The organism is Holosporales bacterium (assembly GCA_031263535.1).
GTDB lineage: Bacteria > Pseudomonadota > Alphaproteobacteria > UBA3830 > JAIRWN01 > JAIRWN01.
Map to the genome: position 1 here is coordinate 1 of JAISFO010000006.1, position 44,246 is coordinate 44,246.

General features: G+C 43.9%; 43 protein-coding genes, 3 tRNA genes and 1 other RNA gene. 25 read left to right on the plus strand and 22 right to left on the minus strand.

What is annotated here, in order from left to right; translation table 11 throughout:
• Positions 1–331 precede the first annotated feature (331 nt).
• The 3 genes from LBL30_00355 to LBL30_00365 form a co-directional block, all read right to left on the minus strand.
• Positions 332–406: transfer RNA gene (locus LBL30_00355), tRNA-Thr, on the minus strand.
• A gap of 130 nt (positions 407–536) precedes the next feature.
• Positions 537–1,451: a peptidyl-prolyl cis-trans isomerase gene (locus LBL30_00360; GenBank protein ID MDR1031567.1), complete on the minus strand. Its 915-nt coding sequence runs from the start codon at positions 1,449–1,451 to the stop codon at positions 537–539.
• An 87-nt stretch (positions 1,452–1,538) separates the two neighbouring features.
• The gene (locus LBL30_00365; protein MDR1031568.1) at positions 1,539–2,615 is read right to left on the minus strand and encodes a glycosyltransferase family 4 protein; all 1,077 of its coding nucleotides are present in this window, start codon (positions 2,613–2,615) and stop codon (positions 1,539–1,541) included.
• Between the two features lie 27 nt (positions 2,616–2,642).
• Between LBL30_00365 and LBL30_00370 the strand changes: the two genes are divergently transcribed.
• Positions 2,643–3,782, plus strand: a complete 1,140-nt coding sequence (locus LBL30_00370; GenBank protein MDR1031569.1) for a glycosyltransferase — start codon at positions 2,643–2,645, stop codon at positions 3,780–3,782.
• 33 nt (positions 3,783–3,815) lie between these two features.
• A complete protein-coding gene (gene topA, locus LBL30_00375; GenBank protein ID MDR1031570.1) occupies positions 3,816–6,173 on the plus strand; it encodes a type I DNA topoisomerase in 2,358 nt (785 codons plus the stop codon).
• Positions 6,174–6,933: 760 nt separating this feature from the next.
• Here topA and tnpA read toward each other — a convergent pair.
• From tnpA to rmuC, 3 genes are all read right to left on the minus strand, one after another.
• The gene (tnpA, locus tag LBL30_00380) at positions 6,934–7,410 is read right to left on the minus strand and encodes an IS200/IS605 family transposase (protein ID MDR1031571.1); all 477 of its coding nucleotides are present in this window, start codon (positions 7,408–7,410) and stop codon (positions 6,934–6,936) included.
• 127 nt (positions 7,411–7,537) lie between these two features.
• A complete protein-coding gene (locus LBL30_00385) occupies positions 7,538–8,395 on the minus strand; it encodes a hypothetical protein (GenBank protein ID MDR1031572.1) in 858 nt (285 codons plus the stop codon).
• A 219-nt stretch (positions 8,396–8,614) separates the two neighbouring features.
• Entirely contained in the window at positions 8,615–9,973 is a 1,359-nt protein-coding gene (gene rmuC, locus LBL30_00390; protein ID MDR1031573.1) for a DNA recombination protein RmuC, read from the minus strand.
• An 84-nt stretch (positions 9,974–10,057) separates the two neighbouring features.
• On the opposite strand from rmuC, the gene LBL30_00395 reads away from it, so the two are divergent.
• From LBL30_00395 to murJ, 3 genes are read left to right on the plus strand one after another with little or no spacing between them, the layout of a single operon-like run.
• Entirely contained in the window at positions 10,058–11,323 is a 1,266-nt protein-coding gene (locus LBL30_00395; GenBank protein MDR1031574.1) for a nucleoside:proton symporter, read from the plus strand.
• Between the two features lie 5 nt (positions 11,324–11,328).
• The gene (locus LBL30_00400; GenBank protein MDR1031575.1) at positions 11,329–11,808 is read left to right on the plus strand and encodes a ClpXP protease specificity-enhancing factor SspB; all 480 of its coding nucleotides are present in this window, start codon (positions 11,329–11,331) and stop codon (positions 11,806–11,808) included.
• Between the two features lie 27 nt (positions 11,809–11,835).
• Positions 11,836–13,371, plus strand: a complete 1,536-nt coding sequence (gene murJ / locus LBL30_00405) for a murein biosynthesis integral membrane protein MurJ (protein MDR1031576.1) — start codon at positions 11,836–11,838, stop codon at positions 13,369–13,371.
• Positions 13,372–13,392: 21 nt separating this feature from the next.
• On the opposite strand, the gene LBL30_00410 is transcribed toward murJ, so the two are convergent.
• Complete coding sequence (locus tag LBL30_00410; GenBank protein MDR1031577.1) at positions 13,393–13,986, minus strand: superoxide dismutase; 594 nt, start codon at positions 13,984–13,986, stop codon at positions 13,393–13,395.
• Between the two features lie 118 nt (positions 13,987–14,104).
• Here LBL30_00410 and LBL30_00415 point away from each other — a divergent pair, with 118 nt between their 5' ends.
• Positions 14,105–14,632 carry a methylated-DNA--[protein]-cysteine S-methyltransferase gene (locus LBL30_00415; protein ID MDR1031578.1) on the plus strand — a complete coding sequence of 176 codons (528 nt, stop codon included), beginning with the start codon at positions 14,105–14,107 and terminating at the stop codon, positions 14,630–14,632.
• A 6-nt stretch (positions 14,633–14,638) separates the two neighbouring features.
• Positions 14,639–15,811, plus strand: coding sequence for an MFS transporter (locus tag LBL30_00420; GenBank protein MDR1031579.1), 1,173 nt, complete (start codon positions 14,639–14,641; stop codon positions 15,809–15,811).
• A gap of 23 nt (positions 15,812–15,834) precedes the next feature.
• Here LBL30_00420 and LBL30_00425 read toward each other — a convergent pair.
• From LBL30_00425 to LBL30_00455, 7 genes are all read right to left on the minus strand, one after another.
• Positions 15,835–15,927: transfer RNA gene (locus tag LBL30_00425), tRNA-Ser, on the minus strand.
• A gap of 91 nt (positions 15,928–16,018) precedes the next feature.
• Positions 16,019–17,248 carry a cysteine desulfurase gene (locus tag LBL30_00430; protein MDR1031580.1) on the minus strand — a complete coding sequence of 410 codons (1,230 nt, stop codon included), beginning with the start codon at positions 17,246–17,248 and terminating at the stop codon, positions 16,019–16,021.
• The gene (locus LBL30_00435) at positions 17,245–17,562 is read right to left on the minus strand and encodes a YbaB/EbfC family nucleoid-associated protein (GenBank protein ID MDR1031581.1); all 318 of its coding nucleotides are present in this window, start codon (positions 17,560–17,562) and stop codon (positions 17,245–17,247) included. Before LBL30_00435 ends, LBL30_00430 begins: the two co-directional genes overlap by 4 nt.
• Before the next feature lie 2 nt (positions 17,563–17,564).
• Positions 17,565–18,917, minus strand: a complete 1,353-nt coding sequence (gene dnaX, locus LBL30_00440; GenBank protein MDR1031582.1) for a DNA polymerase III subunit gamma/tau — start codon at positions 18,915–18,917, stop codon at positions 17,565–17,567.
• 21 nt (positions 18,918–18,938) lie between these two features.
• Positions 18,939–19,034: signal recognition particle sRNA small type (gene ffs / locus LBL30_00445), an RNA gene on the minus strand.
• A 45-nt stretch (positions 19,035–19,079) separates the two neighbouring features.
• Positions 19,080–19,925, minus strand: coding sequence for an acetyl-CoA carboxylase, carboxyltransferase subunit beta (accD, locus tag LBL30_00450; GenBank protein MDR1031583.1), 846 nt, complete (start codon positions 19,923–19,925; stop codon positions 19,080–19,082).
• A 26-nt stretch (positions 19,926–19,951) separates the two neighbouring features.
• Positions 19,952–20,233, minus strand: coding sequence for an integration host factor subunit beta (locus LBL30_00455; GenBank protein MDR1031584.1), 282 nt, complete (start codon positions 20,231–20,233; stop codon positions 19,952–19,954).
• Positions 20,234–20,309: 76 nt separating this feature from the next.
• Here LBL30_00455 and LBL30_00460 point away from each other — a divergent pair, with 76 nt between their 5' ends.
• From LBL30_00460 to LBL30_00490, 7 genes are all read left to right on the plus strand, one after another.
• Positions 20,310–21,032, plus strand: coding sequence for a class I SAM-dependent methyltransferase (locus tag LBL30_00460; GenBank protein MDR1031585.1), 723 nt, complete (start codon positions 20,310–20,312; stop codon positions 21,030–21,032).
• Positions 21,033–21,039: 7 nt separating this feature from the next.
• Positions 21,040–21,876, plus strand: a complete 837-nt coding sequence (dapF, locus tag LBL30_00465) for a diaminopimelate epimerase (GenBank protein ID MDR1031586.1) — start codon at positions 21,040–21,042, stop codon at positions 21,874–21,876.
• On the plus strand, positions 21,877–24,009 hold the full coding sequence (locus tag LBL30_00470; GenBank protein ID MDR1031587.1) for a UvrD-helicase domain-containing protein: 2,133 nt from the start codon (positions 21,877–21,879) through the stop codon (positions 24,007–24,009).
• A 17-nt stretch (positions 24,010–24,026) separates the two neighbouring features.
• Positions 24,027–25,106, plus strand: coding sequence for an undecaprenyldiphospho-muramoylpentapeptide beta-N-acetylglucosaminyltransferase (gene murG, locus LBL30_00475; GenBank protein MDR1031588.1), 1,080 nt, complete (start codon positions 24,027–24,029; stop codon positions 25,104–25,106).
• Between the two features lie 10 nt (positions 25,107–25,116).
• Complete coding sequence (murC, locus tag LBL30_00480; protein ID MDR1031589.1) at positions 25,117–26,535, plus strand: UDP-N-acetylmuramate--L-alanine ligase; 1,419 nt, start codon at positions 25,117–25,119, stop codon at positions 26,533–26,535.
• Between the two features lie 98 nt (positions 26,536–26,633).
• On the plus strand, positions 26,634–28,079 hold the full coding sequence (locus LBL30_00485; protein MDR1031590.1) for a sodium:solute symporter family protein: 1,446 nt from the start codon (positions 26,634–26,636) through the stop codon (positions 28,077–28,079).
• A gap of 150 nt (positions 28,080–28,229) precedes the next feature.
• Complete coding sequence (locus LBL30_00490; protein ID MDR1031591.1) at positions 28,230–28,340, plus strand: hypothetical protein; 111 nt, start codon at positions 28,230–28,232, stop codon at positions 28,338–28,340.
• Between the two features lie 68 nt (positions 28,341–28,408).
• Here LBL30_00490 and infA read toward each other — a convergent pair whose 3' ends face one another.
• Positions 28,409–28,627, minus strand: a complete 219-nt coding sequence (infA, locus tag LBL30_00495; protein MDR1031592.1) for a translation initiation factor IF-1 — start codon at positions 28,625–28,627, stop codon at positions 28,409–28,411.
• 178 nt (positions 28,628–28,805) lie between these two features.
• Here infA and LBL30_00500 point away from each other — a divergent pair.
• The 3 genes from LBL30_00500 (at position 28,806) to folP (ending at position 30,961) form a co-directional block, all read left to right on the plus strand.
• A tRNA-Glu gene (locus LBL30_00500) sits at positions 28,806–28,881 on the plus strand.
• 29 nt (positions 28,882–28,910) lie between these two features.
• Complete coding sequence (locus LBL30_00505; GenBank protein MDR1031593.1) at positions 28,911–29,663, plus strand: coenzyme F420-0:L-glutamate ligase; 753 nt, start codon at positions 28,911–28,913, stop codon at positions 29,661–29,663.
• Complete coding sequence (folP, locus tag LBL30_00510; GenBank protein MDR1031594.1) at positions 29,660–30,961, plus strand: dihydropteroate synthase; 1,302 nt, start codon at positions 29,660–29,662, stop codon at positions 30,959–30,961. Before LBL30_00505 ends, folP begins: the two co-directional genes overlap by 4 nt.
• 15 nt (positions 30,962–30,976) lie before the next feature.
• Here the strand turns inward: folP and LBL30_00515 are convergent, their stop codons facing one another.
• Both LBL30_00515 and LBL30_00520 read right to left on the minus strand, forming a co-directional pair.
• Entirely contained in the window at positions 30,977–31,189 is a 213-nt protein-coding gene (locus LBL30_00515) for a hypothetical protein (GenBank protein MDR1031595.1), read from the minus strand.
• Positions 31,170–31,646, minus strand: coding sequence for a YbjN domain-containing protein (locus LBL30_00520; protein ID MDR1031596.1), 477 nt, complete (start codon positions 31,644–31,646; stop codon positions 31,170–31,172). The genes LBL30_00515 and LBL30_00520 overlap by 20 nt, the downstream gene beginning before the upstream one ends.
• Before the next feature lie 73 nt (positions 31,647–31,719).
• Between LBL30_00520 and rlmN the strand changes: the two genes are divergently transcribed.
• Positions 31,720–32,796, plus strand: a complete 1,077-nt coding sequence (rlmN, locus tag LBL30_00525; protein MDR1031597.1) for a 23S rRNA (adenine(2503)-C(2))-methyltransferase RlmN — start codon at positions 31,720–31,722, stop codon at positions 32,794–32,796.
• 40 nt (positions 32,797–32,836) lie between these two features.
• Here the strand turns inward: rlmN and LBL30_00530 are convergent, their stop codons facing one another.
• Together LBL30_00530 and LBL30_00535 are read right to left on the minus strand one after the other, a co-directional pair.
• A complete protein-coding gene (locus LBL30_00530) occupies positions 32,837–34,447 on the minus strand; it encodes a hypothetical protein (protein ID MDR1031598.1) in 1,611 nt (536 codons plus the stop codon).
• 220 nt (positions 34,448–34,667) lie between these two features.
• Entirely contained in the window at positions 34,668–36,308 is a 1,641-nt protein-coding gene (locus LBL30_00535) for a hypothetical protein (GenBank protein ID MDR1031599.1), read from the minus strand.
• Between the two features lie 354 nt (positions 36,309–36,662).
• On the opposite strand from LBL30_00535, the gene LBL30_00540 reads away from it, so the two are divergent.
• From LBL30_00540 to rnhA, 3 genes are read left to right on the plus strand one after another with little or no spacing between them, the layout of a single operon-like run.
• Positions 36,663–37,250 (plus strand): YdcF family protein, encoded by a 588-nt coding sequence (locus tag LBL30_00540; GenBank protein ID MDR1031600.1) that lies wholly within the window; start codon positions 36,663–36,665, stop codon positions 37,248–37,250.
• A complete protein-coding gene (locus tag LBL30_00545) occupies positions 37,220–38,008 on the plus strand; it encodes a 1-acyl-sn-glycerol-3-phosphate acyltransferase (protein ID MDR1031601.1) in 789 nt (262 codons plus the stop codon). The genes LBL30_00540 and LBL30_00545 overlap by 31 nt, the downstream gene beginning before the upstream one ends.
• Complete coding sequence (gene rnhA, locus LBL30_00550; GenBank protein MDR1031602.1) at positions 38,001–38,432, plus strand: ribonuclease HI; 432 nt, start codon at positions 38,001–38,003, stop codon at positions 38,430–38,432. The genes LBL30_00545 and rnhA overlap by 8 nt, the downstream gene beginning before the upstream one ends.
• Positions 38,433–38,459: 27 nt before the next feature.
• Here the strand turns inward: rnhA and LBL30_00555 are convergent, their stop codons facing one another.
• The gene (locus LBL30_00555; protein ID MDR1031603.1) at positions 38,460–38,906 is read right to left on the minus strand and encodes a hypothetical protein; all 447 of its coding nucleotides are present in this window, start codon (positions 38,904–38,906) and stop codon (positions 38,460–38,462) included.
• A gap of 164 nt (positions 38,907–39,070) precedes the next feature.
• Complete coding sequence (locus LBL30_00560) at positions 39,071–39,277, minus strand: hypothetical protein (protein ID MDR1031604.1); 207 nt, start codon at positions 39,275–39,277, stop codon at positions 39,071–39,073.
• A gap of 191 nt (positions 39,278–39,468) precedes the next feature.
• Here LBL30_00560 and LBL30_00565 point away from each other — a divergent pair, with 191 nt between their 5' ends.
• The 4 genes from LBL30_00565 to rpsI all read left to right on the plus strand — a co-directional run bounded on the left by LBL30_00565 (position 39,469) and on the right by rpsI (position 42,001).
• Entirely contained in the window at positions 39,469–40,095 is a 627-nt protein-coding gene (locus tag LBL30_00565) for a CvpA family protein (GenBank protein MDR1031605.1), read from the plus strand.
• Positions 40,088–40,489: a hypothetical protein gene (locus tag LBL30_00570; GenBank protein ID MDR1031606.1), complete on the plus strand. Its 402-nt coding sequence runs from the start codon at positions 40,088–40,090 to the stop codon at positions 40,487–40,489. The genes LBL30_00565 and LBL30_00570 overlap by 8 nt, the downstream gene beginning before the upstream one ends.
• Before the next feature lie 79 nt (positions 40,490–40,568).
• Complete coding sequence (rplM, locus tag LBL30_00575; protein MDR1031607.1) at positions 40,569–41,030, plus strand: 50S ribosomal protein L13; 462 nt, start codon at positions 40,569–40,571, stop codon at positions 41,028–41,030.
• A 572-nt stretch (positions 41,031–41,602) separates the two neighbouring features.
• Positions 41,603–42,001 carry a 30S ribosomal protein S9 gene (rpsI, locus tag LBL30_00580; GenBank protein MDR1031608.1) on the plus strand — a complete coding sequence of 133 codons (399 nt, stop codon included), beginning with the start codon at positions 41,603–41,605 and terminating at the stop codon, positions 41,999–42,001.
• A 1,109-nt stretch (positions 42,002–43,110) separates the two neighbouring features.
• Here the strand turns inward: rpsI and LBL30_00585 are convergent.
• Complete coding sequence (locus LBL30_00585) at positions 43,111–43,863, minus strand: hypothetical protein (GenBank protein MDR1031609.1); 753 nt, start codon at positions 43,861–43,863, stop codon at positions 43,111–43,113.
• Between the last annotated feature and the right edge of the window lie 383 nt (positions 43,864–44,246).

Consider the following 44,246-nt stretch of genomic DNA (forward strand, 5'->3'; position numbering starts at 1 on the left):
TATCTAAATCTCAAGACGTGAAAGATGTAAGGAGCGATATTGCCAATAAGGTGATTTTCGGTGGCAAGCTCCAGTTCAGATTCGCTGAAGCTAACATACAATACGTCATCCCTTTGTAAAGGGGGGGGGGAGCTTAAGTGTCAGGACACGCAGGCATTATGTAATTGCAGTAGAAAGCGAGGCTTGTTCAAGTAAATGCTAGTTTTGACACAAAGCATCCGAATATAAGAAAGTTTGTAAATTTACTAAAATAAATAACAACACCAAACCTTAACAAGTCAGATATTTTATCAATAAAAGCTAATCTAAAGAGCCTGGGCAGGTAAACATTTGGTGCCGCCGGTGAGAATCGAACTCACGACCACACCCTTACCAAGGGTGTGCTCTACCACTGAGCCACGGCGGCGCAAGACCTAAGAAAGCGTTCAAGTATCCTTCTAAGATCACTGTAGAAGCCGGCCATTTATATTATAAAAAACCGAGAAGGTATATAACCATCTCGGTTTTTAGAATGCTTAAATGCCAAGAGCAAAAAACTATCGCTGTTGTTCTTGAAGAGAAGCGGCTTCCTTTGCAAACACTTTGACTTTAGACTGAGCAACCAGGCGCTTGACCAAAGCTTGCATAGATTCCTGCTTTACAACCTCGACCAGCCTTTGTCTAGCCTCTTCCATCGTTGGAACCTTAGCATCACGAACGTCTTCGAGCTTAAACACCAAATAACCAGCCTGTACTTTTACAGCATTTTTGGTGTATTCACCTGGCTTTAATTCAGTAACAAATTTGCTTACTGGCTCTGGTATACTACTGCCCAGTACATAGCCCAAATCGCCGCCTTTCTCTCTAGACATGGAATTATATTGATCCGCAAGAGCAGCAAAATCGCCTCCCTTATCGAGCTTGCCAATCACTTCTTTTGCTGTATTTTCTTCGCGAACAAAAATATGCCTTATACGGTATTCTTTTTCCTTTGAGATTTGTTCAGATAACTTTTTGTAAGCGCTTCTAAGTGTCGCTTCAGAAATCTTTGCAGATATTTCTTTCTCAAGATATAATTCCATTAAGAGCTGATCTTGCAGATCCTTAAGCCTAGCGTGATAGCTTTTATCTCGGTCTATCCCAGCCTGCTTAGCGGCAATCTTTATAACCTCGCTGCGGATCTTAGCATCCAAAATCATCAAAAATAATCTATCTCGATCGGGCGCCTGTACCTTGCTAGCCTTAGCCATATTCATGTATTGATTTACGGCTCTGTTGATCTCTGACCTGCGGATAACAGTATTACCAAGCGACGCAACAATCTCGTCATTAGTAGACGCGTTTTGTTTGCCTCCAGCTTGGCCTGACTGATTGGCGGCTTCTTTGGGGTCTTCAGCATGTGCAACCTCGTGAAGGTGCATCGATGCAAGAATGCCAACACATGGCAAGGCGATTAGAATTTTTGTTTTCATAAAAGTACTCCAAAATATTAAAACTACTAAGTGAAGATAAATATACAACAAAACTAAATTTTTAGCAAATATAAAAGCCAAAAAAGTTTAAAATATTTTGGAACGCCTGGCTTCAAGAAGGTCTTGAAACAACATTTCCCACTGCGTGGCGATTTTATCCGCAGCATAGTTGTCTTGGATGTGTTTTTTTGCGTTACTGCCTAGCTGATCTCTTAGCTCTGGATTTTCGATGAGCATTTTCATTGACTCAACTAATTGATGAACGTCGCCTGAGTTAATCAACAGCCCTGTCTCCCCTGGCTTTATCAGCTCATCTGCCCCGCTTATGTTGCTGTATATTACCGGTAGACCTGCCAGCATGGCCTCGCATAACGCATTCGGGAATCCTTCGAACCTGGATGGCATTACGAAAATAGAGCTTTTACGCAACACTGAATATATATCTTTAGTCGTACCGCATAGTTGTACACGGCCGCTTAGGTTATGCTGGTTTATCTGTTGTTGAAGAGCGTCTTTTTCCTTCCCCCCGCCCCAGATTTCTAATCGCCAATCTGGGAAATCGCTTGCTAATTGCGAGAATGAGTCGATGAGCAAATCATAGTTTTTGGAAGCTATCAGTCGACCAGCTGCAATTATCAATTTTTCTCGAGCAATTGATTGATACGTTCCCTCAGGCAAAATGACTGGATTGGCAATTACGCGTACCTTATTTTTTATATTGTCAAATTGCTTTTTGATTTTAGCCGTTTGTACTGTCAATTGATCAGCAAATCTGTATGTAAAAAAGCCCAACAGACTTAAAGTTTTAGATACAAATGAATCATAGCACTCCTTAGAGGTTCGCTCACTGACTACCAAAGGAATACCCAGATTAAGATTTGCCGCAAGGGTGATAATATTCTGTTGCATAAGAAACGATATGATCACGTTTGGCCCATAGTCTTTGATGATTTTTCTCAGCCTTATTGTTGATGGTATGATTTTCTTTAAGGAATCAGTGCTGATTAGTTTGACCTTTGGACTCAGAGAGTAGAAGCAGTTTTCTAGCTTATCTTGGACTGCCACCATAACCCTATGACGCTTGGATAAAATTTCGGTAAGGACCAATATAACACGTTCAGATCCGCCTTGACGAAGGGTTGGTATAGTGAATAATAACTTCATGTCACCCAACCAATTGTACTTATTAGCATGCCAGACAAATCCGTTCGTTTTGTAATTGGTTCGACCGATATTGGTGGCGCCGAGAAACAGATTGCTATAGTTCTTCCTAAGCTTGCTGAAAGAGGGTGGAATGTGCGCCTTGTGACGTTGAGCCCTGATGACGGCGAGCTAGTGTCAGCGTTCTTAAAAAATGGAATTAACATCATAAAACCAAGACCATTTCGTTTTACAAATGGCTTGTTAGGGATAGTGTGCAAGCTTATATCCATTCTGTCGCATTTATATTCCGAATTTAGAAGCCGGCCAAATATTACAACTGTATTCATGATGTCGCATTCAATTTTATTTGGCATGACGGCCTGTTTGTTAGCACGCGGCAAAGGAAAAGTGGTTTTTAGTATAAGAAACATCTGCGATCGTCAATATTCGTACTTTCCAAGAGCATATGAGACATTTTTGTATAAATTCGCAGATGATTTTGTAGTCAACAGTCATGAACTTGCCGATCAACTTACAGGGACAGATAAAACTCCATCATCCAAAGTTCATATCGTCAACAACGCATTCGAACATAGCCAATTTTCGCGCCAAGTTAATCAACAATCCGTAAGAAAAAAGCTGAAAATCGAAAGTAAAATAAAAGTGCTGCTTGTACTAGCAAGACTAGTCGTTTTTAAGGGCCACGATGACCTGTTAGATGCCCTAAGCATTGCCAAGCAAGAATTGTTGATACTTACAAACAACAATTGGGTCTGCTTGCTTGCAGGAGATGGCCCAGAGAAAACAAGGCTTGAACAGAAAACTAAGCAATTGGGATTGGATCGCTATGTAAGGTTTCTTGGCGCTTGTCATAATGTAGATGAGCTACTGACTATTTGCGATCTGTTTGTCGCTCCTTCCCACTCGGAAGGTATGCCGAATGCGGTTATTGAGGCTATGTACACGGGGCAAGAGGTTGTGGGTACCGATATTATGTGCATGCGAGAGCTAACCCAAGGGCTGTATAGGCTAGTTCCAATTAAATCCCCTAGCAAGTTGGCCGAGGCTATAGTTGAGGCGATTAAAAACCCAAGCCCCGCCGTCGGCGAGAAAGCAAAAACATTAATCGAGCAAAACTTCTCTATTGACAAGGCTGTAAGCGGATGGGAAAGAATCATACAATCTTGAATTTATCCGGCGTTTAATGGCGCCTATACTTATATGAAACTGGTAATAGTAGAATCCCCCGCCAAAGCAAAAACCATAAACAAGTACCTTGGCGCTGGTTATAAGGTGATTGCCAGCTATGGCCATGTGCGCGACTTGCCGTCAAAGGACGGCTCAGTAGATCCTGACCATGAGTTCGCCATGACATGGGAAGTCAGCGACCGCAGTAAAAAGCAGATCGACGCCATAGTAAAAGAGGCAAAGACTGCCGATGAGATACTGCTGGCTACTGACCCAGATCGGGAAGGCGAGGCCATTTCTTGGCATATTGAGGATATAATTCGCAGCAAGGGCATAAAAAGCAAGCCTATACAGCGTATCGCTTTCCACGAGATCACTAAATCCGCCATAAACAAGGCGATAAACTCGCCCAGAGACCTCGATCAATCTCTTATTGAAGCCTATCTCGCAAGGCGAGCGCTGGATTATCTTGTTGGCTTTAATATATCCCCTGTGCTGTGGAGGAAGCTTCCCGGCAGTAAATCTGCGGGTCGAGTTCAGTCGGTTGCGCTCAGGCTTATTGCCGATCGTGAGATTGAGATAGAGGAATTTAAGCCTCAAGAATTTTGGACGATCGAGGCTCTGTTCAAAAATGAAAAAGGCGATGTTTTCCCGGCAAAGCTGACGGTTTTGAACGGCGAGAAGCTTGAAAAGTTTTCGCTGAATAACGCTCAGCTTGCTGCTTCGGCGGTTGCTTCTGTGGAAGGGGGCAAATACAAGTTCGAAAATGTAGAGAAAAAATCAATCAAGCGCAACCCTTGGCCGCCCTTTATAACGTCCACTCTGCAGCAAGAGGCCTCAAGGAAACTTGGGTTTTCGTCAAAGCGCACCATGCAGCTGGCCCAATCCCTTTATGAAGGCGCGAGCATAGATGGCGAAACGGTTGGTCTTATCACCTATATGAGGACGGACAGCGTTAACCTGGCCAACGATGCTGTGTCTGGCATACGTGAGGCTATAAATCAAAACTTTGGCGAAAAGTACCTGCCCAAATCGCCCAGAGTATTCCAGAATAAAGTCAAGAACGCGCAAGAAGCGCATGAGGCTATACGCCCAACAAATGTATTAATCTTACCCTCGCAGCTGCAAGGTAAGTTGGATAAGGATCTTTGGCGGCTTTATGAGCTTATCTGGAAACGTACTGTCGCCTGCCAGATGCAGCAAGCGCTTATTGATCAAGTTATCGTAGATATCTGCGACTCTTCAGGCAAGCATGTTTTTCGTGCGGTTGGATCGACCATTGCTTTTGACGGCTTTTTGAAGCTTTATCAAGAAGAAAAAGACGATGAAAAAAGCGATGACGGGGAGGGCGCTATGCTTCCGCCATTAAGCGCGCAAGAATCCGTGGCTATCGAAAATCTTGATAAGAAACAACATTTTACACAGTCGCCGCCTAGATACACAGAGGCCAGCTTGGTTAAACGGCTGGAAGAGTTGGGGATTGGCCGCCCATCGACATATGCCAATATAATTCAGGTTTTGCAAGACCGCAATTATGTTCGCTTAGACAAAAAACGCTTTTTTCCGGAAGAGCGGGGCATGATCGTAAATACATTCTTACTGCATTATTTTACCAAATACGTCGAGTACGATTTTACAGCTGATCTTGAGCAGCAGCTCGATGATATATCTAATGCAAGAGTCTCAAGGCTTAAGGTCTTGGGCAACTTCTGGCAAGGGTTTATAAAAATCGTTGATTCTTCTAAAGAACTTCGCATTACTGAAGTGCTGAACCTCATAGAAGACAAGCTTAACCATCACCTTTTCCCGGTGAAAGATGGTGAAGACCGTGATAAAACCAGGGCCTGTCCAATATGCGGCAGCGGACGCATTGGCCTGAAGCTGGGGCGATACGGCGCTTTCCTTGGGTGCTCGTCTTACCCGAAATGCTCGTTTACAAGCGCATTATACGATAATGCTGCTTCATCCGCAGAAGCAGAGGGCAAGGCGCCCGCATCTGGTAAGTACGAGCCTAAGGCTCTTGGCAAAGACTCAAACACTGGCCAGAACATTACTCTTAGGAAAGGCCCTTATGGATTCTATGTCCAATTAGGTGAAGCCGCGTCCGGCAGTAAAGGTAACGTCAAGCGTGTTTCTGTTCCAAAGGGCATGGATCCTGAGCAAATTTCTCTGTCCCAAGCAAAAGTTTTTATCAGTTTGCCGAAAGTCTTAGGTAAACATCCAGATGACGGAAAAGAAATCTCAGTTGGCATAGGCCGCTTTGGTCCATATATCAGGCACGACAATAAATTCTTCTCTTTGGACTATGCTAAGCTGTTTTCATTGCCGTCTGTCGACCAAGCGGTTGAGTTCATAACTGAAGCGGCTAAAAAATCAAAAAAATCCACTTAAGTATTTAACGACGAAAGTTAATAATATTTATTCACATATTCTGCGCTACTAAGAAATAGCGTATATATCTTAAGCAACCTTATGAAATCTAAATTTTCTATCAATCCTGATTTTATTATAAATCTAAGGTTTTATCTTCTAAACTGTCAATAATATGACGATCAAGCGTCATATTAAGGATTATCCTTTCCTCACAAGGATGCGGCAAGAGTACTTAGTCTTACGAGATACGCTAATTTGACCTGGGTATATGCATTTAGAAAAATCAAAATAAATCCGTAATACATATTTTGCAACTGCTAAGCGGCCATTCTGGACATATTCCTTTTTCCTTCTGCGACAGGTAAAAGTTGTGCAGGACGCTACTAATTAGCCTAATGCGAGTTTTACCTTTGCTAGAATAGGGCCGGCATCTTTTATGCCCCCCCCCTTCCCTGATGCAATCAACCCTTCCTTTTTCTCACAGCCTAGGATCGGCAGAATGACAAAAGCACATTCACGTCCAAAAATTAATGTTTGTTGTAGGGCTCACGCCATTAAAAATGCGATCGTTCTTTAAAAAGCTGAGTACAATCACATTTCGATATGGCAACTGGTTATATTAAAAGTTCAATAGGGGTAAAGAATAAAGAAAAGTAAACGTTCATAAAACTAAAATGAAATTCCTGCTGATAATGAACAACAAAGGGACTTTTGTGTTCCGGGGGGGGAATGATTTTGCGGCCTATATCAATTACTACCGGCTAAAGCCGGAAGTGTGCTAAGTATCTGAAGATACGCCGAGTGAGGATAAATCCTTCTTTTCGTCCCGTATTTTGAATGAAAAAACCTCGTCATTTTGATCTTCAATGTATTTTTTAATTATATCTTCTGTGACAGCACCGACCGTACTGCAAAAATATCCTCTCCCCCACAAATGACATCCCCAATATTTTTTTCTAAGTTCGGAAAATTCCCTCAGTAACGCATGTGCAGTGCATCTCTTCAGATACTGCGCCATTCTAGATGAAGACATGTGACTTGGAGCTTTTACGAGGACATGAACACGATTAAATCGTATGTTTCCCTTGATAACATTCATTCCTTGAAGAGCGCATATCTCCCTTATCAGATCTCTCAACCGTAGAGCAATATCTCCGCACAGTACCTCGTAGAAATACTTTGTTTTCCATACAAAGTGATACTGTAAATCCAATGTCATGTGTGCACCTTTTGCGTATCGTTCTTTAACATTCATGCCTCATCTTATAACTCTTATTACGCTGAAGCAATCCGCACTAAAGTGCAAGGTTTGTCACCCACCAATGGAAAATAAAAAACCGGCCATAAGGCCGGTTAGAAAAAAATAAATGACTATACTAAAATTAGAACCGTGTCGTTACTTTTATCAAAAATGACGTCCAGCCAATTTTACTTGGAGAATCCTTAAGCGCCCACGTAGCAAAACCAGCTTCAGCGTCCGCTATACTCTTGCTGGGCTTTGCCGTAACAAGTTTAGATTTCGGAGCCCACCGACCTTCTAAGCTGACAAACGTAACCCCATCAAGCGACGTTCTTACCCCAATTCCTGTGAAAAACACAGTCCCTCGCCCAGAAAACATCTGCCTTGTATAGTGTACCTTATCTTTATAGTGCAGCCCGATGTTTGTTGTTCCAAGTAAACCATAGATAGCCGATCTTCTGGTAAAGTGAAAGCCACACCGAACATCAAAACTGTAAGATATAGGCTGAACCGATAGAATTCCAACGCTGTGCGGACCACTTGACTTCTGAGTTCTAGCATGTCCGTAAGAGAAATTAAACTCACCTCCAGCAAATAAAGAACCTAACCATCCTACTCTGACAGGCAAACCAACCTCTATCCCAATGATAGCGCTTCCATTCTGCCCAATAATATTGCGCTTCATGGTATAACTCTGGTCCATTACTAGATAGCCCCTCATACCAAGACCAGCATAGGAGGCGGGTGCAGAACCGTAATAAAAACTCCTACCATATGATGAGCCATACCAAGCCGCTATAGTTCCCATATTGTGGGGATCCATGGCTTGCCACGCTACATTTTCTACCTCTATTTCATAGAAAGGGCACTCGAATCCAATACCAGTATACAAATGGACAGCAGTACCTATACCACTATCGCCGCTGCAACCACCGCCGGCAGCGCCTGCTAACATAGGCAGCAATACCGCCCCTGAAGCACAAATCTTTTTAAAGTTCATATCAATCCTCGCAAAAACAATCATCAACGGGGTCAATATAACCAGTGAACTGCATATAAACAATTAAATGCACGATTCAGCTTGTCCTTTGTCGATAATACTGTGACTAAAAAACCACAGACGATGCAACATGGCAGCACACAAAGAAGTTGCGCATATACTACAGCAACACATCTAGCCATAACATCCTTGCCCAAATCCAATTTAGCCGGATTGCGCTTAGCCTTTTTGAGCAGAGATGTTTATTACCTTTGGGGTTTGGTTGATGAGAGGAATATCCCTGTCGGTGGCCGATGAATGGCCGGATAGTTGGGTTATTTTCTTTAAACACGGCCTAATGCGGCATTCAAAGCTTGCAACCATATCGTTATACGATCCATTGGTTTGGTTCAGCGATTTGCCCAGTTTTACAAAGTGATCGACCATAATGTTCAGGCGTTTGTAAAGCTCCCGCCCTTGGGTCAGGATTTCTCGCGAGTTTTCGGCGATCGATACCTGTTGCCATCCACGTTCTACCGAGCGCAGCAGCGCAAGCAGCGTCATAGGCGCGGTCAATATGACATTCTTAGACATAGCGTATTCCAGAAGGTCAGGATCGTGTTCAAGGGCCGCTGACAAGAATGATTCCCCTGGGATAAACATAACCACAAAGTCAAGCGAGTTATTAAAATTGGCCAAGTAGTCTTTGGAAGCAAGGCTAGTTATGTGCTTTTTTGTATGCCTAGCATGTTCTTGTAAAAAATTCGCTTGCATATCAGTATTTGTAGTTTCAAGCGCCTGAAGATAGGAAGATAGCGGCGTTTTGGAATCAACAATCACCTTCCTGTTTTCTGGTAAGTTTATTGTCATGTCTGGCCTTTGAAGGCCGTTTGCGTCGCTGGCGTTAGACTTTTGTTCCTCAAAGTCGCAGTACTTGGTCATACCGGCAATCTCAACCACTCTTCGCAACTGAACCTCGCCCCATCGGCCGCGGGTTGTAGGGTTTTTAAGCGCAGCAACCAGTTTAGAGGTCTCGCTTCTTAATTGATGCTCCGTATTCAAAAGGCCGGTGACCTGCTGACTTAGCGACTCATAGGCGCCTATGCGCTTTTTCTCAAGCTCTTGCAGGTTAATATCGACTTTCCCTAAAGCGTCTTTGATTGGCTTGACCAAGTCTGACATGGATTTTTCTTTCACAGACATATCGGCCTTGGCCCCGTCGTACAGCTTTTCAAGCGACGCTTTTGCCAGCTCTAAAAATGACTTATTGCTTTCATTAAGCGCATTGGCGCTTAAGGCCTTAAATGTATCGGTAAACTGCTGTTCTGCCCTTTTCAGAAGGTCAATTTTCTCTTGCACGATCTTTTCTTTTTGTTCTAACTGAAGGTTCAGGGTGGCATTATCCAGCCTAAGCCGTTCCAGCGTTTCCTGCAGCCGTTGATTTTGAGTTTCATATTTTGTAAGCATCTCGCATCGTTCTGCCAGGCGAGTCTGTGCAAGCAAGCAGAGTTGCTGACTTCTTTTGCTGCGGGCCAGTAACAGCGATAGGCCACAAACCACCACCCCAGCCGCACTTAGTGCAATGATTTCAAACTGCATGTCTACTCAACCAGATACGCTATGGTTAATTCGAAAAAATACATATATCATGGCCATCAAATTTAGATAGGACTGTGGATCATTATGCTTCAGTCTTTGTGCCATTATCAAGGAGCCTTAGGTATTTTGGTATTTACGCTTGTTGCCATAGCAATGAGCGAGGACAAGAAGCGCCTGCGTATTTGGCCGATCCTTACGGGAATTGCCGTACAGTTTGTTCTTTTCATACTTCTGACGAAAGTTCCAGGGGTAAAAGAGGCTTTTCTTAAAATAGCGGCCGGTATTTGCAAACTTAAAGATGCAACCGAAGCGGCAGCCAGCTTTGTTTTTGGATATGTCGGGGGCGGAGCCGCCCCATTCGACGTAAATAGCCCGTCAAATCTGTTTATATTGGCCTTCCAGGCGCTGCCAATGCTTATGGTAGTAAGCGCATTAACAATGCTTTTGTTTCATTGGCGCGTTATGCAATGCGCCGTTAAGGGATTGTCGTTTGTTATGAGCAAGTTATTCAGGCTGGACGGCGCCTTGGCTGTAGTTGCCGCGGCCAAGATGTTTCTTGGGCAAACTGAGGTTCCTTTCCTGATAAGGCCGTACTTATCCAAGCTTAGTAGGCATGAGCTTTTTGCCACAATAACCTGCGGAATGGCGACCACGTCCGGTATGATTATGGTGTTGTACGCTACGATTCTGGAAAATGTCGTGCCAAACGCACTAAACCACATACTGATAGTAACGGTAATGGGAGTGTTTTCTGCGATGTGGATTTCACGCATAGTGGTTCCACAATCAGACTTACAAACTTCGGGAGAATTTATTTCGCCGTACAAATTCTCAAGCTCTATGGAGGCGATATCCCGTGGAACTGGCGACGGTCTGCGCTTATGGGCCAATGTGGTTGCCATGTTGGTGGTTATGCTGGCGCTGATCAAGCTTCTTAACATTATGCTTGGCAGCTTACCGGATGTATTTGGCGCGCCAATTACCCTAGAGCGCATACTTGGGCTTATAGCGTCGCCAATTGCCTGGCTTATGGGCGTACCTTGGGCAGAGGCCAATCTGGCTGGAAACTTGCTTGGGGTTAAAACCGTGCTGAACGAGATCGTTGCCTTTATAGGGCTGTCGGAAATATCTTCCCAATTAAGCGAGAAAACGCGTATTACAATGACCTATGGGCTTTGTGGGTTTGCGAATTTCGCCAGCATCGGCATTGTGATAGAGATGTTTAGCGGCTTAGTGCCCGAAAGAAGAAACGAAGTCATAGGCATGAGCGTTAAGGCGATGGTTGCCGGGGCGCTGGCAACTTGCCTAAGCGCAACGGTTGTTGGGGTTTTGTGGGAGCTGTTGGGTTGAGCGATATGGATTATAACCTTATGATGCAGAAGGCTTTGCTGGGGGTGGTGAGGGATATCCTCATGCACATCAAGACCTTCGGCTTGGAAGATGAGCATCATTTATATATAAGCTTTCGTACCAATGTTAACGGCGTGGTTATCCCTGCATCTTTACGTCAAAAGTTTCCGGAAGAAATGACCATAGTCTTGCAATATCAGTTCTGGGACCTTTGCGTTACCGACGAGTATTTTTCAATCAAACTAAGCTTCAGCGGTAAACCAGAGTCGATTAAAGTCCCATTCTATGCGTTAACCAAAATATTCGATCCGTCTGTGCAATTTGGCCTTCAGTTTGTGCCAGAGCAATCCGCAGATGATTCTGACGAAATCGACGACTCGTTCAATGAAGCAGGAAGCCAGCTGGATGAGGTTGTATCCTCAGTTGACATGAGTAACGTGGTCGATTTTGCTCAGTTTAAAAGCAAGCTGAAGATGCGGCATTAAGACGCGGACAATGGAATCAAATCCTCGATGAATATAATCAAGGCTACGGCTACTGTAAGCCTGTTTACGATGCTGTCCAGAATTACTGGTTTCCTTCGGGATATGGCGATTGCGGCGTATGTTGACAAGTGGCTGAGCGATATATTCATTATATCAACCAAATTAGGAAACATGTTGCGAAAGGTTTTTGCCGAAGGGGCTTTTCATGCTTCTTTCGTACCCAGATTTTCGGACATTTTACACAAACGAGGCCCACAAGAAGCCCAACGAGTCGCATCCGAGGCTTTTAGTTTTTTATTTAGCGCAGTCAGCCTTATATGCGTGCTTGTCTGCGTGTTTTACCACTATGTATTGAAGCTGGTTGCCCCAGGCTTTCAGGTTGGTTCATTCCGGTATGCCATCGGTATGGAGACGGGCCGCATATGCTTCTGGTTCATTGTTTCAGCGTCTTTGTCGGCATTGCTTTCAGGCGTACTAAATGCCTATAACAAATTCGCGCTTTCTTCCTCGATCCAGTGCATATTTAACTTATTATTGATGTCGGCGGTCTTGCTTGGGCCGCTTTGCTTCCCGAACGTGGCCTATACCATGTCGATTGCGGTACTTGCAGCGGGCTTGATACAGGTCCTAATACTTTGGTTCAGGGTAAAACAAGTTGCTTTTAGTGTTAGGCTTACGCCGCGCTTTTTCTCAAGCGAAGTCAAAGATATCTCGCGCCACATGCTGCCTGGGATGCTTAGCTCTGGAGTTTGGCAAATCAACATGCTGGTTGACATGAGGATAGCCTCAAGCCTGTCGGTTGGTACCGTAACCTATATACACTTCGCCGACCGTATAAACCAGCTGCCGCTAAGCCTGATTGGGGTAGCGATGGGAACGTCCCTGCTGGTTGCGTTGTCGTCAAGTTTCAACAAAAACAAGCTAAAGCTTGCCAATGCTCAATTTAACACGAGCGTACTGCTTGTAACGGCCTTAAGCATACCGGTGCTTTTTATTGCGTTTATACTGGCGCCAGAGCTGATAACTGTTGTTTTTAAGCGCGGTTGTTTTAACGAACGCGACGCAATGATAACTGCGCAGGTTCTAATGGGATTTTTGACGGGTCTGCCGGCCTACGTTCTAAGTAAAGTGTTCTCTGCTGCGTTTTTTGCATCTAAGGACACCAAAACGCCGGTAAAGATCGGCATATTATCAGTTGTTGTTAATATTGCCGCCTTATATACTTTAACTCCGATTTTTGCACACATTGGTATAGCTTTGGCAACGTCAATATCGTCGTGGGTAAATATTATCTTGCTCTATTACATTCTGCACAGGCGGGCTGTTGTAAGGATATACGCCTCGACCTGGCGAAAAATATCGCTGCAATTAGCCTCTGTAGCAATAACCTCAATCGTTGTTTATGCACTTGCCATAATAAGCCGCAATCAGCAGTTTACTGGGTTTCAACTTATGCTTATGACATTTTTTAACATGTCCATCGGGACGCTTATGTTCGTTTTCATCGGTCATAAGATTGGCGGCTTTAACGCAAGGGTGTTCTTAAGAAATGTAAGAAAATAAGTTACTCAAGTAGCTAAAAGACTAGCTAAGGCATAAATTAGAGTTTGCAAATTCCCAATTTAGGCAATGCTTGACAATATTCTCTACGTACTTCTTCCTATCATTTCTGTAGTCTATATAATAAGAGTGTTCCCACAAATCTGTAACCAAAATAGGAATAAGGTTGTCTGTAGCGGCGTAATTCTCTGCATTTGAGGTATTGACGATATCTAATTCAAGCTTAGTTTTGTCAAATACAATCCAACTCCATCCGCTTCCAAATAATTCGGAAGCTTTGCTAATATAACTATTTTGAAAGTTTTCAATACTGCCGAATTTTTGATTTATTAAAGACAAAAGCTTTTCGTTTGGCGCAGAATTATTCAAACTTAAAGAATTCCAATAAAAATCATGATTAAAAATCTGAGCCGCATTGTTAAAAACTTTGGCATCAACTTTATCCTTCATGGATATTATTTGGGACAAACTCCACGATGGCAGACCACCTTTTTGAACCAGATCATTCAGGGTGTTTGTGTATCCTATATGATGCTTTTCAAAGTGATAAGTTTGTGTTTCTTCCGACAAATAAGGCTCCAAAGCCTTATTATCGTACGATTTAGACGCTTTATACATAATTACATTCTCTCATAACTGGAAATAATTAACAATTTAAAAGTTGAGAACCTCTCTTTTACGGTCAGTGGCTGTTGAGTTTTTTATAAAGTTATAAAGAACGTGTTACGCTAGCACTATGTTGAGGAGGTTGTGCCTGCAGATGTTCGTATATACACAAAATACTAAGATTGGACCGATCAGTATTGTGGAAGAAGATGGAAGCATAACTCATGTTTGCTTCGAAACAGATCGCTTACCAGAAAGAGTTTACGAAAGGAACACCGCGCTGATCCAAAATGCGTTTGAGCAGTTAGATGCATATTTAGCAGGACAGTTGAGAACATTTAACCTTCCTCTCTTGCCCAAGGGTGACTGGTTTCGGCAAAAAGTTTGGGACGCTGTTTCACAATGCAAGTTTGGCGTTACCGTGAGTTACAAGGATATCGCTTGTCAAATTGGTTACCCTCGAGTATTAAGAGCTACCGGGGCGGCAATTCGCAGGAACCCTATCCCAATTTTTATCCCGTGCCATCGAGTTATTAAAAATAATGGAGCAATCTCCGGGTATCGCGGAGGGGTCGAATTGAAGGTGCGCCTACTAGCGTTAGAGCAAAATCACAATTTAGCTGGTAGAATCTGTGCGACGAATAAAAGTAGCCGATAAAATCTCTTGAACACGTTATTCGCCGTTATAGTCCTTATGGAAATATTGAGCGGCATAGAAATTGACCTTTGCGTTCCAAGCTTTCCAGAAATCCAAAGTCTGTTTAAAACCTCGACAATTGCTATTGAAGGGCTCTTAAGCATTAACCTTTTTACCAATTGCGTTGGGGCCTTAATTGCAGGAACGCTTGGCGACAGATACGGCCGAAAGCCTATAATCCTATATGGCCTGATGCTTTTTATTTTTGGCAGCGCGCTTTGTGCATTGGCGCTAAATTACCCTATGCTATTAATTGGGCGCTTTATTCAAGGCTTTGGCATATCATGTCCGGCGTGCTTGGCCTACGTCATCATACCAGATACGTACGACGTAAAAACTCACCAAAAAATGTTGGGGCTGTTAAACTTTTTTGCGACAGCATCCATGGCAATTGCCCCAGTGATCGGCAGCCATATTGCTTTGTATTTCGGTTGGCGCGGGAACTTCAGCTTTTGCTTACTTTGTGGAATTATCTGTTTCGTTTTAGGGTATTTCTTCTTACCTCAAGGAAAGAAAAACGACAGAGCTTCCGTTTTGATACTAGAATATTTCGAGGTTTTAAAGAATAAAAAGGCGGTACATTATCTTTTTGTAATATGCTTTTTTATCATTGGCTACTGGGTTTTTATTGGAATGGCGCCAATTCTCTACTGCAAAGATTTCGGCGTCCCACTCAGGCATTTTGGATTTTATCAAGGCGCGCTGGCGGCAGCTTTAGCCATTGTTAGTTTGCTAAGCGAAAGGCTGATCACCTACCTCGGGCGAAAGAAATGCTTTTGCTGGTCGGTTGCTGTGTGCGTGGTGTCGCTTGTTTTCATTGCAATTCTCGTTGCCACCAACAGTAGAAATCCTGGATTGATTACGTTCGCCATGGTTCTTATGTCGGCTGGCATTGTTTGCCCCATTAATATTCTTTGCCCATATGCATATAAGGTTGTCCCTGAGGACAAAGGGAAATTGAATGCATTGATCATGTCTTTCAAAATGGCGAGCATAAGCTTTTTGATCCAGCTCACTAGCTTTTTTTACTCTGGCAATTTTCGAATAATCGGAAGTGTCGTAGCAATGACGCTGGTCTTTGCGATTTTCATGAGCCGGAGATTATTAAGGCTTGATCCGGTTTTGGGCGCAGAGTCATAAGATCATTGTTTAACAGCAATATCTGGCGGAGGAAGAGGGATTCGAACCCTCGATACGGCTTAACACCGTATAACGGTTTAGCAAACCGTCGCCTTCAGCCTCTCGGCCATCCCTCCTGAGAATAAAGGGAATATACATACGATGCCCATACAGCGCAAGTCACGCCAGTAGTATTAAGGCTCAATAGCAAGCGAAGTAAACGTTAGGCTAAATTGACGACGCAGCTTTGGATAAAAGCTCATAGTTCTTTTGCGCAGGAGTTTTTGCATGTTTCATCCGCTGCACAGCTTGCGCTAGAGCTTCTGTAAAAAGGTCTATATCTTTTTCTGTGGTAAATCGGCCCAATCCAATCCTTAGAGTATTTCTAGAGGCAACATTAGGCAAAGCCTGCAGGACATGGGACGTTTGCCCTTGGCCATAGCATGATGAGGCCACTGATATTGCGAAATTCGGCATTAGCCGGACTATTTCCTCGGTATCTATTTTATCAAGCTGTATGCTTAGGTTACCAGGGATACGCTTTTTAAGATCGCCGTTTACAACGACTTTCGCGAACAGTTTTTTAAGCCTCCGCAGCAAATACTGTTGCAGACGTGCTATATGACTGTTTTCCTGCTTAAGTGATTTTTTACATATATCACATGCAGAGCCAAGAGCTACGCACAATGGAACTGGCAGGGTTCCTGGCTTAATCCCATCTTGCTGTCCACCACCAAACATTATCGGCGCAATCTTAACGCCTTTACGCACATAAAGGGCGCCAATGCCCTTTGGGGCATACATTTTGTGCCCAGATATACTTAAAGCGTCTATGTACCGCACGTCTACGGGAATTTTACCCACGGCTTGGGCACCGTCACAGTGGAACAGCACGCGCCTACGGCGACAGATCTGGCCAATTTTTTCTGTTGACTGAATCACCCCAATCTCATTATTAACGGCCATGATCGAGACCAAAATCGTGTCTGGGCGAATTGCCTTCTCTAGCCTTCTTATATCCAAAATGCCATTAGCCTGAACTGGTAAGCAAGTGACAGTAAAGCCTCGCTGCTCAAGGTACCGCATGACCTCAAGCACACTCTTGTGTTCGGTAACACAAGTGATTATATGTCGCCCCTTATGAGCATAGGCTTTCACTATTCCCTGAATGGCGAGGTTATTAGACTCAGTCGCGCCAGAGGTAAAGACGATTTCATCTGGCCTGGCATGTATTAGGTCGGCAATTTGGCGACGCGCCAGGTCAACCGCAGCCAGCGCCAGCTTATGCTGAGCTCCTGCGCCGTGTGGGTTGGCCGGATTGGCGTAAAGGTAAGGCTCCATTGCCTTAAGCACACGGGGATCACATGGTGTGCTGGCTTGATAATCTAGATATGCTCCAAAGCACCCATATCCCAGCAGACAGAACGCTAAGTAGACGAATCGGGCAAAGCTAATCAAAACGGCAGTTTAAAGCCCGCCGGCATCATACCGGTGAAAGACGACATTTTTTCCGCCAGTTGCGCTTCAAGCTTAACTTTGGCGTCGTTAAAGGCCGCAATAATAAGGTCGCTCAGGACCTCCGCGTCTTCTGGCGTGATCACGCCGGGGTCTATATCTATTTTCTTCAGCTCGCTTTTGCCGTTTATGATCAGCTTAACCATACCGCCGCCGGACGAGCCTTCTACTTGAATATCCTGTATATGGCTTTGCATTTCCATAAACTTGGATTGCATCTGCTGAGCCTGCTTAAACATATTTTTCAAATCCGTCATTACTACTCCTTTCTGGTTATTTGCAGCTCAGCGTTGGGAAAAATCTCTTTAACCGCTTGCACTATATCCGTTTTTTCTACAGCAGAAACTTCCTCTGCCGCCAGGATTCTATCTCGCTTAGGACCTGAAGGTAAAGAGGGGGCCTGCGCCGCATTTGCGGGCGAATCTATGGACGGGTCTTTTCTAATTAACTCTGTCTGGCTAGGCCCAGGCTGTTCGTCAAGCGAATTCACAATATCTGCAAGCTCTGGCAGCTGCGCAAGGTAGCAAAGCCGCACCAAAATCATCTCGGCCGCGTACTCTGGCTGGGCAGCAAGCCTGATTTCCTCAAGCGCATGAAGGCATGCCTGCCAAGTCCGAGACAGACCCGCAATTGACATTTTGGGCAGAACGTGATTTTCAAGGTCAATCTTTAACTCGTTTTGTGCAAAATCCTCATCCAATGGCGCGACTGAAGTTTTTTTGCACATCAACCAGTGCACAATTTCAAGCATGCGGTTAATAAGCTCAGACGGAAGGCCCCCGCCTTTAGAGTATTCCCTGAACTTGCCTATGCTGGCCTTTGCATCGCCCAGCAAGCAAGATTTGATAACCTCATAAACAACCAAATAATCGCCATGTCCCAACAGCCTCTTGACCGCATCAATCGAAATTTTGTTACAGAGATTAATGGCTTGCTCTAGTATAGATATAGAATCGCGTACCGAATTTCCTGAAGCTCGCGCGATTACGTTCAAAGCCTCAATATCCGCAGCAATACCCTCTAAGTTCAATATATTGGCAAGGTGTTGAGCTAGCAGATTAATGGGTACTGGCCTGCATTCGAACTTTAGGCACCTGGATAAAACCGTCTCTGGCACTCTATAGAGCTCGGTTGTAGCGAACAGAAATTTAACATGAGCCGGCGGTTCCTCAAGCGTTTTAAGCAAAGCGTTAAACGCGCTTTTGGACAGCATGTGGACTTCGTCGATGATGTACACTTTGTAACTACATTCAACTGGCTTGTATTTGCACGATTCAATCAGCTCGCGAACGTCGTCGACACTTGTGTGGCTAGCGGCATCTATCTCTATCACGTCCATGTGACGCTCTGCCAAGATGTCCTGGCATATCTTGCACGTGCAACACGGCTCGGCACTGTTTTCTGGGCGATTTTGGCAATTAAGCGCCTTTGCCAGTATTCTGGCAGTTGAGGTTTTGCCAGTGCCGCGTATACCAGTGAACAAAATCGCTCCGCTCAAGCGATTTTTCATTATGGCGTTGGTCAAAATCCGCACCAAGACGTCCTGTCCGACTAAGTCGCTGAACTTCTGCGGCCTGTACTTAAGGAATAACGGAATATATGCCGACATCATCATGTATTAATCATTTAAATAAGGCAAGGAACGTTACCGACCCAAGTATAACTGCTACGGCTGCTTCCTTCCAGACCTGACCGGGTTTACAATTCTCTCGTCCAATAACGCTCCACGATCAAGGATACACTCACGTTGCTAGAATTAGCAACCAGCAAAACCCTAACTATAGGGAATAACACTAAGTATTCTTGACAGCGCGCTTTTAAGTTGCTTGCGCTCAACGACCATGTCGACCATACCGTGATCGCGCAGGTATTCTGCTGTCTGAAAGCCGTTTGGAAGTTTTTGCTTGATAGTTTCTTCTATGACCCTTGGGCCAGTGAAGCATATGGTTGCGCCTGGCTCGGCGATATGGACATCGCCCAGCATAGCCAAAGAAGCAGACACACCACCAGTTGTAGGATCGGTCATAATAACGATATAAGGAAGTCTGTGCTTTTTTACCATATTTATTGCGGCGACAGTGCGCGGCATTTGTATAAGAGAAATGATCCCCTCTTGCATTCTGGCGCCGCCTGAAGAAGTTACCACAACAAAAGCCCGCTTTTCATTTACCGCGACGGTAGCGGCATTAACAAAATCCGACCCCACGCCGCCGCCCATCGATCCCCCAATAAATTGGAAGTTGAATATACATACGCACGCTGGAGCGCCGGCTATAGTTCCCGTAACTGACAACAGCGCATCAGACATAGACGTTTTCGCCCTAGCCTCCTTAAGCCTGTCGACATATTTCTTGCTGTCTCGAAACTTGATGGGGTCTTCTTTGACTGGAACTGAGGGTAAAACTTTGTACCCCTCGTCCATAAGCAAGCTCGCCCAATCCTTTACTTCGATCGACATGTGGCAGCCACAGTGCGGGCAGATATAAAGGTTCTTCACAAGCTCTTTGTGGAACAGCAGCTGCTCACAGGACTTGCACTTGTCCCACATATTATCTGGGACTTCAGAGCGTCCTACCAGGGTTCTGATCTTAGGCCTGACGAAATTAGTTAGCCAGTTCAACTTGCGACTCCTTACAGAAGCGCTTGTTATTTTTTAGAGTTAACATATTGCGCCAACAGCTTGCCGGCCTTAAAGAACGGCATATTCTTGGCGGGGATATTAACCGATGCGCCTGTACGAGGATTTCGGCCAATGCGGGCTTTACGTTTACGGATTGAAAAGGTCCCAAAACCCCGCAATTCTGCCTTATGGCCGCTTAGCAAGGCGGACTTTATGTTGTCAAACACCATATGCACAACTTTGTGAGCATCAAGGCGACCCATATATTTGTGGGTTTCGTTGAATTTTTTAATTAGCTCCGACATCATCATGGCAGTTCCTCACAGATTCAACATACGATTTCCGTGCTTTACGGAGTTCTGCTAGAATAAGAGCAAGTATTAATTGTGTCAAGTTTTACGCTTGCAGGGTGAGAAAACGATTAACGACGCGCTAGAAGCTTTTTTTAGAACCGAGTACGGTCAGTCGATGACCCAGGAAACCTCAGGCTTTTTGGCAGAGCGACTGGAGCGCCTTATGCCCCCGGTTTGCCTTGGGCTTGGGTATTTGCCGCCTTATGCTGACGGCCACAAAGAGGCGTTTAAGAATACTTTCTGGCTGGTTAACCGAGCTTTAAGAGCTTCGCCATGGCCTGAGGATGAAGAAAGCGCAAGGGCTTTAGTCGCAGATGAGTATCTGCTGCCATTTGAAAATGAGTCGGTGGATACAGTTTTAGTGCTGCATAGTTTAGAATTTACGCCGCATTATATCGACAGCACCTTACGCGAAATATGGCGAGTACTTAAGGCAGGCGGTCGTATTTTTATTGTAACCGCACGTAAATTTGGCTTATTACCGTTTGTAGCTGGTGATTTGTTTACCTGGAGCAAATTATGGCCAGAATTTTTGCTTAACAGGAAGCTTGCCAACGCAGGATTTGAACGTATCACCTCAACCAAAATAGCTGATTTTTCAAATAAGCCAAATGAGGCTGCTTTGTTCAGATTATGGGGCAAGTGTTATAAAAACGTTCTTGTGCTGGAAGCGCAGAAAGTCGTGGCTTCGCCAATTGGGCTGGCTCAAACGCCTTTGAATGGCAGGCTTGGACCGGTTGGAACTTTTAATTAGGCCTTGTATGTTGTTAAAATTCCATAAAGCTCATGGGTTAGGAAACGACTTTGTTATAATCGATAAGGCGGACCTAAAAGACTTTAAACTAACGACCGACATTCTAACAAAAATTGCCAACCGTCACGAAGGGATTGGCTGCGATCAAGTTATCTTGTTTTCAAGTAATGACCTTAATCCAGAATCAGCCGACGTCTGGTTTTTTAACCAAGATGGGACTGAGGCCGAAACTTGCGGTAATGGCCTTAGGTGTCTGGCTGCTTCGTTGCATCAGAGTACTGGAAGGAGGGAGTTTGTTATAACAACCAACGTTGACAAGAATGTTATAAAAATCTGTAACGTCTGTGTTCGACAAGACGATAAGATAACGGTAGATATGGGCGCATCATCTTTTGATGGAGTAAAAATACCACTACAAAACGGATTAGATCCAATGAACGTTATTATAAAGGAATATGATTTGTGCGGGACGGCGGTAAATATAGGCAATCCGCATATTGTCTTTTTTTTAGATGATCCAGATGGTATGGATTTATCAAAAATTGGCCCTAAGATAGAGCGTCACCCTTATTTTCCAAGGCGAGTAAACGTAAGCTTCGCAAAATTGAATTCGAGTAGTAGGATTCATATGAGGGTATGGGAAAGGGGAGCCGGTATTACAAAAGCCTGTGGCAGCGCTGCTTGCGCGGTAGCCGCGGTTGCTCGTAAAAAGGAAATGACTCAAGGTCGAGTCACTGTTACACAGCCTGGTGGAATCATAGAAGTGGATATAGATGAAAATTCCGGGAGCATAAGCCAAACAGCGGATGCAGAAATAGTATTTTCCGGACAGATGCAAATATAGATGCAATCAGCCAGCCAAGAAATAATTGATCAACTTAATCCGCAACAGCGCGAGGCGGTCATCCAAATGGACAAGCCTTTGCTTATCCTGGCAGGTGCTGGCACCGGTAAGACGCGCGTTCTAACCAGTAAAATTTCTTACGTAATTACCGAACAGTATGCCGGTCCACAAGAAATTCTCGCCGTAACCTTCAGCAATCGCGCAGCCGGCGAGATGAAGCACCGCATTCCTTTTCAGCTTGGATGGATAGGTACATTTCACGCCAACTGCGCGAAAATACTGCGTCGACACAGTGATTTGCTGGGTATAAAAAGCGACTTTGTAATCCTTAATCAGGACGATCAGCTCAAGCTCGTCAAGCAGATCCTACAAGACGAAAACATGTCCGATAAAAAAGATGCGCCGGCCGAAATCTTGGCCATCATAAGCAGGTGGAAAGATGCAGGGCTTGAAAGCAGCGGCGTGATGCCTTCAAAGCGAGAGGTTGAGCGCCAAGCCCTTAAAGTATATGAAATTTACCAAGAGCGTCTTCGTTCCTATGACGCGGTGGACTTTGGCGACCTAATACTCTATACGCTTAGGCTTTTTAGAAATAACCAAGACGTGCTTCAGGCTTACAGAGACAGGTTTAAGTATATATTTGTGGATGAGTATCAAGACACCAATGTGGCCCAGTACCTGTGGCTTAGAACGCTAAGCCCAAATGGCAGGGGGCTTTGTTGCGTGGGGGATGATGATCAGTCAATATACAGTTGGCGAGGTGCTGAGGTCGGCAATATTTTGCGCTTCTCGCAAGATTTTCCAGATGCCGTGGTAATAAGGCTTGAGCAAAATTACAGGTCTACCAAACATATACTGGAGGCTGCTAGTGGTTTGATTGCTCATAACCGCCAAAGACTTGGCAAAAAGCTTTGGTGCGCTGATGAAAATCAGGAGGAGAAACTTAACATACATGGCCTGTACAGCAGCAGAGACGAATCATTGTGGGTCGCGCAGAATATATTGCAAATTAACAAGCAGCTTAATATATCGCTGAGCGATATTGCCGTTCTGATTCGTGCTGGGTTTCAAGCGCGCGAATTGGAAGAGAAGTTCACCGCTTGGGGAATCCCGTATCGCGTTATCGGTGGCCCCAGGTTTTATGAGCGTCAAGAAATCCGTGACGTAATTGCATATCTTCGCCTTGTATGTCACCCAGACGACAGTATGGCTCTGGAACGAATCATTAACGTCCCAAGGCGCGGGATAGGACAATCAACCGTCAATCAGCTGCATTCTTTGGCGCTTGAGTCAGGTATTTCTTGTTTTCAGGCAATCAGCCAATTATCCTCAAGCCAAGACGTAAGGCCATCTACGCGTAAGGCTTTAGATGAGTTTGTCAGCGATATAAATCGTTGGCGAGTGGATATGAGCGGCCTGCCGCCTTTTAAATTGGCCGAGAAAATAGTATCAGAATCTGGATACAAGGCCGCTTTGCAACAGTCTAAGTTGCCAGATTCAAAATCTAGGCTTGAGAACGTGAAGGAGCTGATCCAGTCACTTGAGCATTTTCAGACATTACAAGAATTCCTTGAGCACGTAGGCTTAGTTTCAGAAAACAGCCAACAAACCGAAAGCGAAGATATGGTCACCCTGATGACTTTGCACAGTGCCAAAGGGCAAGAGTTTGATACCGTTTACCTATGTGGTTGGGAGGAAGGCTTGTTCCCCAATCCTATATCGGTTCAAGAGGGTAATTTAGAGGAAGAGCGCCGGCTGGCCTATGTGGGCATTACGCGGGCAAAGAGGCGTGCATTTATAACTTTCTCTTCGCAAAGACTTGTCTATAATCAATGGCAATCCACTGTTCCATCCAGGTTTATAAGCGAGATACCTAAAGAGAACGTGGTCGCTAGCCAAAGTTATAGAAAACAAGGTAATGTGTCGTGTTTTTTCTCAAAAAATGCTGTCGGCAGGCAGAGCGGTGAAGAGTCTCAGGTGTTTAAAGTTCGTTTACCTAGCATAGGCGCTCATGTTTCGCATAATCAGTATGGCAATGGGGTCGTTATTGACACGACTACATCCTCTGTAGAAGTGGACTTTGACGATTTCGGCCGAAAGAAGATTATTCCCGAATTTTTGCGCATTAATTAAATCATGGAGCAAAGGCTATGAGTGATAAAGTTATTGCTATTGTTGCAGGAGGAACCGGCGGGCATGTTTTTCCGGCCGTATCTGTATTTCAAGAACTAAAAGCCAGAAAGCAGAAAGTTCTGTTTATCACAGATCAGCGTGCAGAGCGGTTTTGTGCGGATATTTCCAATGACGACTTGATTGTTATGAAGACCATCAGGGTTCCTAAACAGCTTGATCAGATTGCCAAAAACTTTTCCAAGCTTTTGAAAAACATCAAGATCGTCAAACAAATGTTGGCTTTAGAAAACATCGCCTTGTTTGTGGGATTTGGCGGTTTATTTAGCTTGGTTCCGCTTATTTACAGTTATCTAAAAAAAGTTCCTTTTATAATACATGAACAAAATGCCGTAATGGGGGTTAGCAATCGATTGCTTAGCAGGTTGGCTCATCAGGTTTTTTTGTCTTATCCCAATACTAAATATGCCACGAAGAATGCATCGGTATTGGGGCTTCCTATAAGAAAAGCTTTTTTAGATTTGGTCGATAATCAAAGCCCAAAGCAAGAGCCAAAAGATAAGTTCGAAATATGTGTCATAGGTGGAAGCCAGGGCGCCAAGATATTTGCCGAAGAAATGCCCCAATCCCTTGACGCCTTACCACAAGCCTTAAAGGAAAAAATCAATCTGATTCAGCAGGCCAGAGCCGAAGATGTGCAAGACTTGGAAGAGAGGGTTAAAAAAGCGGGGATTGAGGCTGAGGTTAGGCCGTTTATTATGGACTCTGCTTATGTGCTGTCGAATACTGACCTTGTGATATGCAGGGCGGGTGCGTCGACAATCGCTGAGGTTGCGACTTTAGGCAGACCAGCAATAATTATCCCTTTCGCTCAAGCCAAAGATAATCATCAGGTAGCAAACGCTAAAGCCTATGTCCAAAATGGTTGTGGCTGGCTTTTAACCGAAGAACAGTTTCGCAAGGGCGAGCTTACTAAGCTGGTGGAATACCTTATGGAGCATCCACAGGAATTATCTAAAGCATCAGATAACATGAAGAAAAATCGCAAGCTTGACGCGACTTGCTTAATAAGCGATAAAATCTGTCAAGATTTTCTTTGATCAATACACAATGAATCAGATGAAGGACTTTGCCATGACCTTAAAGCCGATTCACTTTGTCGGAATCGGCGGCATTGGGATGAGCGGCATAGCAGAAGCCCTGCATAACCTTGGATATAAGGTCAAGGGCAGCGATATAGCCAAAAATAATAACACAGAGCGGCTGTCTAAGCTGGGGGTGTCTATTGAATATGCGCATTGCGCCAGCAACGTGCATCAATGCGGGGTTATTGTAGTATCTTCGGCGGTACAATCAGAAAACGTTGAAATAAAAGAGGCTCGACGCTTGAAAATACCAATTATCAAGCGAGCCGAAATGCTGGCTGAGCTTATGAAATTCAAACATTCGATCGCCATAGCCGGGGCCCACGGCAAAACAACCACTACGTCAATGGTTGGCGCAGTGCTTGAGAAAGCTATGTTTGATCCAACCATAATTAATGGCGGGATAATTAATTCCTATGGGACAAATGCAAAGATTGGTCAGGGGCGCTGGGTTGTGGCCGAGGCGGATGAATCGGACGGTACATTCTCAAAATTACCTGTCACGATTGTGGCCATTACTAACTTAGACAAAGAGCATATCGATCACTTTTGCTGTATGGAAAATATTCGTCAAGCGTTTATTAACTTTGCATCCAATGTTCCTTTTTATGGCATAGCGATAATATGCGCAGATGACCCGGAAGCTTCAGAAATCGCCAAAAGCATACATGACAAAAGAGTGATAACTTATGGCCTGTCGCCTCAGGCCGACATCCGCGCAGTTAATGTATCAATCTCGGAAGAAGGATCTGATTTTGAGGTCACTTTATCCGATTTCGCCCGAAAAACCTTTCCCGAAGCGCAGACTTTTGAAGGGCAAAAGGTACATATACCATTGGTTGGGCGACATAATGTTCAAAATTCGCTGGTTGCGCTGGCGGTTGCTCTTGAGCTTGGCATACCAATTGCAACCGCTGTTGAGGCCTTGTCTACATTTTCTGGTGTTAAACGACGTTTTACCCTAGCAGGAACCTTTAACGGTGCAAAAATTATCGATGATTATGGCCATCATCCAAATGAGATTAAGGCGGTACTGACTGCTGCTAAGGAAATTTGTCGTGGTAGTGTGTACGCGGTAATTCAGCCCCATCGCTATACCAGACTTAGCAGCCTGTGGGACGGCTTTAAGCAAGTACTACTCTTGGCAGATAAAACTTTCGTTGCGCCGGTATATTCAGCCGGAGAGGCCGAGATTAGCGGCATAGATAGCGGAAATCTTATAAAATCAGCTGGTACAGGCGAATTAGTTGCTGATATTGATGACTTAGCCGGTAAAATAGCCAGAAAATTGAAAAATAACGATATATTGATCTTTCTTGGGGCCGGTTCGATCACCCGCTGGGCCAGCTGTGCCTGCGAAGCGTTTGCCAAGCATATTCGTTAGTCGATTTGAATATATTAAAAAAAATATTTAGGTGGTTTACACATTCAATAGTATTTTGTTAAGCTTTACTTGAAGATTATTAACTGATGATGGCGCTTATGAATATACATTGGCTGGATTCCTCCATAATTGCTGCTTACTTAGTTGTCACGATGATAGTTGGCGCGCTTTACGGAAGAAAAACTTCAACCGTTAAAGATTATTTAGTAGGGAATAAAAACTTTTCAGTATCCGTTTTGCTGATGACAATATGTGCAACTTGGTTGACTGGCGAGTGGTTACTTGGCACAGCGACTGAGGTCTATATTTCTGGCTTCAGCTATATAGTTCCGAGTGTGTTATCTGGTTCGTCTTGTTTTTTTATAATGTATATAGTTGCGCCAAGGGTTGCTAAATTTTCGCGTGCCTACACCGTCGGGGACGTTATGCACGCCATGTTTGGAATACCTGGGAAAATAGCAACCGGCGTGCTGGGCTTAGTGTTATCTATTGGTTTCGTAAGCACCCAAGTAAAATGTATGGGATATGTCTCTGAGTACTTTTTTGATTCTAAAATGCTTGGAATTATGGTTGGCGGCGGGGCGGTCGTATTATATACAGCCATGGGCGGGATTAAGTCTGTTGCCTTTACAGATGTTGTGCAGTTCCTGGTTTTGATAGTGGCAATTCCATTGGTTTATTCCATTACCCTGAGTGCTGTAGGTGGGTACAGTGGACTGCTGAACAAGCTTCCCGCAGATTACTTTACAATACCAAATAAGGATATAGTTAAAGATCTGGCTATATTTGTGGTGCTGGGAATACCCTTTTTAGATCCAGCTATGAGCCAAAGAATGCTTATGAATGGCCCAGGCTTTGGTATCAGAAAGCCTTTTAAAATTCTGACATTTGTTATGCTGATTCTGTATTTTTTCGCAGCAATCACAGGGGCGGTAGTATATGTATGCTATCCTGGAATAGACCCTAATTTAGCCTATCCCCTTATGATTGACTACGGGCTGCCGTGTGGAGTCAAGGGGCTAGCAATTGCAGGAATTTTTGCCGTGCTTATGTCCACGGCCGATTCCTATGTGAACGTTGCTGCGTCATCGCTTATGTATGATACATTCGGCGTGATGATAAACAGCAAATTTTATCAAAGGCACAAGCTGCAAATGCTGAAACTTTCTTCTTTCGCTATAGGCGGATTGGCTTTACTTGTCGCTATGTTGGACCTTAGAGCGATCGAGCTTATTATTAACTTTTGTGGCTTTTGGGGGCCTGTCGTTTTAATACCGCTTTATGCAGGACTGTTCGGGTTTGTGACAACTCCTTTATCCTTCACCGTTGGCGGAATTGTTGGGCTTTTGGTTACTGCTTACCTAAAACTGTTCGTCAGCGATATGTCTTTCTGGATCTCGATTCCCATATCGATGGTGGCCAATGGCCTGGCGTTTTTCATTACGCACCACGTACAGAAGTATTTCTTTACCTTCGACTTTGTACGTAAAGTGAACGAGCGCAAAGACGCCATAGCTGAAGCTCAAGGTATTGTAAGGCCTTAACGCTTAGGGCAGTTAATGGCCTGAATAGCTCTAAGTATCTATAACCGCTTTTACAGGCGTGCTGTTAGTTCGTAAATGTGCTATATCCAGCCTTAAGTGTTGAATCAGAGCGTGCTGCTTACTGTGAGAATATCCTACAGTTTTGGTATGATGGATTTATTGCATGCAGGGCATATAGAGGCTCTGAAGCAGGCCAAGGCATCTTGCGATCGGCACATATTTTTGCTACCCATTGATTTCGCGAAAAAAAATCAAAACTAATTCCTTAATTCAATACTTGCCGCCATATCCTCTAGTGTCGCCATCAGAACCCAAGATAGCTTCGCTTGTCACTTTTCTCGGAATATTATTCTGCCTTTTGTAAGGTCGTATGGGGTCATCTCTACTTGAACTTTGTCGCCTGCCAGTACTCGTATTCGGTTTTTTCTCATGCGTCCAGAAGCATGCGCTAATATCGTATGACCGTTTTCCAGCTTCACCCGAAACATAGTGTTAGGCAGCACCTCTGTCACTTCGCCCGCAAACTCAATTAAATCGTCTTTTGCCATTTACCTTCGCAAACTGTTGCTTTGCTATACAAGTTTATACAACAAAAACGCATAACATTTAACCATCTCTAGCCTTGCATGATTCACAAAGGTTCAGGTGTTACTTATAAGTCACATCTGCCCATTGTGATGGACGCCCTTGATGTTGCAGTCAGATTTGTATAGACTCAGCCTCGCTGTCCCCTTCGTCTAGTGGTCCAGGACATCGCCCTCTCACGGCGGCAACGGGGGTTCGACTCCCCTAGGGGACGCCATTTTCTTTGTATGGCGAAGGCTGTCCTGGGTGCATATAAAATCAGTTAAATTCCCTGTCGTAAATCCAGGTGCAGATTTTTGCGTTATCCTGAAAGATAATCTGCCAAAGATTGGTGACAATTCCATTCTGGCCATAACATCCAAAATTGTCAGCCTTTTTGAATCGCGCGTTATCGCAAAAAAAGACGTAAAGATTAAGGCCGATTTGGTAAAGCAGGAAAGCGATTTTTACCTAGAAACCAGCCAAGACAACCCCATGTTTATCACAATAAAACACGGGATGCTTATACCTGCGGCTGGTATAGATGAATCCAACGGTGACGATCGTTATGTTCTGTATCCGCTTAGCCCATTCGCCTCAGCCGAGCGAATCTGGCGATATGTTAAAGAGCTTTTTGGAATAAAAAACCTTGGCGTAATTATAACAGACAGTCACACCACCCCAATGCGCAGGGGCGTAACCGGCATAGCCTTAAGCTGGTGCGGACTTGGGGCAACCAGAAACTGCATAGGCCGATGTGATATATTTAAAAACAGACTGCAATATACTTATGTTAACAACATCGATGCTCTTGCTGCTGCAGCGGTATTCACAATGGGCGAAGCAGATGAGCAGACCCCTACGGCAATTATCACTAACGCCCCTAATATAACCTTCACCCAAGCCCCACCGTCTCAAGATGAAGTAAACAGTTTTATGATTAATCTTGAAGAAGATCTGTATGGCCCTATACTTAACCGGGCAAACTGGATTAAAGGCGGTGGTGGATCAGCTTTATGAAGTGTTCAGTTGTTTATATAAGCCTGGGGGCAAATGTTGGCAATCGATTGGATAATCTGAGGATTGCCGTCACCAAAATTGGCGAGAGATGTCTTTCAAATATCAAGGGATCTATTATCCTAGAAACCCCGGCTATATTACTGCCAGGCTCACCAAAGTCTTGGGACAAGCCGTTTTTGAATATGGTCATAAGGGGCGAAACCCAACTTACTCCACACCAGCTTATGGATCAGCTAAAGCAAATAGAGGTAGAGCTTGGAAAACCAGTCCAGCATGAGAAATGGAGCCCTAGAACAATCGATTTAGATATACTTTTATATGGAGATGAGGCTGTTGAAATCCCAGACTTAACAATACCGCATAAAGAATTATTAAATCGGCCATTTTTCCTGCATTTGATAGGTTTAATTGACCCTAAAGCGACGTATCCTGATCACACAACAACCGCCGACTTGGCTATAGACCTGTCGTCTTTATTTACCAACAGCTTTGTCCTGTTTCCCAAGCTGGTTGGGGTAGTCAATATTACACCAGACTCATTTTCCGATGGTGGTCAGCATTTTAAGACAGAGGAAGCGATAGAGCACGCAATTCGCTTAGTCAAGCAAGGTGCCGCGGTCATAGAGCTTGGACCACAATCGCTTAGAGTTGGCGCTGAGCTGCTAGACGTACATCAGGAATGGGCAAGGCTAGAGCCAGTTCTTGCTGGGATTGAGGATTTTCAGAAGCATGAGAAATATAAGATCTGCATCAGTATAGAAACGCTGTCCCCTGAGATTGTGCAAAAAATTATAAACAGGGGCCCAGTATATTGGATAAACGACGTTGTCAATAAATGGGATGACCATACGCTTAAAGCCATAGCAGAAAGCGGAGGCAAAATCGTCTCTATGCACTCGCTGGACGTTCCGCCTAAAAAAGAACACACGATTAAAGGCGATGCAGTTGAGCATGTTAACGCCTGGGCCAAGGAGACTTATACAAGACTATGCAGTAATGGGTTTACTAAAGACCAAATTGTATTTGATCCGGGGCTTGGTTTTGGGAAAAATTGCTATCAAAATCTGGCGCTTTTAAGAAATGTTGAGGCGCTTAAGCAAATAGGCTGCGAGGTAATGATGGGGCATTCGCGTAAATCGTACTTCAGCGCCGTAACAAGGCTTCCGCCCGCTGAGCGCGATCTTGAAACAATGGCAGTCAGTTCAGTACTTGCCGAAAGCGGCGCCGATTACTTACGCGTGCATAACGTTGCCGATCATCAAAGATTTTTTGCCGCTCGCGCTTTGGCGATACCATAAGTTTTTTGCTAGTCGCTACGCGCCAGATGCCTTGAGCCTTTCTTTTACTTGCTGTTTTTCTTTTTCAAATGACTGAGACTGCTGAGTAGAGATATTCTGAAGCTTAAGGTATCCCCTATGGTCCAATAAGGTATTCCCGCCTTTCGTACACCCACATAAAACGCATACGACGGCCAACCATATTGACGGCTTAAAGCTGGCCAAAGCCTTAAGCTTCACCTTCCACATCCATAAGGCAAACCTCAACGGCTTTTTCGGGTGGGGTTCCAGTCTCAATCACCATGTTAAAAGCCGGCACAAACTTATTGCATTCAATCAGCACTGTATCGATCATTTTTTCAAGCACTTCCGCGTAGGCGTACTCTTCCTGAATGACATTAGAAACGCAAAATATCACCATGCGTTGAGACAATATTAAATCAAAATGCCCAAACCACAGCTTTTCGTTCATGGTGGCAACCAACTCTGTTATTTCTTTTAGTTTGCTGTCCTCGAACTTTGTGGACATATCGCAATAGCAGTGCAGGATGCGCCTGTCTCGATTCCATGAAAAACCCAAAGCATATTTGCCACAGTGTCCTGACATAGTGGCGCATATTCGGCCGTCAAAACGCTTATGCTTGCAATCCCATTGTGTAAACATGGTTTCAAGCATCTCAATCGGCGTATAGGTGCTGTAAGTCATAATCTTTGCTCGCGCACATGGCTAGCGACATGCTAAACTGACCGCCAATTAATGTAAAGCCAATCTGAAGCCTTTGCAGTATAAAAACCACCCTCAGTGCATATTCGACCTAACTTTACTGGCGCTTACGGCTTTTCTTGAAAAAAATGGAGTGGAAAAATTCCGAGCCAACCAGGTCTGGAATTGGCTGTATGTCCAAGGCCAATTTGACTTTAGTCAAATGATAAATTTGCCCGGCTCTTTAAGGGCTTTTTTGCAAGATCAATTATCTTGTGAACTGGCAAAACCGGCCAAAGAGCTTGCGTCTGCTGATGGAACGAAAAAATGGCTGTTTGAAGCGCCAGACGGCAAAAGCTTTGAGGCTGTTTTTATTCCAGATAAGACCCGGGGAACACTTTGCATTTCAAGCCAGATTGGCTGTTTTATCGGCTGCAAATTCTGTTACACCGGCACCCAAGGCTTTGAGCGAAACCTCACTTCTGGCGAAATCGTTGCACAGGTACTGTTCGCCAAAAAAATCCTTGGCGAGTGGCCAACAAGTCCCCATAACAAGAAAATTACTAACTTAGTGTTCATGGGCATGGGCGAGCCGTTATTTAACTATGACAACGTATGCACGGCCATAAGCATACTTATAAGCCAGGAAGGCTTAGCCTTTTCAAGACACAGTATAACCGTATCCACATCCGGCATAACGGATAAAATACTGCCATTGGCGCAGGATACTGGCGTTAATCTGGCTATATCACTACACAGCGTAGACGAAGACAAAAGGTCGCGCCTGATGCCAATTAATCAAACTTTTAAATTGAGCGAACTTCTTGCTGTTGTAAAACAGTATCCAGAAGCCAGCAGGACTGAGCGAGTAACTTTTGAGTATATTATGCTTAAGGATTTTAATGACTCTAAGGCTGACGCGCTTTTACTGGCACGCACGATAAGCGGCATCCGTGCAAAAGTAAACCTTATTCCTTTTAACCCTTGGAAAGGAAGCGATTTAGAGCCTTCCGACCCGGAGGTTATTCAAAATTTTGCAAAAATCCTTCGCAAAGCTGGTTACACATGTACAATTCGTAACAGCCGTGGACAGGATATAATGGCCGCTTGTGGTCAGCTTAAAACTTCAAAGCCCTTACCAAATATTAGCTAAGGGCTCTGAAATTAGTAACGCAAATTAGTTTTTAAAACTGTTATTCACTGTGGGCGATTGCTGCAAAAACCTGACCATCCTTTGATTCCTTTACTGTTTCCCAGCTCCGAAATCCATCTTGGCTAGTAATTATGCTATTTTCCCCCGTAATAGCGAATTGTGTTCCGCCATCCTGAATGACTCTACGAAATAAGCCAGGAGATTTTGGGGCACGATCCCAACCGCCACCTGTTGTACTAGTGTACATATTAGATTCTGTGGTGACAATAAGCCTGTCTGCGGCATAGGTAATAAAAAGGGATTCATTAACGTTTGGCTCCTTGTGCCATGGACAACTATTAGCGATACATCGAAAGCTCTTTAAGTCTAAACTACCATATGTACGATCACTACTTACAGCTATACATTGATTTCCACTATATGTGACAACTCCCAAAAAAGGGCGATCACTATCAATTTCCGTTAAATGCAAGCTTTTTCCATTGTCTGAGCTGCTAAGCAACACGCCAATTGATTGCGGATAATAGGGATAGGTATTACTGCGCTTTTGACAAGCCCCAAAAATAACGAACTCATTTTGCCAACAAACAATGCTATTTAATTTGTAATTTGAATATATCCCATCAGGTAACTTTAATAATTGCCAATTAATTCCTCCATCTAAGCTAACTAACAGCGTTCCTTTATCTCCTGTCACAATAAATTGATTGTTATAAAAAATAACACGGAATAAATCTTGCTCAGTACCAGAATTTTGTTTCGTAAAACCAAGTCCATTTGGGCTGATCCATATACGCCCACCATCTCCTACAGCGACAAACCATCCCGCCCCATGAGCAACGTCTTTTACCTTTCCATCGAAACGCAATTGTCGTTCAAAATGAACCCCTTGATCAAAGCTAACTAGCCCAAATCCCTCATCAAACAAAGATCCTACCACGACCATTCGGTTTGTGCCGCCATATGCGATACCCCGATCGATAAGACTTGGTATGTTATTTAGGCCATTGTATCGAGGATCGATTCCCTCTGCTCCTCTTCCTAAATCTAGGCTTGCTATCCTAGCCAGGATGGCAAGAACATTAGGCTCACAACGCAGCATCCTACCCATTGTGTTTAATTTTTGCGTAAAATCCTCGGACCCCATTGCCGAAAGTAAGGCCGGAATAGTAGAATGTTTGCTTGGATCTAAGCCAATACGAGCAGCAACCTGCCCTAGATAAGGTCTGGGAGCCGATGCCTCCGAACCAGCTTCGTCGTCGCTGCCAGAACCTACCAAAGCCGCTTGCCCATCAACATGAGCTTCAGGGGCTGGGGGAGCCGTTGGATCAATTTCATCATCATTAGTGCTATCGTCATGATGATGATAAGGTTTTTGTGCAGCTGCATAAACTACTTTTTGAAGTCTTTCGGCATCTGTTGATCCATGATCCACTATCCCTAACTTAGCTTCTGCCATTCTTAAAACTTTAGCATTGGATTCAGCGCATGCTCGAAGAGCTAGCATTTCTTTTCTCACCGACGCTAACTTATCCTCCATTGCAGATTCCTCAACAGAGAAAATTAAGCTGGTAGATGGGCGAGAAGCAATGGCGGTATGTAGATTAAAAATAACAAACCCGACCGACATGCAATAATTAAACTTTTTCAATTATTTCCTTTCTAAATTGGCTATCTTCCATACTATAATAGCAATTCATATTTGTCAAGATGTTTTTTTATCTAAACGATCAATCAAGCACGACCTTCGGCAAGTGCAATGTAAATTACAATAAGGAAAATTAAAAAAAATAATAAAGCCACCCGCGTAAGTGGATGGCCGGCTTTGTAAAGATTAACTAGCGTACTCCTGGGCATAAAGCGCGCAATATTTAATCGTCATCAGGCGTAGCGTCTAATAAATGTGGCACCGTTGTACGATCTGTAGCTGTAAGCACATCAAGATTAATGTTTAATGCACACGGCGACGTTTCAAGTATATTGGGGTCAACATCTGATAAACGTATCGCTATATCGTTTACAACAGAATTACTTGAAGGAGCGTAACTAACAGGCTCTCTCCATGAAAAGTAAGTGACTCCATAGAGAGCATCAATGGTATTTGATTGCTGCAAGTTCCACGGCCCCTCATCAATAAGAGGGCTAGTTAATACTGTACCTCCCTCTCCTACTGCGACGAACAAACCGCCTAGAGCGTATATTAATGCATAAAGATTATTTGTCGTGCCTGAATTTTGCCGAACACATTCATTATAATTACTCCGCCACGCTAATATAGTGCCATCCTCACCCACCGCTATCGCGATGGCTTGTATTTTATCATATGCAATTGCAAAGAGGCTTTTTTCAGTTCCCGAACGTTGTGGAATCACATGACCACCATCATGTGTAATTAATAACATTACACCATGTTCTCCCACTGCGATGAATTGATTTCCATCATCAGTGGATGCAAAGATATTATCCCTAGTATTTGTCTCTAGCGCGCCAAAATTAACATGGTCTTGACTAATAAGTGCTGTACCCTGATCTCCTACGATGAGTGTATATCCATTTGCGCTAGTAATACTATTAAGATTACGCTGAACGCCCGATGTTTGTAACGTCCAAGACACTGCATCCTCACTGGTTATAACTGCGCCAAAATCCCCCACCGCAATGTACCGCCCATCTATACATCTAACACAACGCAAATTTGTCCTAACAGGAGGATCTTGCCGCACCCAAATGACTCCTCCATCCATACTGACCCACACTGAACCTTCCTCACCTACAGCCACAATCTCACTACCGTTTGCGGCAACACAACTCAGGCCGCAGTAATCATCAGTAGAAAACGGTTCCAAAACAGCAGCATTTATACTGCGTAGTATTACATTTTTTTTTCGGGGATAAGGGCTGCTGCCATCTCTTCTAAGAGAACCATGTCCTACTATAACGAATCCACTATTAGCACAATCGATAAGCTCTATAAGTGAAGAGTCTCCGTGATGGCCAGGATAAAGATTTTCTACGGCCGGCCCCAAATTCAAATCTAAAAAAAATGCCATTATATCCGAAAGAGAAGCGTCGTGGGATAAACCACACTGCACGGCCGCCTCACCCATATTTGAATTATCGGTCAATACGCGGAAAATGTCTAATATTGATCCACCAGGCTCAATTCCAAAGTTTATTGCAGCCTGCCGAATATCAAGTTCGGCAACTGTAGTAACAACCGACGCCACTCTTTGAGAAGGCAATTTGTCATCACCAGACAGCTCTACATTAGCTTCTGCTTCTCCTAGAGCTGAGCTATCTTTAAGCTCATCAGATGATTTAGTAATACCCTGTTTGTACGTGCTGAAGCGTGCTTGAAGACGCTGATGTCTCTCTAATTCTTCATCTAATTCGTCTATAATTCCGCGGGAAGAGACGGGCGGCTTATCATCACTGGATGGTTGTTCCTTTTTTTCGGCAAGAGCGCCAGCGAGGCGCCGAACCTCGTCAATATCTGATCTCGCACCCCTCAAATCCGCTCGAATCTCTAAATAATCGGAATAGAGAGAAGCGGGGTTCTCTGAGTCTGGAAGACTAGCATGAGCGGTATTTAAATTGCTTATAACAAACCCTAACAATAAACAGTAAAAAGCGCTTTTTATAAAACTATGTATTTTTATTCCTTAAAAAGATATTTAATATATACAACACTAAACTCACAATTGTCAATATATTTTTTTTATTAATATAAGCAAACCGCTCTTTGAGCGCTTGTTGCGAGCCTTTCCCACTATGTCTATCTGAAAATTATACAAGTGGGTTTACCTGAAGTTTTACTTATTGATCGCCAGAGTCTGGAAGATGTATGGTGAGCGAGAGGTCGCAGTATGAGCAAATCAGCAATCGCCTTGATTTTTGCGTGTAAGTTTTTGGCGTGTGTAGTTTTTCTTTGGGCTTTGGGATTTTTTGTTTTTCTGCTTAATGTGCCAACCAAACAGCCAGATCTTCAGGCACTGATGGCCAAGCTATCAGGGCCAATCGATGCAATCGTGGTCCTTACCGGAGGTAGGTCCCGAACTAAATGCGCTATAGACCTTTTGGAAAAACAGTATGCGTCGAACCTTTTTGTTTCTGGGGTTAACAAGTGCGTGTCACTGCAGGATTTTTCAGTATATATGCATGACAGGGATTTTTCTTACTGTAAGACCTCGCTTGGATACAAAGCGCAGGATACCGTCGGCAACGCCCATGAAATTAAACAGTTTCTACAAGAGCGTGGATTTAAATCTTTGATATTGGTGACGTCTGACTATCACATGTTAAGAAGCTTGATTTTATTACGCCGTGCGGAGATAAATGCTGAAGTCATTCCATATCCAGTGTTTTCCAGAAAACGCGGAGGAAGGTGGCTTGCCTTGGCTTTAAGGGAGTATAATGCAATCGTGTGCCTGATTCCGTCAATATTGTTAAAGTGATAAATTCGGCGAAAATTAATCCAGCAGATAACGCCAAGGCATCAGGTTCCATTTTACTTTGGTTCAAGTCGTTGATTTTTAATATCGGGCTTTATTTGTTTCTGTCTTTCTCGTTCATAACGGGGCGCTTTTTTGTAAAGCGAGATGCCGAGGCCATCCATGCGTTCTTTGTAAAAGTAAACCAAAGAATTCATCGATGGTTTTGCTTTTGTATAGGGGCGAGCCTTAAGGTTTATGATAAGGAAAACATTCTTACAGAGCCCGCAATATACGCCATAAGGCATGAGTCTGCCTGGGAAACCCTGGCATTTATGTCAATTGTTCCAAGGGCGTGCTTTGTGCTTAAGGCCGAACTTGCCCGCATACCGTTTTTTGGGGAAATCATAAAAAGACTTAAAATGATTGCGATAAACAGAAAGGACGGCTTGCGCGTGATATCTGTTATGAGCAAGCAGGCTGCGGACAGGCTGCAAGAGCGGTTTAACGTGATGATTTTCCCAGAAGGAACGCGCATGTCATCTGGTCAGTTTGGTAAATTGCATGCTGGGGTGTATGCCATATACAAGGAATCCGGCGCTAAGGTGGTTCCGGTTGCGCTGAATTCTGGTAAAGTTTGGCCTAGGCGGGTTTTTACTAAATATCCTGGTTGCATAAAGGTAAAGTTTATGCCTTATATTGCGCCTGGTCTTGGTAAAGCGGAATTCATGTCGCTTTTGGAAGAAAAAATAAAGTCAGGAACCACTTCGCTTTATGAATAGCGTAAAGATTTTTATAGACGGCGCTTGTAAAGGCAATCCTGGCGTTGGGGGATGGGCGGCTATTTTGAACATAAGCGGCCAGGAAAAAGTTATTTCTGGTCGAGACCCTAACACCACCAACAACAGGATGGAACTAACCGCCGCCATAGAAGCCTTACGCTGTATCAATCAGCCAGCGTCGATTGAGATACACACAGACAGCCAGTACGTCCGCTTAGGGATAACGCAGTGGGTGCAGGGTTGGAAAAGAAACAGCTGGAAAACTTCAAGTAAAGCCTCAGTCAAAAACAAGGATCTGTGGGAGCAACTGGATGCTTTATGTCAGCATAAGGACATCGCCTGGAACTGGGTCAAGGGGCACGCTGGCAACAAAGAAAACGAAAGAGCCGACAAACTCGCCAGCCAGGCTTGCGTAGCCACTTAAGCAAAGCCTGGCTGGAAATTATGTAGCTTAATCCACAAGACCGAGAACTGGCGTCATGGTGCCCATCAGGTGTAGATGTTGGAAGGGCTGCTTAAATTGTTCTAGACTACCTTTTAATTTTCTATACTGTATTCTTGCCCAAAAATTGCCGCCATCTAAATCCTCAACCATTTGAAGACCGTCGAATGTTTGTTTTTCAAACACATAGCGCAATACTGCTCTCGGTATTTGATGAGTAACTAGCATCATAACCAAATTATTAGTGGGAATACGCGATCTTGCAATCAAGTCAGACGCCGTATTTTGGATAGATGATAATAAGTTATAAACTATAAACATACCATTCTCCTTGCCGTTCCCAAATTCTAAAGGATTTTCTGCGAACTTCTTATACAGTTGTACAACCTGTGGGTTATCTATAGGAAGTCCAGTTAGCTCTGGTATATAGACATCATTGGCTGCCTCTGTGTCCACATATCTTACCTGCCCCCATCTTGAAGTTCGATTAAGTACTTCTGTGGCGGTTTGTTGGCATCTGGTTAGTGGACTTCTAAGTACCACCAATGGGCTATGTAAATCATCAGCGCTTGAGGCTGTTTTGTCTAGCTCTATTGCTAGCGGCTGCGCATATCTATCGACTAGAGCGGCCGAGCACTAGCCCTTGATCGTTGATTAGTTCCTCTTGGAGACTCTTCTAACAATTGAGGCCGAGAAAAATCGGTACTTTTTGACCTAGTGGCTGTTCTAGTAAGACTTTCGTCATAATGGCGGGTAAGCATCGACTGCGCATCCAAGCAGACAGTTAAAGAAGAGAAAATGGCTAGGCCTATAAAATTCTTACGCATAATTCACCTCATAAAACATATACAGATGTGATTATGATGTATTTCGATTAAAAGATAAATAAAATTTTATTAATTTTTAAGTTAACGTGAAAAATTTAAAATTAACCATTTTCTAAAAAAAATACAAAATTGCTAAACTTGGATTAATAATCGTTGTGGCGTATTATTGCTAAAGTTTTTATGAGGAAACGATGGCGTCTATTCAGACATATGGGTTGAACTTAGTTGATTATTGTGTCCTTGGCTTTATGGCATTGTCCGGAATAATTGGTTTTGTTCGCGGTTTTGTGCTTGAGTTTTTTGGCATTTGCGCTTGGGCGCTGGCCTTTGTTGGGGCCAAGCTGATATTCCCGCACGCTAATCAATTTTTGGCCGGACATATAACTAATGAGGTTTTGTTGTGCGCTACCTGCTGGTTTATATCCTACACATGTGCCTTCATAGTATTAACAGTAATAAAGCACTTGGCCGCCATAGCGGTTAAGGGAAGCCATCTGTCAAGTCTAGACCGGCTTATAGGGTTCCCTTTTGGCATAGTGCGTGGATTTTTTATAATAACCGCATGTTTGTTTGTGTTTTTACTTTTCTCGCTGGAAAATGTGCCAGGTTGTTTAAGCCAATCGCGTTGCTATCCGTTCTTTAACACTACGGTTCGCACTATTTTCCGTTATCTTGACATAAGCTTAGGCGCCTTGAAGGAAAAAATGGCTGACGTGAAGGCCAAAGTAGTCGAAGCGGATTGGTCCGACGAATCACAGGAAACCGAAAAGCAAGTTGAGGTTCTTTCTAACCTGGTTCCTAAGCAAACGGATGAGTAGTGCTGCTTACGTTCTGTTCATCGCGACGGCGCTTTGCGGGTGTTCTGGTGGAAATGACTTCAGTAAAGCCGGTGATCGTTTTGCGCATTATGCTCACCTTGTCAATGTGGCCTCAGGCATAGATGTTTCTTCTGAGGATAGACCTACGCTATTCGCAACGATTTATAAAGCCTTAGAAACCGGACGCTCTGGTCAAAAATTTCGCTGGAATAACAAACGAGCTGGCGCAAGTGGGGTTATTGTGCCTGCCAAGGCCTACTTCGATAAACGCGGTCGTATATCCCGTGATTTTATATATGCGGCTGACGAAGAGCGTCCCAGAAAGCTGTCTGCCGTCAGGAATGAATTCGGCGTATGGCAAATATCTGATACAAGGGATACATCGGGCGAGTAATTCGCCTTATTTTTGTGTTGACTTAAGGGTTGTTTATTGAATAATGACAACTGATATGATGTCTTTAAGTTTGGGTTGAATGAGGACTTTTTCGTTAAAACCAGCCGATGCGAAGAAGGAATGGTTGCTTATCGATGCGCAAGATATGGTGCTTGGGCGCTTGTCTGCCTTGATTGCCAGGTTTTTGCGCGGCAAGCATAAGGCGGTTTTCACTCCGCATGTAGACTGTGGAGACTATGTCGTCGTGGTTAATGCCGACAAGGTTCATCTAACCGGCAATAAGCTTAAGGATAAAATACTGTACTGGCATACAGGTTGGATAGGCGGCATAAAGCAGCGTACCGTTGCGGAGCGGCTGTCCAGCAAGAATCCTGAGCAAATCTTGATTAAATCGGTGGAACGTATGATTTCTCGTAATCCTCTAGGCAGGAAGATTATGGGCAATCTTAAGGTTTATGCAGGGCCTACGCACCCGCACGAAGCACAAAGTCCACGACCGGTTGATATTGCTTCGCTTAATACAAAAAACAAAAAGAGATAAAAGTGTCAAAGTCAGAAAAAGATAAATCAACTACTGGTAAAGCAACGGCATCTTCTGCTGGTAAAACAGAAAATAAAGTTACTGATGCCGGTAAGAATAAGACAGAAAAAACCACTAAAAGCAGTACAAAATCAGCTGATCACAAGACTGTAAAAGTGGTATCTAAGACGGCTGTTTCTAAAACGGCGGTGGTTGGTAAAGCTGCCGATAAAAAATTGACCGTATCGGCTGATAAAAAAGCGCCTGCGAAGAAAACTGTATCGCTGGGGGACGCGATTAAAAGTAAATCGGCAGTGGGCTCCGGTGCTGGTAAATCGGCTAAAGCTGGCAAGGGGGATACGGCGTCTGGGCGACCTACCAAAGCTAAGGCGGCGATTGAAAAAGTGGTCGTTGTACGCAGTGGAACACGCAGCAAGAAGGTCGCTGCTGATCAAGAAATAACCCTAAAATCCTCAACTGCAGAGTCAAGTACTGGCAAAGCCGCTGGCAGCTTAGGCGAAGCGCTTGGGTCTTTGGGTGAGGCTTTACGCGAATCCAACACTGCGGTTCCTGCAAGCGAACGTGGTCCAGCGATCGATAAGCTTGGTCGCGCCTATGGTACCGGTCGTCGTAAAGAAGCGGTTGCGAGAGTATGGATTAAGCTTGGTTCCGGAAGGTTTATCATAAACAAAGGCAAAGATTTGGGGCAGTATTTTGCCAAGCCGTCTTTACGCGATGTTGTATTGCGTCCCTTTATCGCGACCGATTGTGTTGGCAGGTATGACGTTACTTGTACGCTTAGTGGCGGGGGCTTATCAGGACAAGCAGGCGCTTTGCGTCATGGTATAAGCCGCGCTTTGCTTAGTTACTCGCCTGATTTACATAATCTTTTGAAAGCCGATTCATTGCTAACTCGCGACAGCAGGACGGTAGAACGCAAAAAATACGGCCGTAGAAAAGCCCGCAGACGCTTCCAATTCTCTAAGAGATAACCTTCCAGCTTCTTTCTCCATTAGCTCAAGTCGGATTGTTACTGCCGTTTGTAAAGGGGGGTACGTGTGACGATCTGTCTAATACTGTGCTACATCGGTCAAGGGTTGCTAACTAAAAAAGCCTAAAAGATCTGTTTGATGACTGTAATGCTGCATAAACGCAGTTTTATAAACGTTCAAGCAAACTTGCAGGCTTGCTTGATGGATGTAATACTAACTTGCCTCGGTTTGATAATCGTCTAGGCAAGTTTTATGGCGAGTCTGATATGACGCAGCCAAGGTTGCGGCTTGCAATTCAACATAACCATCCTCGATGGATGTTATTGCTGTGGCAAATAATTAAATTTAGCAAAATCTACAAATCATAACTTTACATCAAATTTAGATAAAGCTGGTGACTTTGAATCGAGCGATAATTTTAGCTTAGGTAAACTTCAGTTCGCAGAACTGGCAATCGAGGAAGCCGTTCAGGCTTCCGAGCCTTGCGTTAGCAAGCCCAAATTGGGAAAGATTAAAATATTATTCAGTTGGTTAGGGAAGGATAACGAAGAGATAAATCTCAAGCTTGGTAAATGACCGCGACGTGATAAAATATAAAAAACTATCAGTCGTGGTATCTATTTTCTTTTTTGGTAACGCTTACCTCTAGAAGCGCTGGCAGGTCGTTTATTCCTTCCGATGTACGGCTTCTTTGCAAGCTGGTACACTACCCAGCAATCGCATAGATGTAAGCCTTACCATCCAAGGTAACAGCTACGCATTAGATTCTAGCTGGCCATCCCTTACCAAATACTTCATGATATGAGACAACCAGTATATATACTTAAATTGCTTCATTGATGCAGAAAACGGCGTAATAAATACAAGAAACGTCAGGGCAGACCGCTTATTTCTTCCGAGACGCTTCTTTGTAAGTTGATCACTATCCAGCAACCGCACGGATGTAAGCTTTGCCGTCCGAGGTAGTGGCGTTACACATTGAGCTTTAGCCGGCCGTCTCTTACCAAATACTTCACGGTATAAGACGGCCAGTATATATCACTATCAAATTGCGTATCGGACAGAACACAATGCGATGGATACAAAAATACCTGCGGTATTCTATTCATTCACCATCTCACACCCCTGAATGCACTTCTAAGGTAATAATCCCTATCAGAAGGTTTGTTTTTTGCTTCCATAGCGCGACGAGCCATATCTGAGGCATCCCGTTCATCTACACCATTTTCCCTAAGCAAATGCGCTATATAGCTTTGGCTATCTTCGCTACTTATTATTGGGAGGCCATAAGGATCAGGGTGATAATCGGGGACAGCCTTACGAAGCTCTTCTAGGGGAATAACACCCTGAGCAGCTTGTATCGAACGATGTTTGATATCTGCAGGCATACTTTCTGGAAAAACATCGTATATCGGCTTTACAGAAGCCACAGCAAAAGCCTGATCATGAAGAGATGTGGTACTGAAAGACCCTCTTATTAAATAATGATCATTTAACTCTGGGTAAAGTTGCATTATATGGGACAAAGAAACGTTTTCCAGATGCGGACTTTTAGATAGAGCTTCTAACAGAAGAACGTGTCCTTGTTTCCCTTCTAAAGAAAGTTGATTATGCACTTCATTTATGCGGTTTGTGTCACCGTATTGTAAAGCATAGTTATCAACAACCTCTTTCATTCCTGAAGGCATTTCGCCATTTGGTGAAAGTTCGGCAATTTTAGGTGCTAATTTTTGCCTTAGCTCGGAAATGTAGCTATCCTCTGTAGCCGAAGCATCCGCTCTTCTCATAGCCATTGCATCATTATCTAACACCGACGATACTAAAGCCAATGCAGTAGCACTAAGCAACAATTTTTTATTCATTTCACTTTCCTCAAAAATAATTAAAACTCTTTGGCAAACAGTTTTGTATCAGACTCTAATCTTTCTAATTAGATTCAACATACATTCCTATTTGCCCCTACACTCAGACCAGAAGTAACATCTTCTTCAAGAGCAAGATCTGTACTTCCACTCCAGAGCGTATAATCAATATATAACAAACAATCATTAATTTCAAGTTAATTTTTGAATAATAAGGGATTAGCCATTTGGTTATCTTGGGCAATACAGTAAGAAATATTGAAAACATAGTATTACATATTTATCAAAGTAGAATGAATTTTTTTCTGCAATCTGCTTTTTAGTTAGATCGCCTAAGAGCCCCCCCCCCCTATACAATTGCTAAATCTAGGCGCAGTTTAAGA

Coding starts and splice junctions, on each gene's coding strand:
- LBL30_00360 (MDR1031567.1), bottom strand. CDS start 1,451: ATGAAAACAAAAATTCTAATCGCCTTGCCATGTGTTGGCATTCTTGCA.
- LBL30_00365 (MDR1031568.1), bottom strand. CDS start 2,615: ATGAAGTTATTATTCACTATACCAACCCTTCGTCAAGGCGGATCTGAA.
- LBL30_00370 (MDR1031569.1), top strand. CDS start 2,643: ATGCCAGACAAATCCGTTCGTTTTGTAATTGGTTCGACCGATATTGGT.
- topA (MDR1031570.1), top strand. CDS start 3,816: ATGAAACTGGTAATAGTAGAATCCCCCGCCAAAGCAAAAACCATAAAC.
- tnpA (MDR1031571.1), bottom strand. CDS start 7,410: ATGAATGTTAAAGAACGATACGCAAAAGGTGCACACATGACATTGGAT.
- LBL30_00385 (MDR1031572.1), bottom strand. CDS start 8,395: ATGAACTTTAAAAAGATTTGTGCTTCAGGGGCGGTATTGCTGCCTATG.
- rmuC (MDR1031573.1), bottom strand. CDS start 9,973: ATGCAGTTTGAAATCATTGCACTAAGTGCGGCTGGGGTGGTGGTTTGT.
- LBL30_00395 (MDR1031574.1), top strand. CDS start 10,058: ATGCTTCAGTCTTTGTGCCATTATCAAGGAGCCTTAGGTATTTTGGTA.
- LBL30_00400 (MDR1031575.1), top strand. CDS start 11,329: ATGGATTATAACCTTATGATGCAGAAGGCTTTGCTGGGGGTGGTGAGG.
- murJ (MDR1031576.1), top strand. CDS start 11,836: ATGAATATAATCAAGGCTACGGCTACTGTAAGCCTGTTTACGATGCTG.
- LBL30_00410 (MDR1031577.1), bottom strand. CDS start 13,986: ATGTATAAAGCGTCTAAATCGTACGATAATAAGGCTTTGGAGCCTTAT.
- LBL30_00415 (MDR1031578.1), top strand. CDS start 14,105: ATGTTGAGGAGGTTGTGCCTGCAGATGTTCGTATATACACAAAATACT.
- LBL30_00435 (MDR1031581.1), bottom strand. CDS start 17,562: ATGACGGATTTGAAAAATATGTTTAAGCAGGCTCAGCAGATGCAATCC.
- dnaX (MDR1031582.1), bottom strand. CDS start 18,917: ATGATGTCGGCATATATTCCGTTATTCCTTAAGTACAGGCCGCAGAAG.
- LBL30_00455 (MDR1031584.1), bottom strand. CDS start 20,233: ATGATGTCGGAGCTAATTAAAAAATTCAACGAAACCCACAAATATATG.
- dapF (MDR1031586.1), top strand. CDS start 21,040: ATGTTGTTAAAATTCCATAAAGCTCATGGGTTAGGAAACGACTTTGTT.
- LBL30_00470 (MDR1031587.1), top strand. CDS start 21,877: ATGCAATCAGCCAGCCAAGAAATAATTGATCAACTTAATCCGCAACAG.
- murG (MDR1031588.1), top strand. CDS start 24,027: ATGAGTGATAAAGTTATTGCTATTGTTGCAGGAGGAACCGGCGGGCAT.
- murC (MDR1031589.1), top strand. CDS start 25,117: ATGAATCAGATGAAGGACTTTGCCATGACCTTAAAGCCGATTCACTTT.
- LBL30_00485 (MDR1031590.1), top strand. CDS start 26,634: ATGAATATACATTGGCTGGATTCCTCCATAATTGCTGCTTACTTAGTT.
- LBL30_00490 (MDR1031591.1), top strand. CDS start 28,230: ATGGATTTATTGCATGCAGGGCATATAGAGGCTCTGAAGCAGGCCAAG.
- infA (MDR1031592.1), bottom strand. CDS start 28,627: ATGGCAAAAGACGATTTAATTGAGTTTGCGGGCGAAGTGACAGAGGTG.
- folP (MDR1031594.1), top strand. CDS start 29,660: ATGAAGTGTTCAGTTGTTTATATAAGCCTGGGGGCAAATGTTGGCAAT.
- LBL30_00515 (MDR1031595.1), bottom strand. CDS start 31,189: ATGTGGAAGGTGAAGCTTAAGGCTTTGGCCAGCTTTAAGCCGTCAATA.
- LBL30_00520 (MDR1031596.1), bottom strand. CDS start 31,646: ATGACTTACAGCACCTATACGCCGATTGAGATGCTTGAAACCATGTTT.
- LBL30_00540 (MDR1031600.1), top strand. CDS start 36,663: ATGAGCAAATCAGCAATCGCCTTGATTTTTGCGTGTAAGTTTTTGGCG.
- rnhA (MDR1031602.1), top strand. CDS start 38,001: ATGAATAGCGTAAAGATTTTTATAGACGGCGCTTGTAAAGGCAATCCT.
- LBL30_00560 (MDR1031604.1), bottom strand. CDS start 39,277: ATGCGTAAGAATTTTATAGGCCTAGCCATTTTCTCTTCTTTAACTGTC.
- LBL30_00565 (MDR1031605.1), top strand. CDS start 39,469: ATGGCGTCTATTCAGACATATGGGTTGAACTTAGTTGATTATTGTGTC.
- LBL30_00570 (MDR1031606.1), top strand. CDS start 40,088: ATGAGTAGTGCTGCTTACGTTCTGTTCATCGCGACGGCGCTTTGCGGG.
- rplM (MDR1031607.1), top strand. CDS start 40,569: ATGAGGACTTTTTCGTTAAAACCAGCCGATGCGAAGAAGGAATGGTTG.
- LBL30_00585 (MDR1031609.1), bottom strand. CDS start 43,863: ATGAATAAAAAATTGTTGCTTAGTGCTACTGCATTGGCTTTAGTATCG.